Source organism: Brevibacillus schisleri (assembly GCF_055685845.1).
This window is the reverse complement of sequence record NZ_JBVNDM010000001.1, coordinates 5207501-5264231: the sequence shown is the minus strand read 5'-3', so window position 1 is coordinate 5264231 and position 56731 is coordinate 5207501. Positions and strand designations below refer to the sequence as shown.

The following is a 56731-nucleotide window of genomic DNA, read 5'->3' as shown; positions in this document are numbered from 1 at the left end:
GCGATGAGAGCCTTTAAATCCGGCAAAAAATTGATCGTGATTCTCCGTATTCACCAGTGAAATAGCTGCGAGCTGCAAGGCGGCGATCCAGCCCTCCGTACTCTTCACCAGCTGTTCAATTTGTGTTTCGGTCAGAGGTAAATCGTGAACCTGCCGGTAAAAGCTATCCGTCTCCTGATGACTGAAAAGAAATTGTCCTGCCTCAATATGACATACTTCATGGCGTACGTTCCATTTGACTGTAGAAAAAGGCAACGTGTTGCGACTGGCGATGTACAGATGGACGTGACTCGGGAGATATTCCAAAAAATAAGCCAAGCTGTTGTGAATCGTCTCATCCGAGATTACGTGATAGTCATCGAGAATGATAGCAAGTGGCTGTGTCGTAGCAGCGAGTTCATTGAGCAGAGAATCGATGAAGGTAAAGATCGAGGTATGACTGGTTGCCTTCATGGCTGGTTCCATTCGCTCGGAGAGTTCAGCGAAGCCAGATTCAGACAGCGTAAATACGATGTATCTCCAAAAGCGAATCAGGTCATTATCCATCTCATCGAGTGAGAGCCATACGGTGGAACCGCCGTACTGATGAGCCCATTGACTGAGCAAGGTCGTTTTTCCGTAACCGGCTGGGGCGTATAATGTGGTTAGTCGGCATTGTAGACCAGCGTCCATTTTTTGCAGCAGTCGGCTCCTGTGAACGCTATTCGACCGAACGGCGGGCATAGCTGTTTTCGTTTTCAGCATAATGGAATGATGGAGCATGTTTATACCGTCCTATGTATTAGAATTTTATGTGTCCATTATACTTGTAATCGGCAAAATCGACATTTGGAAAAATGAGGAATATTTTGACTTGGGGAGCAGGCCCCAAACCGCCATCTTTTGCATGCCCGTCACTTTTCGGCGAGAAATTTCCACGGAAGCCAGACATGCTTCAACAGGCTTCACATCCCGCCGCTTCTAGAATGGAAGCAAAAAAGAGAAGTGGGCGAAAGAGGCATGAAGATGAGACGATGGAAACACGCTGTAATGGTGGTAGCTACATGGATGCTCTGTGTTGCGATGGGAACGGAATCTTCTGGCGCAGTCGGGGCGAGCAGCGAAGGGGAGTTGCAGGAGCAGGATTCCATTCAGGTAGCGTTTGTCGGGGATATGATTTTCGATAAGAGCGTCGGGAATCAGATCGGACGGTACGGCGTAGATTATCCGTTTCAAAAAACCGCCGATTTTCTCAAGCAGGCAGACCTGACGATTGGCAATCTGGAGACACCAGTCAGTACGCGGGGACGTCAGGAGAAAAAGGAATATACCTATCGTGCGAAGCCAGAGTCGTTGCAGGGGCTCGTGAACGCGGGCATCGAAGTGGTCAACCTGGCGAATAATCACTCGCTGGATTACGGAATGGACGCGCTCACTGACACGATGGAGCATCTGAAAAAGGCAAAGATCGGTTACGTGGGGGCAGGGAAAAACGAGGAAGAAGCATTCGCTCCCTACATCCAAACGATCAAGGGAAAACGCGTGGCAATCATCGGGATCAGCCGTGTTCTTCCAAATGAGCGTTGGTATGCGAGAAAAAACAAGCCAGGCCTCGCACATGCCTACTCGTATGAGCCAATGCTGTCCCATGTTAAAAAGGCAGTGGCGGAGTCAGACATTACGATTGCGGTTATGCACTGGAATCAGGAATATAAGGATTACCCAGAACCATATGCGCGTGAGATGGCGAAAAAGCTGATCGACAGCGGTGTGGATGCCATTGTCGGGTCGCACAGCCATTCGATTATGGGCGTTGAGTTTTATAAAAAGGCGCCAATCTACTACAGTGTAGGGAATTTTGTGTTTACCACCTCGCGCAATCCGAAAGGTCGCGAAGCCATGATGGTCCAACTGACCTTTTCAAAAGACGGGAGCAAGAGCCGCGTAATCCCTGTGAAGCTCACGAACGGTCAGCCTGCTCCCATGGACGAGAAAAACAAACAGAGGATCATCGACAAGCTCAACCGCATTTCCTATGGGGCGAGCATATCCGAGAAAGGGGAAGTAACCGAGTCTAAGCCTCAATAGCGAGTCGTCGCATCATTTCTCTACGTGGGAAACTAGTGGTTATGCATATGGGAGAAATGGGCAGAATGGAGACGTATATCATCACGAAAGGGAGTGATTGTCAGTGCAAGCTGTCACTACGTTTTTCATGTTCCACGGACAAGCGGAAGAAGCGATGAAGTTTTACACTTCTATTTTTGATCGCTCCGAAATCAGGCAGGTATTGCATCACGAGAATGGACAAGTCCTGCACGCTACTTTCACCTTAAAAGACCAGACCTTTATGTGTATCGACAATACGAACGGTGACTCTCATGCTTTTACTCCGGCGATTTCGTTGTTTGTGGACTGTGATACGGAGGAAGAGGTTGATCGGGTTTTTGGACAGCTTTCCGCAGATGGACAAATACTCATGCCGCTCGGACAATATCCATTCAGCGAAAAATTCGGATGGGTTCAAGATCGTTACGGATTATCTTGGCAGATTCATTTACCGAAAAGATGATATTGAAAAGCCGGTACACCTCTTGGTACCGGCACTTTTTATGTTTATAAACGTTGCTGTAGTGGGGGGAAGAAGCGAATTTCCAGTCTACGCTTCGGCCTACGCCCAGCAAGGGTATACACTGTCCGCTTCGGAAAAAATGGCGGGAGCGCTTCAAACGTAGAAGTTTCGAGGAGGTAGTTCATAGGTGAAGCTGAAAACCCCCGCCATTTTTTCCGAAGCTAAGATGGGCTCCAGAGGCGCTTGGACTGGAAATGCGCTTCTTCCGGCGTAGCTATTCGTTAAATCATTGAAAGTGGTTCTAAGATGTTTTATTTTCAACCGAATTTTCTTTCAGAAGCTTCCCGGTGTTAACTTGCAAAACGTTTTAAAAACACGCATGAATCCACAGCTGTACGAAAGTCCTGTCACATGTTTGGAAGGAGACCGCCCGAACGAAGAGAGGATACAGGCGACTGGAAAACATGTGGCAGGGCTTCTCCCGACCACAACTGATGGAATATATCTTTTTTCTACATCGTCATCAACTGATGAAAACTATGACGATAGCTCCACAGCAAATACCCTTCCAAAATCGCTACAATCAGCCCCATTGTGAGCATGTCGGGATCGACAAACAGGTGAAACGTCAAGATGTTGACAGCAAGGGGAGCAGTGGCGGTTAGGGCCAGTGGGACGAAGCGGTTGGTCAGGAACAGCAATCCACAGATGATTTCGACGGTTTTGACCAAGACGAGCAAGTACCCCTGCAGAAGCTTCATAGCAGCAGGACTGGTTGGAAAGATAGACTCGAATCCAAACAAGACCATGTACCCATTCACACCTGCTCCAAGCAAAATCAATCCAAGGATAATACGGGCGAATACGGGCAAAGTCCGTGTCATCAGGCATCACTTCCTAGTGGTGGAATAGGGATGATGAAGTCTTCGAGGAAAGTATAACTCTGCTTTGACCACCTGGTCAATATGCGTTATGATAGGGAAAAGAAGAACGGAGAGAAGGTGGCGGACATAAAAGGAATCTGGCAAGACGAAACGCTGGAGCCGAACAAGCGAAAGCTGTTGGATGCGGCTCTTGTTGAATTTTCCGCGAAAGGCTATGAACGAGGCTCCACCAATCAAATCGTCCAGAACGCAGGCGTATCAAAGGGGATGCTGTTCCACTTTTTCGGGAATAAAAAGGGACTGTTTCTGGCGATTGTCGATGCTTGTATCGAGCGTTTTTTTGCCTATATACAGGCGCGAATGGAAGCGGCGCCGCAAGACTTTTTTGCACGATTTCTTCATGTCAACCAAGCGAAAATGGCCCTCTTTGCCGAGGAACCAGCTATTTATCAAATGGCAGTTGCGACCTTTTTCGATTATCCCGAGGAATGCCGGGCTGAGATTGAAGACAGAGAGGCCCAGTTTCATGCGCGATATCTTCCCTTATTTCTGGATCAAGTAGATACGTCATTGATCAAACCGCAGTTCGATCCAGAGAAGGCACTGCATTTTTTGCTGTCGGCTGTAGAGGCATTGACGCAAAAGTACGTCCGCGAAAACTACGACGCCAACGACAAAGGCTTTGCACATGTCCAATCCTTTTTTGCGGAATTAGAATCGTACATGGATATGATGAAGGTAGGACTGTACAAACAATCAGACAGTGGAGCGTAAAGGGGGAAACATAATGGATGAGAAATGGACGCGCCTGGTACATAACATGAACCCATCAGCCAATCTCCTCCGTGCATGGGAGCTAAAAGGAGGGATTTCTGCACAGGTCACCGCGCTAGAAATGGAGACTGCTGAAGGCAAGAAGAAAAAAGTAGTTGTCCGCGAGCACGGTCAGGCTGACCTCAAGCGAAATCCGCAGATCGCATCAGATGAATTCAAACTTTTGCAAATACTGAAGTCCGCTGGCTTGCCGACTCCAACGCCCTATCATCTCGAAGCATCCAGCGATAAGTTTCCCACACCGTGCCTTGTCATCGAATTCATAGAAGGACAGACAGTTGCTGCACCAGCCGACTTGTCCAGCTTTCTGCAACAAGCAGCTATCGTGTTGACTCGCATCCATTCGGTAGACGCTTTTAGGCTGGCGGGCACTTATTTGCCGAAACAAGAAGAAGCGATAACGGAAAAGCTCCACAAAAAACCTGCGATCCTGGACAAGTCATTGGATGAGGGACTCATTCGCAAAGTGCTGGAGTCCGTTTGGCCGCTGCCCCAAGCGAATGCAGCATCGCTTTTGCATGGCGATTTCTGGCCGGGAAATACGATGTGGAAGGAAGAAAAACTGGCTGCTGTCATCGATTGGGAGGATGCTGCGATCGGCGACCCCTTATCTGATCTCGGAAATGCCAGACTGGAGATTTTGTGGGCATTTGGAGTGGAGGCCATGAAGGATTTTACCCTTTGCTATCAATCTGGCAGCAAGAGACTCGATTATACCCAGCTTCCGTACTGGGATTTGTGTGCTGCACTGCGGCCAGCCTCGAATCTATCTGATTGGGGATTGGAAAAGAGTATGGAGAAAACCATGCGGGAGCGACATTCTCTATTCGTGATGCAGGCGTGTGAAAAACTAGGCATTCCGTATAAAAGACATGCCACTTATGAGAGCCTCGAATAATCGGGGCTTTTTTTTGTCTGGAAAAAAATGTTGACCGTTCAGGTGTAGATACCTATAATCTAATTCATAGTAAACACGTAGGAATTATAAGTTATTATCTTTTGATCCGACCGGACCACCGGAGGAACGGTTTCACTGAGTGAGTGCATATGAAGGAGGATCACCATGAAAAAAAGGCTTTCGCAAATCATTTCAACTTTACTGCTAGGGACGCTCCTGGTCACAGGGTGCAGCTCAGAAGGCAGCGCGCCAGCTACCTCGACACAAACGGCAGCTCCGTCGGCAGATGCAACAGCACCTGCTGTCAGCAAGGTGCAAGACATAAAAGATGGCATCAATTTGGCTACGGATTTATCCAAGCTACCGGAAGCAGCAGCCAAAAGGACCGATACATTCATTGCGGGACTGACAGAGCCGGGCGGCGTGTTTAACCCGTTTTTTTACCACAACGGCTACGATGGCAACGTCACCTCAGCCATTTTCGAATCACTGGTGGATGTCGATGCGACAGGAAAGCCAGTACCCAAGCTCGCGGAAAAATGGGATGTATCACCTGACCAGCTCACGTATACGTTCCACCTGAGACCGAATCTGAAATTCAGCGATGGTTCACCGCTGACGGCAGAGGATGTAGCCTTTACACTGACAATTCTGCACGACAAAACGTACGACGGCGAAACGGACATTTTCGTAGCAAGTATCAAGGGTGGTCGTGAATACAAGGAAGGAAAAGCGAACACCATCGAAGGGATCAAGGTGATTGATCCACAGACGATCCAGATCACGACGGAAAAAGTGAACGCCAAATCTCTCGTCCTGTTAGGCGGGCAGGTGCTCTCCAAGTCGTACTACGGCAAGGAGTACAAACCAGGCAATCTGGAGCATCTTCGCACCTTACACGGCAAGCCATTGGGAGCTGGACCTTACAAATTCGAGGCGTACATTCCTGGTCAAGAAGTCCGCTATCTCGCAAACGAGCACTATTACAAGGGCAAGCCGCAGGTTGAGCACTTTATCTACAAGACGACAGAGGGCGACGCTCTACAGTTTATCCAGACAGGGGAAATGGATTACAACTCCTTTACCGTCAACTCGGATAACATCGAGCAGCTGCAAGAGCTGGGATATGTGAATATCAATCTGTACACATCCAGCGCTTATTCGTACATCAAGTTCAATCATTCCAAGCCATTTTTCAAAGACAAGCGCGTCCGCCAAGCCTTCATCTACGGACTGGATCGCCAAAAGATTTTGGATCTGACCTACCAAGGATACGCGCAAGTCGCCAATGTACCGATTAGCCCTGTTTCGTGGGCCTATACGGAGGATGTCAATCCGTACGCCTACAATCCGGAAAAGGCGAAGCAGCTCCTGGATGAAGCGGGCTGGAAGCCTGGCGCGGACGGAATCCGTGAAAAAGACGGACAAAAGCTGATCGTGCATTACTACACGACAAAAGGAAAGCTGGGAGAAGTTCTGATCCCGATTGCCAAAGAAAACTACAAAGAGCTGGGCATCCAGTTTGAAGCAGAAATGATGGACTACAACGCCGTATTGGCACGGACTGAAAAAGGGGATCACGACCTCGCTTCGTTCTCAACCACGATGCTGATCGATCCAGATGACGGTGTAGACGCCTTCTCGACGAAAAAGGGCAAGAGCGGATTTACCGGAACGAATGGCTACTCCAATGCCAAAGTAGACGAATTGCTGGAAGCAGGTCTATCTACGCTGGACATCGAGAAGCGCAAAGCAATCTACAAAGACCTGTACAAAGAGTTGAGCGATGACCCACCGTACGTCCTCCTCGGCTACCGCAAAATTTTGTCTGCGCACAACGGCAAGATCAAGGGCTTGGAGCCGAATCCGTTCACGGGCATTTCGACCAGCCTGCCTGGCATCAAAATCGAGTAACAAGTTCGAGTAACTGACTCACGAATGTTGTGCCCGGCCCTGGGGCTGGGCTTTCTTTTTTCCCCAAGCATGAAAGGAGGCAAACGATGACGTCCTACTTCCTGAAAAGGGTCTTTTACATGGCATTGACGCTCTTCGGCGCATCCATTTTGATTTTTTTCCTGTATGCCCTAACGCCCGGTGATTTCGTCGATACGAGTCCCAAGCTGACAGCCGAACGAAAGCTGGAGTTAAAAGCGATGTACGGGCTGGATAAGCCTGTCGTCGAACGGTATTTCATCTGGATGAAAAACGCCCTCCAAGGCGATTTTGGTTATTCCCTGCAATACCAACAGCCGGTGATGTCGCTGCTAAACGATTACATCTGGAATTCGTTTTTGCTGGCGATTACCTCCACTTTTTTTACATGGCTAATCGCGATCTCAATCGGAGTTCTGTCAGCTGCAAGGCAGCATTCCTGGTTCGATGCGCTCGTGACGATCGGTGTTTTTGCTGCGATGTCGCTGCCTGTCTTTTTCGTTGGGCTGCTGTTTATCAAGTTATTTGCCGTCGATGCCAAGCTGTTTCCGGCAGGGGGCATGATGATGATCGGCAGCAAGGAAACAGGGCTCACCTATGCGTGGGACGTGGTTCAGCATATGTTTTTGCCTGTGACGGTGCTGACTTTGCTGAGTGTGGGGACGCTGACTCGCTATTTCCGCACGAACATGCTGGAGGTCATTCAACAAGACTTCGTGCGCACGGCCCGGGCAAAAGGGCTGAAGGAAAAAGTCGTTCTGCACAAGCACGCGCTGCGCAATGCGCTACTGCCTGCCATTACACTGCTAGGCTTTGAGCTACCAGCATTGTTCGGTGGGGCAATCATCACGGAAAAAATCTTTAACTGGCCTGGTGTCGGACAGTTGTACATGCAGGCGTTTTCTGTACGGGACTACCCGCTCTTGATGGGCTTTACGATGTTCCTGGCGATTCTCACCGTCATCGGAAACTTATCTGCTGATTTGCTGTACAGAGTGGCTGACCCGCGGGTTCGGTTGAAATAGGAGGGAAAACGATGGCATCAACGGTAAGTGAAGTAGCGGAGGTGACGAGATCGGAGCAGGTAGCGTTGCGTTCGTCCTTGTGGCACGAGGCGTTTTTGCGACTGAAAAAGAAGCGTCTGGCCATGGTTGGACTTGTGTTTTTACTTGTCATGGCAGTGGTGTGTTTCATCGGTCCGTTTTTTTCTCCGTACGCATCCGGCAAGATTAATACGGCTATGATCAATAAGCCGCCGAGCTTCTCCCATTGGATCGGGACGGACAGCTTGGGCAGAGACATTTTGACGCGATTGATGCAGGCTGGCCGAATCTCATTGACAGTTGGTATCGCTTCTATGGTGCTCTCCGTTTCCATTGGCGCCCTCCTCGGTGCGCTGGCTGGCTTTTACCGCGGGTGGGTCGATCAAGTGATCATGCGCGTAGCAGATGTGCTCATGACCATTCCTGGTCTACCGCTCTTGTTTATTATGGGCGCAGTCCTCTCCGAGTGGAAAATCCCGACCGACTACCGCATTTACATCGTCATGGTCATGCTGAGCTTGATCGGCTGGCCTGGCTTGGCACGAATGGTCCGCAGCCAGATGCTCACCCTGCGTGAAAGTGAATTCATGCAAGCAGCAGAAGTCCTCGGTCTGCGCGACAGACGCAAGCTGTTCTTCCATTTGCTGCCCAATCTGACACCGCTCTTGATTGTCGTTGCCACCTTGAACGTCGGTGGTGCGATCCTAAGCGAATCCGTATTATCGTACTTCGGCCTCGGAGTCGTCCCGCCAACGCCGACATGGGGCAATATGATGGATGCAGCGAATACCTTAATCGATTTTCAGAAAAGACCATGGCTGTGGGTTCCTCCGGGTATTGCTATTTTCGCTACTGTCATCTCGATTAATTTGTTGGGGGATGGATTGCGAGATGCTTTGGACCCGAAGCAGAAGCGTTGATGGGTGTTTTTGAATGATTTATAACTTCTTGAACCTACTTTCAAGATAAAACTGAAGCAGCGCAGGGAGAAGTGATTTCCAGTCCAAGCGCCTCTGGAGCCCATCCCAGCTTCGGAAAAAATGGCGGGGAATTTCAGCTTCATTCATGGACTACTTCCTCGAAACCTCTACGTTTGAAGCGCTCCCGCCATTTTTTTCGAAGCGGACAGTGAATCCCCCTTGCGGGGCGTAGGCCGAAGCGTAGACTGGAAATCACTTCTCCCCTTCCACTACAGCTACTTTTATAAAAAAAGGCAGGTGAGCCAAGCATGAATGCTCTAGTCGAAATCCAAAATGTAAGCACCTACTTCAAGTCCGAACAAGGCGTGGTCAAAGCAGTCGATGCCCTCGATCTGCGCATCTATGAAGGAGAGACCGTATGCATCGTAGGCGAGTCAGGCTGCGGCAAAAGCGCGGCAGCCATGTCATTGATGGGACTAATCCCAGAGGCGGTAGGCAGTATCGTTTCGGGTGAGATATGGTTTGCAGGCCGTGACCTGCGAAAAGTCAGCAAAGAAGAAATGCGCAAGCTCCGCGGCAATGAGCTGGCCATGATTTTTCAGGAGCCGATGTCGTCACTCAATCCCGTACTGACGATTGGTGAGCAAATCATGGAGCCGATCATGGAGCATCAGGGCTTAAGCAAAAAAGCAGCCCAAGCGCGAGCCATTGAGCTGATCGAGCTAGTCGGAATCCCACGGGCAAAAGAAATCGCAAAATCTTTCCCCCATGAATTGAGCGGGGGCATGCTGCAACGTATTATGATTGCGATTGCAATATCCTGCAATCCGCGCCTATTGATCGCCGATGAGCCGACGACTGCTTTGGATGTGACCATTCAGGCACAAATTCTCGATCTGCTGCGCAAAATCAAGGAGGAAGCCCAAACTGCGATTCTTTTTATCACGCATGATCTGGGGGTTGTTGCGGAAATGGCTGATCAAGTGGTCGTGATGTACGCAGGGAAAGTGGTAGAGGTGTCTCCTGTCGTCGAGCTGTTTGAGGAGCCGAAGCATCCGTATACACAAGGCTTGCTCCGCTCCAAGCCTGTGTTGAATCAACGCAGAGCCAAGCTGTATTCCATTCCTGGTCAAGTACCGAATCCGACGACACTTGGTGAAGCCTGCTATTTTCTTGACCGATGCGATCAGTGCTTGGCCATTTGCCGGGTGAAGCAGCCGCCTTTGCGTGATGGGGGAGACGGCAGAAAGGTCGCGTGCTGGCTGTATGAGGAGGAGATCGCCCGTGGACAGTAATTTGTTGGAAGTGTGCCGATTGAAAAAATATTACCCGATTACCGGAGGGCTTTTAGGCAGGACGATTGGCCATGTGAAAGCGGTGGATGATGTCAGCTTTTCCATCCAAAAAGGAGAGACGTTCGGATTGGTCGGTGAATCCGGCAGCGGGAAAAGCACGACAGGTCGCACGATCTTGCGCCTTTTGGAAAAAACAGAGGGAGAAGTCCGTTTTCAGGGTATCGATGTGCACGCTTTGAATCGCCAAGAGCTCCGAGCATTGCGCCCACGGATGCAATATATTTTTCAAGACCCGTACAGCTCGCTGAATCCGCGCGTCCGAATCGGAGAAGCACTGGGGGAAGCGCTGCTTGATCACGGGCTGCTCCCACAAGCGGAGGTCAGAGAAAGAGTCTTAGAGGTCATGGATTTATGTGGATTGGCGTCCTATCATGTTGATCGGTATCCGCATGAGTTCTCGGGAGGTCAGCGTCAACGAATCGGTATCGCACGAGCCATTATGATGAATCCTGATTTTATCGTCGCGGATGAGCCAGTATCTGCTCTGGATGTGTCGATCCAAGCCCAAATCATCAATTTGTTTGCAGAGTTGCAGGAGCAAAGGAAGCTGACGTACTTATTTATTTCCCATGATTTGAGCGTCGTGGAACATCTTTGCACGAGGATCGGAGTCATGTATTTGGGATCATTGCTGGAGCTGGCACCGCGTGATGAGTTGTTTTTGGAGCCGCTCCATCCGTACACCAAAGCACTGCTCTCCTCTGTGCCGCTCCCGATCCCAAAGTACAAGCGCGAACGCATCGTCCTGCAGGGAGACATGCCAAGTCCGGCGAATCCTCCGGCAGGATGCAAATTCCACACGCGCTGCCCGTATGTGAAAGACATTTGCCGACAGGAATTGCCTGCTTTTCGTGAGGTTAGCACCGACCGATTTGTCGCCTGCCATTTGGTGTAACGAGAATGTACGGGGGAACGAGGAACTGCACGGGGCATTGACCGACAGCAGAATCGTATGGTAATATTTTTATACATAGTAAATGCATCGGTTTTTAAATAATTAGCTGATCGGTCGACCGAAAGCTCCCACGAGGACAAAGACAACCAAGCTGTCTAGTTGCGCAGGGAGCTTTTCGTCAATCGAAGGAAAATGAGGTGAGAAAAGCCTCTTGATGCCTAAACTGTTTGACATTGACAGCAGTCGGGATCAAGGGGTATTATCAGACCATAAAACATACTAAGTAGGTAGGAATAATGCGTATTGATTTTGACAAAAGAGGAAGGTGATCCCCGTGGCAAAGAATGAGATTTCCCTAGATGATCTCTTACTTGAGAAAATCGCACGCGCACTGGACGGTCTTGAATACGGCTCCATACATATTGTGGTTCACGATTCACAGGTTGTTCAGATTGAGCGAACGGAAAAATACAGACTCCCGGTGGAAAAGCCTGAGGCAAAGATTTCGCAAGTGCGGACCGAGAAATAGAAGAAAAAGCGTGGGAAAAAGAGAGGAGGAAGGACTATGGCAGGCGTTCTTGTGGTTGGAGGGGATCGGGTAGCAGAAATCGAGAGCTTGTTGCAGAACAAAGGGTTCCAGAATGTTTATCACGTATCAGGTCGCAAAAAATCCGATGTGAAGGCGACGATTCCTTCTGATACGGAGCTTGTTCTTGTCTTTATTAACTTCGTGAGTCACAGCTTGAGTAAAAATATAAAGAAGCTGGCGAAGCAAAAGCATGTCCCGATCGTTTTTTGCCGGCGGTCATGTGATGCCGTAGCCATTTATGAACCAGCGATAAGCTAGAGAGGACAGCCCCCATATGCGCGAATGAATAGAAGTATTCAACGATGAATACTTCTTTTTTGCGTGACAGAGACTATTGGTAGAAACTTGTCGGACCGACTCCGGTAAAAGTATTCAGCTGAGAATAAAACTAACAAAAGAACAGCCGAAAACACGAATGGCATAGAATTTGCAGAATATTTAATCAATAATTAGATATCCGACTCAAACAAGGGGGTACAGCATGAAAAGACCAGTTGTCATGACAATTCTCTTCGTTTTGCTTACGGGACTATTTGCAGGCTGTAGTAGCGGCAATACGCCGACTCAAACCACACCAGACAAGCAGCAGCAACCAATGCCAACACAGCAGGAAACTGTGCAGAGTGCGGTAGAGCAGACGTTGCACATGAATGCTGCCGAGCCTGAAACACTTGACTCAGGCATGTCCAACGATGTGATTTCTGGTGCCTTCATCCGTTCGTTATACGACGGGCTCGTTCGATTGGACAAGGATGGCAAGCCAGTCCATTCCGTTGCATCCGACATTCAAGTGTCGGCGGACAAAAAGGTGTACACCTTTACTTTACGCGACAGCAAATGGAGCAATGGTGACCCGGTTACGGCTCAAGACTTCGCCTTTGGCTGGATGCGCGTGCTCAATCCGAAGACAGCCAGCGGCTCCGCCTACAAGTACTATCCAATCAAAAATGCCCGCGCCTTTTACGAAGGAAAGGCGAAAGCAGAGGATGTCGGCATTAAGGTCGTCAATGACAAGACGCTGCAAGTCACCTTGGAAAACCCTACTCCTTACTTCCTGACACTTGCGACCTTCTACTATCCGGTCAATCAAAAGGTGGTAGAAGCCAATGCCGATTGGGCGAAAAAGCCCGAATCCATCGTGACCAATGGGCCGTTTAAGCTGGTGAATTGGCAGCATAAAAACAAGATTGAGCTGGCGAAAAACGAGCACTATTGGGACAAAAACGCCGTGAAGTTTAACGAAATCGAGTTTTCCATGATCGAAGATACGAATACCGAACTGGAGCTGTTCAATAGCGGCGAACTGGATTGGGCAGGGGGCCCGATTAGTGGACTACCTACGGATGCCATTGGACCGTTGCGTGACGAAGGCAAGCTGCAAACGATGAAACGTGCGACCAACTACTATCTCTTGTTCCAGACACAGAAGCCGCCATTTACGAATAGCAAAATCCGCAAAGCGTTTGCCTACGCGATTAACCGTAGTGACATTGCTGAAAACATTGGTCAGGCTGGACAGACTCCCTTGATGGGCTTCGTCCCACTTTCCGCTTCCCTGAAGCCAGAAGGATATTTCAAGGATAACGATGTGGAGACGGCGAAACAGTTATTGGCAGAAGGAATGAAGGAGATGGGTATCACCAAGATGCCCGAAATCACCTACCTTTACAATACCTCGGACCTCAACAAGAAGATTGCCGAAGCGTTGCAGGCGCAATGGAAGCAAGCTCTCGGTGTGGACGTCAAGCTGATTAACAAAGAATTGAAGGTCATGTTTGACGATCAGGAGCAAGGGAAGTACATGATTTCCCGAACAGGCTGGACGGGTGATTACAACGACTCCGTCAACTTCCTGGAGCTGATGATGGAGAAGTACAGCTCCAATAATTCTACCTTCTGGTTTAGTGAGAAGTACGTAGAACTGGTTAAAAAGGCATACGCCGAACCAGATGAGGCCAAACGCAATCAGTATCTGGTCGAAGCGGAGAGCATCCTGATGGAAGAAATGCCGGTCACAGGTGTGTACTCTAGCGTCAATTCCTGGGTACAAAATGAAAAAGTAAAAGGCATCACGGTCGACCCATTGGGCTACATCGACTTCAAGTGGGGATACAAAGAATAATAGCGCTGAAACGAAATGGTCGATACGAAAATCCATGTGTGGGCCATTTCGCGAGCGATGGGGGAGGAATTTTCATGACATGGCAGCAAGCAGTAGAAAACGTGCTAAAGGAAGCACCCGGTATTTTTGGAATCGCAGCTATGCATTTGGAAACGGGAGAGACAGCAGGACATCTAGATGAAGAGTTGTTTCAACTGGCGAGTGCATTCAAAATTCCCATCATGGTCACCTTAATGCGCGAGGTGGAAGCAGGACGAATCCGTCTCGACCAGCGTGTGACACTAAAATGGGAGGATCGAGTGCCGGGGTCAGGCATTTTGCAAGAGCTGGATGCCGGAGCCTCCTTAACGGTCAAAGACTTGGCGACACTGATGACGATTGTCAGCGATAACTATGCGACGGACCAAATCCTCGAGCTGATTGGTGGCATCGACAAGGTGAATGAGCACATGCATGAGCTGGGTCTTTCGCAGATTCATTTGCGGCATAACTGCTGGGAGCTCCTCAACCACTGTGTAGGTATGAATGAGCCTGCACCTTCGCAGGCGGGGTTCGATGAGTTCATGCGACGGGAAGAGTCAGGCAATTACGAATTGCTCCACGATGTATCGATGCCTACCCGTGACAATAACGTAGCGACACCAGCCGAGCTGAACCGCCTGCTCATCATGATTGCTCGAAAAGAAATTCTCACGGAAGCCTCCTGCGAGCTGATGCTGGACATCATGCGACGTCAGCATTACAACAGCCGTCTTCCGTACTTGTTGCCAGAAGGAACAAAGGTCGCGCATAAGACAGGGACCGTCAATGCAGTCGTCAATGATGCTGGTATCATTTATTTGCCCGAAGAAAAAGGGATGATTGTAATCACGGCATTATCACGCGGTGTGACTGACACAGAAGCCGCAGAACTTACCATCGCCCGTGTTGCAAAAGCCATTTATGAGCAAGCGATAAGTGTACGCACAGCAGATTGAGTTACCATCAAGCGAAATAGATAAACAAGGATAGGAATCCGATGGGTTCTTATCCTTTTTCGTTTCAATCAGGGAGCCGCTTTTGTCTTTGTTTTGCTTTCTGTACCCGATCCAAGCCATAATAGAGACAATACATACAGGATGTGATTACGCTTGCAGATCATTGTTTTTGACCTTGAAACGACACTGACTTATCAGAGAGACAAGATTCCGGAAATTATTGAGATCGGAGCGGCAAAAGTCGTACCCGGAAAAAATGGCGTGGAGGTCGACACATTTCAGCGCTATACCTTTCCAGCCATCGAGCGCCGAATCTCAGAGAGAACCCGTAAGTTCATCGGTCTCGATAAAGAGAACATGCCAACCTTTATCCCGTTTCGCCGGGCATTCGCAGAATTTATGAAGTGGATTGGCAACGATTCTGAATACTACCTGTGCACGTGGGGGCAAGACGACAAGCGGCTGATGATTGAGCATTGTGCGCGGTTCGGTTTGGACTTCAACTGGATGCGCAATTACAATGACATCCAGCCACCAATTAGCCTGCTTTTGGCTGATCGCAAACAGATGAGTCTAAAAGAAGCGATCGACACGGCAGGAATCATCCAGGAAGGCAGGCTGCACTCGGCTTTGGTCGATGCTATCCACACAGCTCATTTGCTGATCAAATATAACAAGACCGTACACTTGAAAGAAAACACGCCAGAAGAGAACTACAATTTGTCGAGCTCGTTGTACATTACGTGCAGGTCATGCAAAAAAAGCAAATACTACACGGCTTTCGGGAGAAAAAGCAGAAGGTGCGAAGCCTGCCTGCAACATCGCAAGAAGTTGGAAAAAGCCGCAGAAGCAGCAACTGTCCAACCGAGCTAGCGGGAGAGAGAGCGGAGGAGTGCGTAGATGATACGACAAGCACAATCCAATGACAAAGAGACAATCGTGACGATGATTGGCGAGGGCATGCTTTGGAGGACCGAAGAGATTGTTGATATCGTGGAAAAAGCTACGGTTTTCATCTGGGAGGAAAACGATCAAATCATCGGCTGTGCTACATATGATTTGAACTCCTCTGGAGAAGACGGAACAGCAGAAATATACGTCTATACACGACCAGACCATCGAAAGCGAGGAATCGGCTCCCGGCTGTTCGATCAGCTATGGCTGGTACTGCAACAGCACGAGGAGAAGCCGAGGGCAGTCATGGCTACCTATCGGGCAGACCACGGGCAAGGTGCTGATTTTTTTGCCAAGAGAGGCTTTGCTTCTATCTGGGGACATCATCTGATGAAATACACAGGAGAGATCGGGCCTGCGCCGGCACTGGACGTACGGAAATTCACCGAGTCTGATATAGATATGTACATTCAATCGCAGAGTGACGCTTACTATGAGGTGCGCAAAGGCATCGATCTTCAGCCATACCGTTTGGCGGATTATCCTGAGAAAACGATGAACGCATGGAAAAGCTGGCTGCTGGGTGAGATGAGCGAGGACATTTATTTGTTCGAGCATGAGGGAGTATTCGTAGGCTCCCTGATCATCACAGGACATGGCGAAGTCTACGATGTATTCGTAGATCCCGTGCATCAAGGCAAAGGCTACGGCAAAGAGCTTGTCCGCTTTTTTGTGAACCAGACGCTGGAAAGGGGCTTGCAGCCGTATCTCGTCACAGGTACTCACAACGAACCCGCGATTGCATTGTACGAGCGGACAGGCTTCCAGACGTTTCAGACGACCACGACAGCGAAGAGAGACTTCGCATGATCATCATAAAAAATGCCGCAGGGATTAGACCCAAGCGGCATTTTTCGTTGTGACCGACAATAACTATACTCCGAGCAGGAGCAGGATAATAGACGTCAGACTAAAGCAAACACTGATCAAGCACAGGAAGGTGACGACTTGTTTTGGATTGAGTCCAGAACGCAGCAGACGATAATGAACCTGACTGGCATCTGCTTGGTAGATCGGCTTTCCTTGCAGGAAGCGCTTGGTCACCACAAACAGATTATCAAAAATCGGCACACCGAGTGCTAAAATCGGAATGAACAAGGAGAGAACAGTTGCCTGCTTAAAAGCACCATCCAACGCGATGACCGCCAAGATAAAGCCGAGGAAGGTCGCGCCTGCATCTCCCATGAAAATTTTGGCCGGCGGTTTGTTGTACCGCAGATAAGCCAAGGCAACACCGATCAGACTGATCGCCATAATCGCAGAGGTGCTTTGTCCTTTTACCAAAGCGACCACGAAGAGCGTGCCGGCGGAGATCGCGGAAAGCCCTCCAGCCAAACCGTCCATGCCATCCGAAAAATTGATGACCGTCGTTACTCCGAAAATCCACAGGATGGTCAGGATGAACTGCAACCATTGCGGGAGCAGTATGTATTCGCCACTCAATGGATTGTAAAAGCCGGAAAAAGTAATACCCGACAAGTAGACAATCACGGCGGCAGATACTTGGACGATCAGCTTGGGCAGGGCGGAAAAATCCTTGCCTTGCGTTTTGTACCAGTCATCAATGGTACCAATAATCAACAGCAGTAGTGAACCTGACAGTACAGCGATCGTTTGCCCGGTCGATTCTTTCGAGAAGAGCAAAAACGATGCAGCAAAGCCGACAAAAATAGCGTAGCTAGCTGTCAATGGGATAGGCTCCCGGTGAATTTTTCTTTCCACGTCTTTACGTGGCTTGTCCACAAAATCAAGGCGAAATGCCAATTTAGCCAGAGGCGGAATCAGCACCATAACGATACAAAACGACAGTAAAAACGAAAGAGCGTACGTTATCGTGACCATCTCCTACAGGTAGTGAGCTTTCTATATGCAAAGATACTCGCATACCGTGTTGTTTGACAAGTCTATTATAGGAAGGATTCCAAATTTTGTCGACTCTTGCAATCACGTGAGGGTGAGGTACCAAAAAAAGTTGGTACTTATCTCCAACAGAACGGATCCCTATAATCCTTCGTAGGAGGGATCCAGATGGAATACATGGCATTATGGTTTATTTTGGGGATCATTTTTTCCATAACACTCGCCGCGAAACAGATCAAGCCTTGGCTGAAATTCGTTATATTCGGTTACTATCTCGTGCTATCTTACCTATTTATCTCTCGTAAAGAAGAGATATATAGTGAATATCATCGGGTGCCCGTGCCAGAGAAGTTCTGGGAAACCAACTCGGATTGGGTGGGACTCATGCTCGGCTTTTATTTTGTCCCATTTCTTCTCATCCTGCTGTTCATCTACTTTTGGCTGTTTCGAAATGTAAACGGTGTGAAGAAACGGTTTCTCATTTCTCTTACCATTGTACCCGCAGCGATTATCTATCTATGCTTGCTGTTTGTTTTCAGTATGTACGGATATCGACCTTAAAAAACTAGAGTGCAGCTACAAGCGGACGGTTAACAGGCGTCCGTTTTTCTGTTTAAAAAAGTTTCCGATGCTAGGTCTATTTTTCGGATCTGCACATATCATGTCTCTATCGCAATAAGAAGGTGACGAGGATGGAGACTCTTCAATGGTTGTATGTGCAGTATGACTTGGAAATGTATGTGCGGGTAGTGGTGAGCGCGATTCTCGGTTTGTTCATCGGGTGGGATCGCTCGCACAGAAACAAGCCTGCCGGGCTGAAAACGTACATGTACGTGTCTGTAGCCTGCACGCTCATCACACTCGTTTCTATTTACAGCACAAAGCTGTACAGTGCGCCTGGCAACGGAACGATGATGGACCCGATGCGCTTGGCTGCGCAGATTGTCACAGGTCTTGGCTTTTTGGGAGCAGGCGTCATCTTGAAGGACGGCTTGAAAGTAAAAGGACTGACCTCCGCAGCCATGATCTTTTTCGCTGGAGGGATTGGCATAGGGATCGGTGCTGGATTTTACGGCATTGTGATATTCTCGGTCATTATTTCCTTTGTACTTGCGAGGATCAGTCAGCGTGTGGAGGATGTCCAGCACAAGCGGTTAGGAAAGTGAATCATGGAGAAGCGGTGCAGGGCAAGTTCCTTAGCATCGCTTTTTTTATGAAAAGGGGCTGTAGTGGGGGAAGAAGCGAATTTCCAGTCTACGCTTCGGCCTCCGCCCCGCAAGAAGTATGACTGTCCGCTTCGGAATAAATGGCGGGAGCGCTTCAAACGTAGAATTTTCGAGGAAGAATTTCATAAGTGAAGCTTAAATTCCCCGCCATTTATTCCGAAGCTAGGTTGGGCTCCAGAGGCGCTTGGACTGGAAATTCGCTTCTTCTACGCAGTTTCTCGTTATTGTTTGAAGCAAACCTTAGAAGGTGAATGCCGTACAGTGATCTCAAGAACTTCTTTGTACAAACTTGCAAGACGCTTAAAAAGCACGAAATCATCCACAGCTGTCCGGAAGCACTGTCACATGTTTGGAAGGAGACCGCCCGAACGAAGAGAGGATATAGGCGACTGGAAAACATGTGGCAGGGCTTCTTCCGACCACAACAGTGTAGGTTAAGATTTTTCCGATGATATTCTTCTGACAAACGCACGCTATGCTGGAAGGGTAATGATAATCCGGAAAGGACGCGTGTCATATGAGAGATGAAAGACTAGGCAAAATAGCCGACAACTTAATTTCGTACAGCCTGGATGTGCAAGCTAAGCAGCATATTATGATCATGGTCGTGGATGAAGGAGAAGCGCTGGCAATGGAGTTGGTGAAGCGCCTGTATGCGAAGGGAGCGTATCCTCACCTGCGTTTTGTACGGCCAAGGGTCCAGCGGGAATGGTTGAAAGGGCTAACCGAAGAGCAGCTTGCCCAGACCGTTCAGTTGGAAAAGGACCTGTGGTTTGGCATACAAGGCTATATCGGCATTCATGGCGAGACAAATGACAGTGAGATGAAGGATGTTCCGCAGGAGAAATACCGTCTGTACGCAGAAGCATATGATTCCATTTTCCATCATGTCGACAATCAAATTACAGGACTACGCATTAACTACCCGACCTCGGCCCTTGCTCAAAAGGCCAACATGACGACAGATGCATTTGAAGATTTTTATTTCAACGTATGTTCACTCGATTATCGGAAAATGGCCGAAGCGTGCCAGCCGTTGTACGACCTCATGGACAAAACGGACAAGGTGCGCATCGTCGGACCAGGGACAGACCTGACGTTTTCGATCAAAGGGATTGGGACGCGGACAGCGGTAGGCAAACGAAACATTCCCGATGGCGAAGTATATACCTCTCCCGTGCGCGATTCGATTCATGGGACGATCAGCTACAATACGCCCAGCAACTTCAAAGGAACAACGTTTGAAAACGTCCGGTTTACTTTTCGGGAGGGAAAAATTGTCGAGGCGTACGGTAACCATACAGACAAGCTCATCGAGATATTGGACACGGACGAGGGGGCACGCTACATTGGTGAATTTGCCATTGCGTTTAACCCGTACATTTTGCACCCGATGGGGGATACTTTGTTTGATGAAAAAATCGCTGGCAGCTTCCATCTCACACCGGGTCGTGCCTATGATCAGGCCGATAACGGCAACCGCAGCGCGATTCATTGGGACCTGATCTGCATTCAGCGTCCGGAATACGGTGGCGGCGAAATCTGGTTTGACGATGTACTCATTCGAAAAGACGGAAGGTTTGTACATGAGGCGTTGCTGGGGCTGAATCCGGAGCAATTGATCCTGTAGGGGAGGGCGATAATGCCCTCCTCCTTTATTTAAGTTTGAAAACGACTACGCCTGCGATCATGATGCCGATTCCGATGATCTTGTTCAAGGTGATCGGAACCTTTTGCACACCGAACAGGCCGAGAGAATCAATGAGCAGAGCGACGAGCAATTGTGAAATGAGCAGAATCGATACGGCATAAGCAGGCCCGATGGACGCAATGCCTTTCATCACACTAAAAACGATCACTGCCCCGAAAACGCCCCCAAGCAAATACACCTTGTTCACTTCCCCGATGCTTTTCCAATCGCCATCACGAACGTAAAGAAAGATCGAGAACGATACAAGAAAGCCTACCGCATGAACAATTGCATTGGTTTGCCACAATCCGAGCTTTGTACTGGCTTGCGCATTGAACACGCTTTGCAGACAAATAAAAACGCCAGCGAGTAACGAAAAGAGAATGCCTTGCACAATAAGACCTCCTATGTGGTTGATCACTCATAGATGTTTCTGCTTGCAAGCTCACTGATTTTTTCTCGATCTTTGATAATTAGTGCGCTTTTTTTGCGTTCGATCACGGATGCTGCGCAAAGATTGCGGATGACCCGGTTCAAATGCCGATAGCTCGTACCCAACAGCTCGGCAACCTCTGTTAGCTTCGCCGTCTTTAGCTCCTCGGAAGCCGTCGACCCTGTATCGCTGGACAATGTGGAGAGCAAATAGCTGGCAAAGCGATTTTCAACGGGATACAGCAGATTCAAGCTGGTGGAGTTCGATGATGTATACAGCTTGTGACTGATTTTATGAAGAATGAATTGCAAAAAAGGCGGGTGGTTCTGGTACTTTTCCTGCAAAACGTGAAAGGGGAGACTAACCACGAGACTTCGATGGACAAACTCAACCGTATTGCGAACCTCGCATTGTGTGACATACTCGACGTCTCCGATAATCGCGAGTGGATTGTTAAAGCGCAGCAACAACGATTTTCCATTAGGGAGCGTCGTGAAAATTTTGATTTTTCCCTTCAGAATGAAGTACATATGGTGAAGCTGATCGCCCTTCGAACAGAGGATATCACCCTTCTCAGCCTGATACAGGCGCATTTCTGGAGAGTAGCGGCATCAAAAATAGCGGGCAAGGGACTATTTTGCACCAGCGTATGCAAAAGGGTGCGGTCGTGAAGTTCTTTCATGTATCAAGCCTCCTGCTCGTTTGCTTGCAGGTTATATCCTCTTTAGTAAAAGGCATTTGCGCGAGAAAAAAAAGGACATATGTCCCTTTTTCCATGGAAACACAGAAGACCCGTAGCAGGAATATTCGGATAGATTCGAGAAGTACAATTGTCGAGAGAATAGGAAAGAGAGAAACGAAGGAGTGGTTCACATGGCTTTACCTGTAAGTGAAAGAATCATTGGATTTGTAGGAACGGGTGTCATGGGGAAAAGCATGGCAAACCATTTTCTGCAAGCAGGATATACAGTGCTGGTGTACACGCGGACAAAGGAAAAAGCGGCAGATTTGCTGGCAGCTGGCGCGATTTGGAAGGAACATGTCAGTGAGCTGGCAAAAGAGGCAAACGTCATCATCACTATGGTGGGTTACCCATCTGATGTCGAGGAAGTGTATCTCGGCGCAGATGGAATTGTGGCAAATGCGAAGCCGGGCACTTATTTGATCGATATGACGACATCAAAGCCGTCGCTAGCGAAACATATTTATGAGGAAGCCAAAAAGCACGAGCTGCATTCCCTGGATGCGCCTGTCTCCGGTGGAGATGTGGGGGCACGTGAAGCGCGACTGACCATCATGGTTGGTGGCGATCAGGAAGTATTTGATGCGATGGAGCCTGTGTTTACGATCATGGGGACAAACGTCGTGTTGCAGGGTGGACCAGGTGCAGGTCAGCATACGAAAATGTGCAACCAGATTTGCATTGCGACGAATATGATCGGTGTGTGTGAAGCGATTGCGTATGCGAAAAAAGCAGGTTTGGACCCAGAGAAAGTGCTGACGAGCATTGGAGCGGGTGCGGCAGGCAGCTGGTCGCTGTCGAATCTGGCGCCGCGCATGATCGCAGGCAACTTTGCCCCTGGCTTCTACGTCAAACATTTTATCAAGGACATGGGGATCGCCTTGGAAGCAGCAGAGGAAATGGGGCTGATGACACCAGGACTCGCACTCTCCAAATCGCTTTATGAAGAACTGGCAGCAAACGGCGAGGCAGATAGCGGCACGCAAGCTTTGATCAAATGGTTTGAAGGCAAGTAAAGGCAAAAAGGAGCCCTTTTCACGAGGGGCTCCTTCTCTATGTCCATCATGTTACGTGTTGACTTGTACATCTCGTACATCCTTTGGAACGGATTTATTTTTGGTAGGGGGTTGTTCCATTTTCTTCACTTCCAAGATGTCCAGCAAGAAAACAAAGGACGGAATTCCAACAATCAATCCCCATACTCCAAAGAAATGCTCGGAAAAGATCAGAACGATAAACGTGTAGAAAATCGGCAAGTGAGTCTTCGTTGCCATTAAGCGAGGATTCAACACATATGCTTCCAGCGCGTGAATCACCATGATGAAAATGAGCAAATAGACGACGGTTGCGATACCACCGACACTGAAGGCGATGGCACTGAGCGGAATCAATGAAATGGCGACACCTGCAACCGGAATGAGTCCCAGTATGAATACCATGATCGCGAGTCCCAATAGATTCGGAAAGCCCATGATCCATAGACCGATGACGGTGAAGGTCGTATTGAATAAGGCGATCAACAGCTGTGTTTCGATTACTTTGCCAAAGGTCAGGATGAATTTTTGACTGAAGTAGGCAATCTCGTTGTATAACCAGGATAACTTGCTCGTACGAAATTGAGCAGTAAACGAAACGACATTGTCTTTGCCCAGAAGGAAAAACAGGCTCAAAATAATCGCCAGAAAGACATTGAACCCAACGTTTCTGACCACTGCGAGAAAATCAAGGCTGCCTTGAACGATGCCCTTCATATCTAGCTTCCCAACAACAGACATAAGATAGGGGGCAAACTCATTGTTCTGATTTTGGTGGTACACTTCCTCGATGGAATGGAACAATTGTCCGGTTTGATGAATCAGAGCCGGAATAGCTTTCATCCCACCCACTACGAGAAAGAATGTCAGCAACATATAGAGAAAAATGAGAATCAGCTTGGGATGGATCGGCACGACTTTGTGTGTGACACGCGTGAGGTATTGATGTAGCCGATTCATTAAATAGGTAACTAAAAAGGTAAGCAAAACCATGTTCAGCATACTTCCCAAGGAGTAAAGCAATAAACAAAACAACGCCAAAATCCCAAATCGTCTTACATCCGGCTTTTGCAAGGCGGCAGCAAAGAAATTCATGGGAACATCCTTTCCAAGTGCTCTTTTTAGCACTCCCATCCGTATACGATGATTATACTGCGTCGGTGTGAACAATTATAGCACGCTTAAAAGCGAGTGGAGGGAAAGAAAAGGTTCCAGTTGTTTGAAAAAGTGCAACGAAACTATTTCGCCCTACGTAGCGTCAAAGGAAGGGGAGTTTTTCCAAGGGAGGCTAATCACCAATGAACATAAAAACAAAAACCGCGAGTCTGGTTACCGCGGTCATACTCGGGGCAAGTGCGTGGACTTCTTCTGTCCATGCGGCTACGTTTTCCCGGATTCAGCCGTATACAACAGACTACAAGATCGGTTTTACGGACGGTAACAAGCTGGTCACACAGGCCATTTATGATGATTTTGAGCGATCTTCCAAAAACATGATCGTAACAAAGGGCGGTAAAAAAGGAATTCTCGACGCGCGGACAGGGAAAGAAATAACTCCCGCGATTTGGGATTATATCGACATTCCGGAGTCCAAAAATATCGCGATTGTTCAAAAAGGCGGCTGGTTCCAATATATCGATTTGAAGACGAACAAGCTGTCGACCATGAAGTTTACTGGGGCGCATCCGTATTATTTATCCAATGAGCAGGGGACAGCGATTATGTTCTTGGGAAAATCATCGATGGTGATCCATGTAGATGGAAAGGTGCTGATTCCGCCAGTTGCAGGCAAGCTATCGATGGTACAGCTCGTTGCTCCTGATCAGACGGAAAATAAAGAGGCAGAGAAAAAGCGTTATTTCGTCGCGACTACTCCCAAAGAGCTCATCATGTACGATCCCGCTTCCGGCAAAAAGCTGTTTGCGCTGCCAAAAGCAGAACTGATTCCAAACGAAGGCGGTCCTGACACTGCATATCTCAAGGTGCGATCCGGTGGAAAAGAAGGCTTGATTGATCGCAATGGCAAGTACGTACTTGAGCCCAAATACACCTCGATTTATATTTGGAATAATGGATACTTTCAGGTGATTGGGCCCAAAGGACAAGGGCTGTGGAAGGACGGACGAATGCTGGCAGAGCCCATATATAAAGAAGTGGCGATCGAGCAAAATACGGATGTGTACTACACGGTTTCTGGAGATATCATTACTTATCATTCTAGATCCAAAGGTACGTCACATCCATTGAAAAAAGGTGCCCAGTTTTTGCATGGCAGCTATGTGTTGGGACAGGACCCTAAGACGAATCTGTACGGAGTCGTCCAGGTTGGAGGAGGAACGGTCATACCGTTCACTTATTCTTCGGTAGAAGGTCCGCCAGCGGCGCGCTTGCTCGTCCGCAGCGATGGGAAAAAAGCGATCCTCCCAGGCTGGGGAAAAGAAGTCAAGGAGCCAGATTTTTGGTTCGACTCGTATGTGACGTTGGGCAGCTATAGCATGCTTAGCATTAAGGACGGAAACAAAATCGGACTTTATTCTGAAGAAGAAGGCTTGGTCCTGTCTCCTATTGAGAATCGAATCATTCGCCACGAGGCAGTAACGGGGGAGGTGCTGGTGACAGAGCCGGATGGAAGGGTGCTGCGATACAGCATCAGTGGGAAACAAATAGAAGCTGTCAATCCCAATCCGTTGTCCGATGATTTGACGAAAAGGTATGAGCCGGGAAAAGGCGAGATGATTGTGGACCGCAAGACGAACCAACCAATCAGTAAGCTCTACCAATATGTCTATATGGATTCCGATACCAATCTCATCGTTGGAATGGATCACGATTGGGCGGACCTTTATACCCCTGATGGCAAGCTGTTGACTACGGAGATCAAAGTTGCGGTGTGGAAGTCAGGCAACGACGGACCGCCTCTTACCTTGATCAAAGTTGCTGATTCCGTATACACGATGGGTGTGAGAGCGGGGAATGTCGGAATGGCGACGATCAAGGTCGAGGACGGGCAACTCCAGGCCGTGAGCGATTTTGTGTATCGTGATGCAAATGAAATGATAGTACAAAATCAAAAGATCGTGATGACAGCACGGTTGGACGGCACGCAGGACGTATGGGCGCAAGAAGGGAACCAGCTCGCGAACAAGCTCACTAGCGTGAAAGGTTTTCACACGGAATCTTATTTTGATCGGGTATTGATTCAGTCAACTACAGGATGGGATGTCTATTCACCACAGTTGCTCCGCTTAAGCACGGGCGATTATCAGTCCATGAAGTATATGCACGTATATGATCTCAAGACGGGTGCCATTGCCTACCAGGACAAGAAGACGGGATTGTACGGCCTTATGTCGCTGGAAGGAAAGGTGCTGACAGCGGCCAAATATGAGGTGATTTTGCCAGCAAGCAAAGTATTCCCACAAGTGTGGAGCAAGGCAGACGTTCAGACGCCTTATGTATTCACAACCAAAGACCAGTTCGGTTATCTCGATCAAGGTGGGCAAGAGCTGTTTGTGACAAGATTCCTGACGAAAAAACCTGTGGTCTCCTATAGTCCGATCACGTTCCAATCGTTTACGGCCTACTCGGATACAATGCGAGCACGCCCGCTTGAGCTGATCGATTTCGGCAAACCGTATAGTTGGCCAGCTGGTGGCAACAGCGAGAGCCATTTTTTTGCCAATCTGGCGCTTTATTTGAATCTGCCGAAGGATGCAGGCAAGCGGGCCGTACTTTCAGAACTGGTGTCCAAGGGTATCATCAAAGCCGATGAGAACCGCTCTGTTATGAGCGACGAAGATATGTTCCGAGTGGCTTATTTCATGGCGACAGGCAAAACAAGTCAAGCGATGACGGCGCCACAGGTGATGGAGTGGGCACAGAAGCGGGGAATTGTGCCGGTACGAGAGGGAATGAGCTACTACATGACCATGAATTTGTACGCGGAGTATCAGCACATTTTGATGACAGAGCTCATGCGTTCCCTGAAAGGAAAAAAAGTGCTCAAGCCAAAGGTGTTAACGACGACTTCACTCAGTGACGCACAACAGCAAATGCTCACAACAGCACTGATCGTGAATGGAAAGCCAGCCAATCAACTGCGAGTGCCGCTCCCACAAGCCGAGTGGCAAAAAGCCATTCAAGGCTTGGTCAACCAGTACAACAAGCAAGCGGCTCAATTGTTGGCGGCCTATGAAGCGAAGCTGTGAGCAGATAAACATACAGGCGCGGGTGTTCATCCTGCGCCTTTTTACGTGCTATTAAAAAAACGGCCAATATTTTACAATTAACCAATAGAAGGCAGCGTGAACGCAAGCCGAGACGGCCAAGGTCACAATGAACGAAACAAACGAAATCTGATCGAGCTTGTAAGCGACGAAGAAAAATATCGTAAAGGCAATAAAGGCGATAAACGTGCCTTCTTCCAAATAAGCAACTGCCAAATTCATTCCACCTCGATTCAAGAAAGGATACGTACTCATGATGATTACTGTCGAAAAATTAAGCATACAAGATGCAGCCAGCTTGTTTCAATTTGAAGTGCGCAATCGCGCCTTTTTCGAAAAATCGGTTCCCAGTCGGGGAGACGCTTACTACCAATATGACCATTTTTTACGGGGTCTGCAAGCCTTGCTCAACGAGCAGGAGCAAGGTATCTCGTTTTTTGGCCTCATCAAAAACAGCCAGGGTGACATCTTGGGCAGAATGAATTTGGTAGACATCGAGAAAGACGAAGGAATCGGACATCTCGGCTATCGAGTCGGGGAAGATACCGCTGGAAAAGGAGTGGCTTCACAGGCACTGAAGCTCTTTTTGGAGGGGCATGCTCCCCACTTGAATGTCAGAATGATCTGTGCGAAAACCACACCGGATAACATCTCCTCGCAAAAAGTGTTGTTGAAAAATGGATTCGAGCCCTATGACATGGAGTCGGAAACACCGGATGACTTTCTCCACTATCGCTTGTGCGTTGTCTAAAATGCTGCTGGCTGAAGGTAGGAAGCTACAGCCAAAAGTCCCCTGCCTGTAAAAGGTAAGGGGACTTTTGGCGTTACGGGGTGTTCAATCATGGCTCCCACGGACGTCTCGTTCCGAGCATATCCGCGAGATGCTTGTTATTCTTGCGTCTGATTTTTCGTGCCGCAGCACGCTCGTCAGCACCATTGTGCAGGAATACTTCCTCTTCCGTCTCCGGCACGATCTTGGGCACAGGGGTAGGACGCCCATCCTCGCCAATCGCTACAAACGTGAGAAATGATGTGGCACAGACGCATCGAACGCCCGTTAGCAAATCCTCCGCAACAATTTTGACGAATACCTCCATCGACGTGTTATGCGTCCATGTGACGAAGGCTTCGAGTGCAACCTCATTGTCCACCCGGATTGGCTGCAAAAAGTCGACGGAATCTGTGGATGCGGTCACAACCGGCCCCCGGGCATGCTTCATCGCAGAGATCGATGCAACATCATCGATATGAGCCATCAGCTTGCCGCCGAACAGCGTGTTGTGATTGTTCGTATCCGGGGGCAGCACATGGCTTGCCTTGAACGTGCGCGACTCCCGAACAAAACGTTGAATCGTCATAAAGGTAGCTCCCTTCTTTCTTGCAATCAGATTATGAATGATGAAAATCTTCTCTTCTTTTCATTGTTCCACAAAAAAATGGATCTATTCTTCTTCAGTGGAGTAAGGCAGTGAATTTTATCAAAGGCTATGGACGGGATAAGGTATGCAAGAGGAGGTTTTCCGGTTTGGGGGACTATGTGCAGTATTTCAATAATCTTGTCGCTTCGATCAATGATATTCCGAACAAGCTGATGAGCGTTGTATCTGTGATTCATGCACCTATTCAGCATTTAACGAACACATTGATTGTCACAAACATCCTGTTGGGTCTACTTGTACTGAACTCCATTGCGAATGTGTATATGCTTTGGCGAAACGGCAAAAAGAGATACTGATGCTGTTGCCACGAAGGTCATTTGCCGCTATACTTGTGGAGTAGTTTCTGGATAATAATGTAACGGTTGTTGCTACGACCGTCTCTATATCGAAATGGTATGCACGTAAAAACAGCGGAAAGGAGGGTATCCACATGAAAAAAAGATCATTACTGTCTTTGCCAAAAGGAATTGGATACTCCACCGCTGTTTTCTTTGATCTGGCTCAATCACGGGAGAAGTATGTCCAAAAACGGATATAGCGACCATCCTTTGATGTAGTGGGATTCATCAGGATACAGTGGAAAAACGCCACAGGTCGCATTCCTGTGGTTTTCTTTTTAGGGCACCGCAGGATTTCCTGTGGTGTTTTTTCATTTCGAAAAAGGGAGATGGATTGTATGCAAAGAAACGGAGAGAGCATTTACGTAAGACTGGTACAAGAATCGGATGCACAGAGCCTCTTGGCACTTGAATTGAGAAACAGAGACTTCTTTCAAAACTTCACAGGGAAGAGAGAAGAGGCGTTTTACACGCTGGAAGGACAAATCGACAGGATCAAGAGCGCGATGGCATTAAAAGAAGAAGACAGAGGATATGCTTTTGTCATCGCAAAAAAAGGACAGGATGAAATCATTGGGGAAGTCATCCTTTCAGAGGTCGTAAGAGTTAATCTGCAAAGCTGCTGGATCGGCTACTTCCTGGACAAAGAGCATAATGGAAAAGGCTACATGACGGAAGCCGTAAAGCTCGTCGTTGACTATGCCTTCGATACATTAGGTCTTCACCGTTTGGAAGCAGGAGTGATGCCGCATAATATAGGCTCAATCAAGGTGCTGCTAAAAGCTGGTTTCCACAAGGAAGGGATTGCCAAGAAGAACGTGAAAATTAATGGACGGTGGGAAGATCATCAAACACTAGCAATCGTCAAAGAAGAACAAACCGACCAGGTGAAGCCCAAGGTTCAGCGCAAAAATCCTGGTACAGTGGCTCCACCTATGGGACCCTATACACATCTGACGGTCGTTCCAAAAGGAGCCGATTTGCTCATACTTTCTGGGCAAGTAGGAATGGACCTTCACGGAGAGTTGCCGACAAACATGAAAGAACAAGTAGAAAACACGCTACAGAACATACTGCGCAATTTTGAAAGTGAGTCCGTTACTGCGGACCATATCATCAAAATCAATATATGGGCAACCGAGCAAATGGATTGGAAGCATTTTAATCAAGTGTGGGAGAAGTTCCACGGAGGAACACCGCCAGCGATGACTATGTCTTACATCCCGTCATTGGCAGTCCCTTCGCTCAAAGTGGAGATAGAAGCTTGGGCAGCGAAATGGTAGAAAGGAAATAGAGGAGAAAGAAAAGGGTGAGGCTTTTTGCTTCATCCTTTTTTCTGTAACTTTTTTCTAGCAAATACGTCACTATTTTCAGGAGATAGAAAGATCGTGACGTTATTGCTGTTTTGAGAGCAAAAGATGTCAAAACATGAAGGAATATGTGGACGAATCGAGAAGTTCTTTCTATTAGCGGATTTTCCAAAAAATAAGAGAAAAACAGAGGGGAACGAGGAACTTGCTTTTACGAGTAAATGTCAGCTTGCTAGCTGTTTTCTTCCTGATTTTGCTGATGCCTCTGTCCATTGCGCGAGCGGCCACCCATGTAGAAGTGGCGGTCGATCAGTTAAATATTCGAAGTGAGCCAGGTACGACTACCCAGATCGTTGCAACACTCAAAAAAGCGACGCGGTTGCCAATCACCAAACAGCAAAAAGATTGGACCCAGGTAAAGCTGCCGAACGGCAATACCGGATGGATCAATAATAAGTATGTGAAAATGATAGAAGTTCCACAGATCAAATATGTCAAAAGCAATGTGGACATGCTGAATGTTCGGGCAGAACCAAATGCAACTGCACAAATTTTGCAGATCATCGACAAAAACGGTGTGTTTTTGCAAATGAGAAAGCAAGGGGAATGGGCACAAATTAAGCTGTCGGATCAAAAGAACGGCTGGGTGAAAGCTAGTTTCTTGACGGAGACAACAGCACCACCACCACCAAAACCACCCCAGGTACCAGCACAAATCCCAGACCCGACAACAATTCCGGCACCATCGCCTCCCCCTCCTGTACTCCCATCCAATACAGGGAGTGGAATTGGGCAAGGGACAATCGTATTAACCGAAGGCTATGAAGTTTATGCACAGCCAGATATTCTTGGTACCGTCATTGGTGAAATCCATGGCGGGATGACAATCAATCATTACGGATATGCAAATGGCTGGTACACCATCAACTTTAACGGGACCTATGCCTATATCTTCAAACCAATGGAACAGACTGGGGTCGTTCAGCCACCGTCGAGTCCAACACCGGGGGCACCAGCGACTTTGCCAACAACACCGCCTCCCTCTGTACAAGAACTACAGATTCGCGTCAAAAATCCTGATTCCAACATCCGCAACGGTCCCACAACCGAGCATGCCATTATCGGAACTGTTCAACCCGGACAAGTATTCCCGGTGGTGCAAACCGTAGGAGACTGGTACCTCATCAGGCTGGCAGACAATTCGACCGCCTACATCGCGGGGTGGATCGTAGATAAGATTCAACCAGCGGGTACTCTGCCACCGACAGGAGCAACGTACGAGTACAACAGTGGGATGATTGGAAACGAGAAAGTGTATATCTATCACACCCATAATCGTGAGTCATGGCGAAATGTTGCACGGAACCAACAAGGGAGCTCGGTAGATGATCCCGAGATTAACATCACGCTTGTTGGAAAAAGGCTGGGCGAGCTGTTGCAAGCAAGAGGTATTTCGGCAATGGCGAGCCAGGACGATTTCGCTCAGAGATTGAGGGAACAAAATAAAAGCTACTCGATGTCTTATACCGAGTCGTACAAGGCGGTAGCGGCAGCGGCTGCAACCAGTCCACACTTGCAGTACATATTCGATATTCATCGGGACAGTGATGAGCCACGCAGCAAGGTAGCGATCACGATCAATGGCAAAACCTATTCCCGGATGCTGTTTGTAATCGGAACAGCGAACCCGAACCATCAGGCGAACAAAAAGCTGGCAGAAGAGCTGAACGCCCGTCTGGAGGCCTCTTATCCCGGTTTGTCGCGGGGGATTATCCTGAAAGGTTCAAATCAAGGGAACGGTGTGTACAATCAGTCCATTTCCGAGGGAGCCCTGCTTTTGGAATTCGGTGGTACAAACAACACCTTGGAAGAAGGCTATAATACAGCAGAAGCCTTTGCCGAAGTCTTTGGGAATTACCTGATCGAATCTCAAATCGCATTCAAATAAACGGTATTGAGCGTTTATTTGAAGACCGCAAGCGGTCACATTCTGTTTTATGAAAAACATCGAGATGTTTTTCACAAGTTCAAGTAGCACGATTCTTTTCGCCAAACGCGAGAGAATCGTGTTTTTTTCCAGGAGGATCATTACTATGGCTACACATCAAGAACACATCCATTCGACTAACAATAACAGTCGCGGTCATCTTCAAGGTGACTGTGAAAGCTGCTTTGGCTTGTGCTGTGTGGCATTGCCTTTTGCTGCTTCCTCTGACTTTGCCAACAATAAAGACGCAGGCAAGCCCTGTAGTAACTTACAGGCAGACTTCCGGTGTGGTGTTCACACAAAGCTGAGAGACATCGGCTTTCGCGGTTGTACGGTCTACGATTGTTTTGGAGCGGGTCAAAAGGTGTCTCAAGTCACTTATGGGGGCCAAGATTGGCGTAAAGAACCCGGATTAGCGAAGCAAATGTACGAAGTATTTCCGATCGTGTGGCAGCTTCATGAGCTGCTCTGGTATATGACGGAGGCGATGACCAAGAAAGCTGCCCAGTCCCTCCATCCAGCGTTGCAGGAAGCTTTGGAGGAGACACAGCGCCTGACAGATCAAAGTCCCGAGGCCATCCTGAAGCTGGACGTCGCTCTTCATCGAGCAAAAGTTAATGAACTATTGCTGCGGACAAGTGAACTGGTACGCAAGGACGCTGTTGCCAAGTACAAAGGGGGCAAGCAAGGAAAGTCTTACGGTCGAGGCGCTGACCTCATCGGTGCCAAGCTCAAAGGCGCTGATTTACGAGGAGCCCAATTGCGCGGTGCTTATTTGATTGCTGCTGATCTGAGAGGAGCAGATTTGCGGGGAGCTGACCTCATTGGTGCTGATTTTCGCGATACAGACGTGAGCGGAGCGAACTTGACGGAGACGTTGTTTCTCACGCAGGTTCAGCTCAACGCGGCGAAGGGCGATGCAAGCACCAAGCTGCCACCATCGTTCACGCGTCCACCGCACTGGGCTAAATAATCAACCAAAAGCAGGATGTCATTCGTTTCGTTGACAGCCTGCTTTTTTTCCGTCATTTGTTTACCTCCAAGATCAGATGCATTTTACGAGTGTGGATTTGAATGCAGGCCGATTATTTCTATTGTTTCGACTACCGCTACTCTTTTCGGGCCCGACTTTCTCCCGCCTTCATTTTCCGAGTAAAATCGATACTTCACCCGAAAATCAGCGGGGTGTCTCCTTACTTCTTCATAGGGTATCCACACGTTAATTCCTCCGATCTTTGAAAAACGTTGTTAATACATTTCTACTTTTGCCGTATTAACTATCGTGAGGCTCACAACCAAACAAATTGCGCAATTTGTTTATTCCATCCAGAAGGGAGGGGAAGTAGTTGGAGATTGCCCCAGTGAACACAGGCATCTGCCAAACAGAAGAACACGAAAAGCAAGCAGAAGGCATGTCGACCGAAACTTTTGCCCACATTTATGGGGCGTACTATAAGCGCGTTTACAAATATATTTGCTATCGTATCAATAATCACTACACAGCGGAAGAAATATGCAGTCATGTGTTTGAAATGGTGATTTCAAAATATAGTAGCTTCTCACCGGATAAATCAAACTTTGAGGTCTGGTTGTTTGCGATCGCTAGAAACGCAGTGACAGATTACTTCCGCTCACAGAAAAAAAGAATGAGCTTTTCATTGGATTCGATTCTGAATCTGGTCTTGCCGAAGTCGTCACCGGAGGACATCGTGATCCGCGATGACAATCATCAAGCCTTATTTCAAGCGCTGGCGAAGCTGAGTGACAAGGAACGCAATATTATCGCCATGAAATATGCGGCTGGTCTTAAAAACGCAGAAATCGCAGAACTGCTTGGTGTGAGTGGTTCAAATATTGGCGTCGTGCTCTACAGATGCTTGAAAAAGCTGCAAATGGAATTGCAAAAAGGGGGCTTCCGTTATGAAGAGTAAGCATAATCTCGACGATTTTCGTGAACTCACCGACTTGCTTACTGATCTGGAATTAGATGACGCCACTCCAAAAGTCAACATATACAATCGGTTAAAATTCAAATTGGAATCAGGAAACATACAACTACATGAAAAGGACGGGATTTATATGAAAATGAATAAATGGAAAGCCGCCACAGTTAGTGCTGTTGCTGTTGTTTGCCTTTTAGGTGCATTCTCGACTACGTCGTTGGCCCAAGGAATGCTCCAGACGATCTTGGCACGCTTTCAGGTCGGGAACATGGAAATTACCCAATACGATAAAGAGCTGCCTTCTACACAGTCCAATACCCAAGGAAGCAATACACCTATAGAACTAAAGGAACACCCACAGATGACATTGGAAGAAGCACGCGCAGCTAGCAAAATGGACTTTCCCGCACCGACATGGATGCCAGAGCATTATTCCTATTACAACACCCTCATTCAAGCCGAGGGTATGGTAGAAGTTCAGTATGAAAAAGAGGGAGAGTTTATTTCCTTCTTGATTTCAAAGGGTGGCGAAAACGGCATCAGCACGACAGAGGGTGTCAAGATCGAAACCATTGGCGGGAAAAAGGTATATTTCGCTAACGGAATCGTGATTTGGGAGCATGAAGGATTTACGGTTGAGTTGTACCATCAGAAGGACCTTGATACTGCGACTCTTGGCAACATCATCAAATCCTTCACTGTCAAAAAATAAGCAGTTGTTACTTAACCACGTACCGAGGCACGCCGACTTCGATTGCTTTTCGAGGTCGGTGATCGTCTGGGTATTCCACTCAAGATGGGCCTAGTACAGGGCCCATTTTTCTATGTGCCGTCACAGAGTGTTAAAAATCATGTAACGAATCGGACACCCTCTAGGGTCAAAAGTCCTGCTACAATGACACATGACCGGAGATATACTGGCTAAATCAAAAAACTCTCTCACGAAGATGAATGCGAAAAGGGGGTTACAGGAGAGAGAATCAGTTGTGATTTTTTTCACATATATTTGTGATATTTTTCACAAAGTTGTCATGTATGCCGGTTTCCCCACAGATATAATTCTGGTACACAAAGGCCAAAACGCGAATAGAAAGGGATCTTGTACATGGACATAGTGGATTTGGGACGACTTCAATTTGCGATAACAACTATCTTTCATTTTGTTTTTGTGCCGATTTCCATTGGGCTGTCTTTATTGGTAGCCATTATGGAAACGATGTATGTAGTAAAAAAGAATGATTTGTACAAAAAGATGGCCAAGTTTTGGGGGACCTTTTTGCTCATCAATTTTGCTGTCGGGATTGTGACAGGAATTATGCAGGAGTTCCAATTTGGGATGAACTGGTCTGATTTCTCACGATTCGTCGGTGATGTATTTGGGACACCACTAGCGATTGAGGCCCTCTTAGCATTTTTCCTCGAATCGACTTTTATTGGACTATGGGTGTTTGGTTGGGATCGTTTGTCCAAAGGTGTGCATCTCGCCTGTATTTGGCTCGTATCCATCGGAACGATTCTTTCGGCTCTTTGGATTCTGGCAGCCAACTCGTTCATGCAGCAGCCAGTTGGCTTCGCTATCAATAACGGACGTGCAGAGATGGTCGATTTCTTTGCTCTTCTTACCAATGGACAATTACTATATGAATTCCCGCATACCGTATTTGCGGCAATTGCGACAGGTGCCTTCCTGATAGCAGGTATCAGTGCTTGGAAGCTGTTGAAAAAACAAGATGTTCCATTCTTTGTGCAATCTTTCAAAATTGCGATCGTGGTCGCATTGATTTCCTCGCTTGCTATTGCTCAATTCGGTCATGGTCAGGCACAGTATTTGGTTGCTACCCAACCGATGAAAATGGCAGCGAGTGAAGGGCTGTGGAAAACAAGCGCTGACCCAGCTCCTTGGACGGTTTTTGCAACGATTGATCCAGAAAAACAAGAAAACGGCTTTGAAATAAAAATTCCTTACTTGCTGAGCGTCCTGACTTACAACTCACTTTCAGGTTCTGTACCGGGCATGTTGGAATTGCAGGCAGAGTATGAGAAAACCTACGGTCCAGGAAACTACATACCACCAGTTCGGACGACCTTCTGGAGCTTCCGCATCATGGTAGCGGGCGGTAGTGCCATGATTTTACTGGCTTTGTACGGGGCATATCTCGCTTTACGCAAAAAGCTGGAACAGCCAAATAAGCGATTCATGCAGCTGATGGTTGCGGGTATCTCGTTGCCATTCATCGCAAACTCAGCGGGATGGATCATGACGGAGGTAGGTCGTCAGCCATGGACGGTATTCGGGCTGTTGCGTGTTGAAGATTCGGTTTCTCCAAGCATTAGCACAGGAGCGGTATGGTTCTCTCTCATCGCCTTCACAACGATTTATCTCATCCTGCTGTGCCTCTTGGCTTATCTGTTTGCTCGTGTGGCCAAAAAAGGACCGGAATTGGATGGTCATGAGGAAGTAGAGGATTTGCAGCTTCAGGATCCATTTGATCGTGTAAGGAGTGAACGTTATGGAGCTTAATGAACTGTGGTTCCTGCTCATTGCCGTACTGTTTACCGGATTTTTCTTTCTCGAAGGCTTCGACTTTGGGGTCGGCATGGCGACGCGCCTGCTGTCACGAAATGATTTGCAAACCCGGGTTCTGATCAATACGATTGGCCCGTTCTGGGATGCCAATGAAGTGTGGCTGATTACAGCCGCTGGTGCGATGTTCGCAGCGTTTCCAGAGTGGTATTCCACGATGTTTAGCGGATATTATCTCGTGCTTACGCTGATTCTGCTTGCGTTGATTGGGCGAGGGGTAGCCTTTGAATTTAGAGGCAAAGGAAAAGGAGAGGCTTGGAAAAAGACGTGGGACGCAGCGATTCTGATTGGAAGCTTTGTCCCGCCGATGTTGTTCGGAATGGTGTTTGCCAGCTTGGTGAAGGGTGTGCCGATTGATCAGAATATGGAAATGAGTGCGGGCTTCTCTGATATTGTGAATGGATACTCGTTGTGGGCAGGTGTGACAGTCACGGGGCTATGCTTGCTGCACGGTCTGAACTTCATCTCGCTGCGTACAGTGGGCGAGCTGCGTGAAAAATCACGTGTACTGGCAGCAAAGCTCTTGCCGATGCAGGGGGTTCTCATGGTAGTGCTTGTAGGGTGGACATTCATGGTAACGGATCTGTTTGAGCGGCAGGGTATTTTGTTGACAGTAGCTGTACTCTTAGGTGTTATCGCTTTTGTACTGGCTCGTCACTACTTGAGACAAGGCAGGGAAGGCTGGGCTTTCGGGATGACAGGTGCGATGATCCTGTTGACGTTCGTCTCGATGTTTATCGGTTTGTTCCCACGGGTGATGGTCAGCACGATTGATAGCGCGTTTGATTTGACCCTTTATAATGCAGCTTCGAGTCCATACACGCTAAAAGCAATGACCATTGTTGCAGCAGTGCTTTTACCGTTTGTGCTAGCCTATCAGGCTTGGAGCTACTTCGTTTTCCACAAACGAGTCACTGAAAAGGATCATTTGGAGTACTAATGGACAAGGAATTGTTCCGCTTACAAGGAATCCGACCGGTTATGCTGCTGCTAGCCGGTCTTTCCCTCCTGCAAAGTGTGGCGATTATCGGTCAGGCTCTGTTTTTGGCGAGGACGATTGCGATCTTATTTGAAGGTCAAACGGTTCAGATGGCGTATCAGCCGCTTGCCCTGTTTTTGGTCCTGATAGTCGCTCGTCATACCATCGTTTGGCTGCAAAAGAAAGTCGCTGGCCGTTTTGCAGAAGCTGCCAGTGAGTCTTTGCAAGGGCGCGTTTTATCCCGATTGTTCGAGCGTGGTCCACGTTTTGCAGCCAGTGAAGGAAGCGGAAAGCTTGTTACGCTTGTCCTGGAAGGGGTAGATCGTGTACGTACCTACCTGGAGTTGTCTGTTCCGCGTACGCTGGATATGGTTTTTGTTACGTTTCCGCTTCTGGCATTTGTCTACATGCAAGATGTGATTTCTGGACTAATCCTGATGGTAACGATGCCGGTTCTCATCGGATTTTTTATCGTTCTCGGTCTGGCGGCGCGTAAACAGGCAGACAAACAATGGCGATCGTATCGCATGCTTTCCCATCATTTCACCGATTCGCTTCGCGGGCTTGCGACACTCCGGTTTTTGGGACGCAGCAAAGACCATGGGGAGACTGTCGGAAGAGTGAGTGATCAATATCGATCCGCTACGATGCGAACGTTGCGTGTGGCCTTCTTGTCTTCTTTGGCACTCGACTTTTTCAGTATGCTGTCTGTTGCGTTTGTGGCGGTTGGTCTTGGGTTGCGGCTGATTGAAGGGAACGTCGGCTTTGAAACGGCATTGGTCATCCTGATTCTTGCACCGGAATACTTTTTGCCAGTACGGATGCTTGGAGCGGATTATCACGCTTCATTGGATGGCAAGGAAGCGCTGGGGACTATTCGTACCATTATCGATAGGGCCGCTACAGATGAACATAAGGCGGAACCGGAAGTAACGGTTAGTCAGACATCTGTGACAGGTGTATGGAATGGAACGATTACCTTGTCCGATATTCGGGTCGTCGGTGAGGATGGCAGACAGGTACTGCGTGAGGTATCTGCGGAATTGGGCAGCAATACGAGAAGAGTGGGCATTGTAGGGGCGAGCGGAGCAGGAAAATCAACCCTTCTCGGAGTGCTAGGCGGCTTTTCGGATCCCGAAGCTGGCGTGATACAAGTAAATGAGCAACCCATTACGGGGGATGCGAAGCCGGAGTGGCAGCGGCAAATCGCTTACATTCCACAGCATCCGTATTTATTCAATCAATCGTTGGCGGATAACATTCGCTTCTATGAACCGGAAGCGACGCAGGAACAGGTGGAGCAGGTGATTCGTGATGTTGGTCTGGGAGAGCTGGTGGACAGCTTGCCAAATGGCTGTGACGAAATCATTGGCGACGGGGGACGCACGTTAAGTGGCGGACAGGCACAGCGGGTTGCATTAGGACGTGCGCTGCTTGGCAACCGACCAGTGATTTTGCTCGACGAGCCGACCGCTCACTTGGATATTGAAACGGAATGGGAGCTCAAACAGACCATGTTGTCGGTGTTGGGGGACAGGCGCGTCTTTTTGGCCACACATCGCTTGCATTGGATGCGAGACATGGATTGCATTTGGGTAATGGACCAGGGACGACTGGTAGAAACGGGTACCTATGAACAGCTCGTTGCACAAAAAGGCGTATTTTATCAGTTGTTGACAGCTAGTGCCGAGGGGGAGAAAGGATGAAGGTAGCGCGAGAAGGCAATCAGGGGTGGTTTCTTCCATACTTTCGCCAGTTTTTCTGGCAGTTTGCCGGAGCGGCTTTGCTGGGAACCTTGGCAGTGGCATGTGCGAGTGCTTTGCTGTATACGTCCGGGTATTTGATTTCCCGCTCCGCACTCAAGCCCGAAAACGTCTTAATGGTCTATGTTCCCATCGTACTTGTCCGGGCTTTTGGCTTTAGCAAAGCAGTCATTCAGTACCTGGAGCGTTTGGTTGGACACGATGCAGCTTTGCGTGTATTGTCGCGCATGCGTGTGCGTTTGTACCAGGCCATCGAGCCGCAAGATCAGCTCCTCCGCACTCGTTTTCGTACGGGCGATCTGCTTGGTGTACTAGCGGATGACATCGAGCAACTACAAAATGTTTATCTGCGCTTTGTGCTGCCAGCCGTCTCAGCCGTCCTCCTCTACGGTGCAGGGATTGTGGCACTGGGAAGAATGGACGGGATGTTCGCGCTGCTGATGGCGTTGTACTGTGGTTTTCTTCTGATTGTTGCACCCGCAGTAGTCTTGTGGTCATCCATTGCCAAGAGTCGTCGATTCAAGCAGGAGAGACAGGCCGCATATCGGGAGTTGACTGATGCTGTTTTTGGCATGAGTGATTGGATTCTTAGTGGTCGTACACAGCAGTTTCTCCAGTTATTTTCGAAACGGCAAAAGACAGCTGCCCAGATCGAAAACGCCATCCGACGAGGAGAATGGCGAGTACAGTGGATGTCGCAGTGTGCAATCGGTGGAGCCATTGTCTTACTGGTCATCTGGGCGGGTGGACTTGCCGGTGCGAATCAGATTCCTGTTACGTTGATTGCTGCGATTGGGCTGGTCGCATTTCCGTTGATGGATGCGTTTGCCCGTATTTCTGATGCAGTTGTGCGAATGCCAGAATACAAGGAGTCTCTGGAGCGGCTTCGGGAGATCGAGGGCGGTCGTCCCTTTGTGGAAGCGGAGAAGGCAAAGGTGGCAGATCAAGCAGGGGGCATTTTGAAGCTCGATCATGTTTGTTTTCGCTACCCGCAGGCCAGCAGTTGGAGTGTGCAGGACGTGTCTTTTGAGGTGGCTCAAGGGGGCAAAATCGCGTTGCTTGGTCGCAGCGGAGCTGGTAAATCGACGATACTGAACTTGATTCGAGGGGCCTTACAGCCGGAAGCAGGTCAGGTGACTGTAAATGGACAGCCTGTCCAGTCAGAAGAGGCTTCTGCTTGTTTGTTTTCCGTGTTGAATCAGCAACCGTATTTGTTTGACACAACCGTAGCAAATAACATTAGGCTTGGTCGACCCGATGCCTCCGATGAAGAGGTTCGTGCCGTGACAGATCAAGTCGGTCTGGATCAGCTGATTGAATCCCTACCAGACGGTTATCAAACACGGATGCAGGAAACCGGTCTGCGCTTCTCTGGCGGAGAGAGGCAACGTATTGCCCTTGCCCGGATTTTGCTGCAAAACAAGCCGATTGTTCTCCTGGATGAACCGACGGTGGGATTAGATCCGTTGACTGAACGCGATTTGATGGCAACGATCTTCCGTGTCTTGCAAGGGAAAACATTGATTTGGGTGACTCACCACTTGAGCGGGTTAGAGCAAATGGACGAGATCATTTTTATGGAGCAGGGATTCATCTCGATGCGAGGGACACATGAGGAGTTGTATCAGGACAATCCAAGGTATCGCAACCTGTATACAATGGACTGTCCGTTGGTGTCCACGTTGGGAAAATAAGAAGAGGAAGGGAGGCTGTTCCGGAGAGGGACAGCCTTTTTCGCTTAAGATAGGGCCTCACTAGTTACGCCCCGGTAGTAATGAGTGTGCCCGTCATCATAAGTGGTTTGCCCTGAAAACTCGTGGTAATGACTTCCGTCAGGCAACGGAATAGGCGGACCTGTCCATCCCCTGTAGTGATGCACATGTCCATCATTAAAAGTAGTGGTACCTTCGTAGTAATGGACGTGTCGATCTCTCATTCCTTCTGGGGGCGATGTTCTGCCACGGATTCGGTGACGATGACGATCCGAAATGCTCGTCAGTGTGTCATATCCATGAAAATGCCCGGGTCGATCGGCAAATCGAATAAAGCGTAATGAATGAGAGTGCTGAGAGCCCATCAAGAAACGCCCCTTTGCATGCATTTATCACTAGTAAATGCGTTTGTCAGCCGTTTCGAAACGGGCATTCGTCTATTGGGAAAAATCGAGTAGGAGGGAGTGACTAACTCCCGTCCTCTCACACCACCGTACGTACCGTCCGGTATACGGCGGTTCATCAAGCTTGACGAAGAACAGAATATCGTTGTACTAAACTTTTCAGCCCTTGTTGTTGCCAGTATGCAACTCCGAGGGCTTTGTGTATTTGAGGAGTCTTTGTGGAACGCCACGCACCCTTTCGGGTGTTTGCAATTTCTATTGCTTGGACGTGTGATAAACCCAGAGAACGAAGTTCTCGATATCGGGTTTTTATTCGCTTCCACTGAGACCACAAGCAAAGTCGGAGTCTACGCCGTATCCATTCTTCGATGGATTGTAGAATTTTCTTTGCATCTGCAAGGGCGAAATATCCAACCCATCCCATGAGATACTGGTTTAGCTTCCGAATCCTTTCATCCATAGAGATGCTCCATACCGGATTTGTGATGAAGCGGATTTTCTCTTTCAACTTCAGAAGTGATTTTGGATGAAGCCGAATCCTTGCTTGCTTTGCGTTAGTGAAACTGAAACCGAGGAACTTACGTTTCCAAGGTCGATCCACTGCACTTTTCTGCTCATTTACTTTTAGCTTAAGTACCTTCTCCAAGTAGTTTTGGATACTCTCTTTTACCCGTTCTCCCGCCCGCTTTGTTTTCACGTAGATGTTGCTATCGTCTGCGTATCTACAAAAGCGATGTCCTCTCTTTTCCAGCTCTTTATCCAAGTCGTCAAGCAGGATGTTCGCCAATAACGGACTAAGCGGGCCACCTTGTGGTGTGCCTTCTACTGCCGAGAGGCAGACTCCATTGATCATGATGCCTGCTTGTAAGTATGCGCGAATAAGTTTCAACAAAGCTTTGTCTTTTACTTTTCGGGCAACCCGACTCATTAAAATATCGTGATTTACCCGGTCGAAGAATTTCTCTAAGTCCATATCTACGACAAAGCGATATCCTTCGGAAATATAAGATTGTGCTTGTCTCATAGCGTCATGCGCACTGCGATTCGGTCGGAATCCGAAACTGGATTCTGAAAAGTGGGGATCGAATATGGGAGTAAGAACTTGGAGAATGGCTTGTTGGATTAAGCGATCTATCACGGTAGGAATACCTAATAACCTTACCCCTCCGTCAGTTTTCGGGATTTCGACTCTGCGGACAGGGGAAGGTTTATAGGTTCCTTTCATAATCTGTTCTTTAATGGTTAACCAGTGTTCACGGATATAATCGCGCAGTTGTTCGGTTGAAACACTGTCGATTCCCGCCGATCCTTTGTTTCTTTCCACTCTTTCGAGCGCCACTAATAGATTTTCCCGTGATAGGACTTTCTCCAACAACTCCATGACGATACCCTTTCCTTCGCACGCATCCTTCTAGTCTTGTCGGTCAATACTCAGCCCTCTCTTGTACCCTCAGGGCTTCACCCTTATTCTCCAAGAGTAGTTCCTTACGGAATTCTGCTTCACAGTTTGATCACGAAAGTGATTAGCGGATGTGTTGACTTAATGTTCAGCCCTTCCCCGTTCAAGCGTCCTATACTTGGGTACTATGGCTTCTGCTGACTTCTGCATGTTCAGCGACTCCTTACGGAGACGGTTACCAACATTTGAAGGCACTTCATGCAGACCTCCCCAGGTAAGAACGATAACTTTCATCCCATGTACCTGCCCAAGTTTACTGCTGTATTCCTTGGCTGTATAGGGCTTCGTCTTGTTCAGCAGACTCGCCCGAATACAACAGCCTCAAATTGGATTCGTGTACCTCAGGTCGGGACTTTGCCGCCGGCTTCCTCCAGATTCCACCTCACGGTAGACACCCTTGCCTTGAGCTAACGGTTGGTACAGCCAACCCCCGTTCGGGACTTACACCCTAGAGTTATCGCCCATGCTGGGCGCACGGAAAGAGAGCCCTCCTCAGTGGAAAAGGCTCTCTCACGTCTGATTAAAACAGTTTTTTCCCCATGATATGATCGAGTGGAATCACGCCAATGACTCTACTATCATCGCTATTGTTACGATTGTCCCCCATCACAAACACATGGTTTTCTGGTATGACGATTTTGGCATCAGGTAAGTCAACCATTTTTTCTTTTATGTACGGCTCGTTTAACGGCTGACCATTCCGATACAGGCTCTCGTTCTTAAACTCCAACGTATCGCCAGGTTTTCCGATGACTCGTTTTACCCAGAATGTTTTGGCTTCGCTTTTCCCCATGGCAAGCATGAGTAGAGGATTTTCAAGGATGTCATCTTTTAACGTACGATCACGGTTTACACGGCTGTCGATCACGACAATATCGTTGTACTCAGGGAGATAAGAGAATGTGTGGGACAATTTCGACACATAGATGCGTTCGTCGTTTTGTAAAGTGGGCTCCATCGATTGTCCATTCACTTTAAAAGGTTGGAGGACAAATATGTTAACCAGCATTGCGAGTGAAAGGGAGATGCCCAATGTTTTGGTCCAGCCCCATATTTCTTTTGCGCTTTTCAAATCAGACCGCATCCTTCCCTGTGAAAGATTACTTTAGTGTGGCTACTGATTAGTACGTGAAACGGTGCTTTTGGGTTACATAAATGAAAAAGAGGAGCTTGTGAAACAGCGCCAAATCCAAGTGCTTTCAGCATGTGAACGACCTACTTTTTTGGATATTTTAAACGATAATGACGAGTGGTCATACCATTAGAGCTTTTTAACAAAAGTAACCCGGTCATTTCCTTTTCCATCATAATTAGAAGTCACATCGATTCCATCCACGCTTTTATCTCCTTTTTCAACGGCAAAACCTAGCTTCGTGTGGAAGGAGATTGAGCCTTTATTAACGGGGGAGGTAATGCATCGAATCGTATTACATCCTTTTTGTTCTACGGTTTGAAAGAAATGATGGTATAATTCGCGTCCCCAGCCATCTTTTCTCTTGTCCGGATGTACCCCAACGAAATGAATATAAGCTTCGCCAGGCAACGTTTGGGACAAGAAGCCGATGAGGAACGCGATGACTTCCCCTTTCTCTTCAACAATAAAGCTCGTTGACTGGAAATGGATAAAAAACAGCTTGGGTAACATATCAGACATTTGCCGCCCACCCCACCAATCGTTGAGGACGGTAATAACCTTGAGGTAGTCTTGCTCTTGTACATTTCGGATTTGCATCATGCGTGCCTCCTTCTCAACATGTCTCACTGTGACAAGTCTTTCTGCTCGGGCAATTTTTCCCAGACGACAATGATTAGCGTTGCGATAGGGCCGAGGAATAAAGTGAGAAAAAACCAGTTAAGACCGCTACGATTTTTTCCTTGAGCGAGTCCGGCGTTGATGAGGGCCAATGTACCCCAACCAACAACATATTGATCTTCCATTTGGGAGTCTGCCTCCATTGTTGAAATATTGCTCGTATGATATACGTAATGAAGGAAATAGAGTTGCAGAAAATTTCACAAAATGTGTAAGACCAAACGAAAAATGGCCAATCGAATCGAAGGGCCATGGAGAGGAACTGCATCGGGCGTTTTGATAGCTCGGTTATTTATACAAAATATCATCCCGTAGTGATCCTACTTTGCCGAGAGCATCGGCAATATCCTCTTCGCTGACACCAAAGTGAGCCAAGGCATCATGCAAATGCTTAACGATGGCATCAAAATGAATGGGTTGCAGATTCATCCCTTCGTGAACCTTGGCCATGGACTGTCCAGTGTATTGATTCGGACCACCGAGGGCATAGCTGATGAACTTAGTTTGGTGTCTACGTTGTTTTTCCATATCCGTGTTTTTGAAAAAGTGGTTCACGGTATCATCAGCTAAAACTAAATCATAAAAGTAGTCCACTACTTTTGCGACCGTATCTTCCCCACCGTATTTTTCGTAAAATGTACTCATCATTGGCCTCCTGAGGACGTTTGCTTCCCTTATATATTCCACCATTGATGGAAAGTTATTAAAGAAAAGCCCGCAAGCTGATGCCGATTGCATTTCGACGTCAGCCTGCGGACTAGATGCCATGCCATGTGCGCTTTGTATTAGCCAATTTTCCTGATTACTTTCGAATTTCCACCTGAACTAACCATGATCCATCCTTCGGGAACAGGCGAGGCTTGCATTACCTCAATCTGCGTTCCGTTAGGAGCACCATTGACATTTCTGATCACATTCGATCCTCCAAAGGCTCGAACCATGACCCATCCGACTGGAATAGGAGAGGCGAGCATCACCTCTATCTCCGTGCCATAAGAAGCACCGTTCACATTCTTGATGACATTCGATCCTCTAAAAGCTCGAACCATGACCCATCCGCTGGGGATAGGCGAAGCGAGCAGCACCTCTACCTCTGTGCCATAAGAAGCACCGTTCACATTCCTGATCAGGTTCTGCGTTCCTAACGTTCTAACGATAACCCATCCGGCTGGAATAGGTGAGGTAAGCGACACCCAGAATTCTTCACCATACGTGGCTGCCTTTTCCTGTGCAGGGAACGCTGCCCCTTGGACATGTGTGGCTAGCGAGGGTACTACGACGACTGAACTTAATGACAGAATAATAAGTGCTTTTTTAAACATGATCATCAACCTTTCTGAAATCATGAATATAATTCCTTAAATACCATTTTATTACATGTTATACAATTATGATTCTGATTACTTTAAGAGATATTGTCGAATGGTAGGCAAAGTTGACGATAGGTTGAACAGCCACGAGAAAAGCAAAAGACCCTCTCATCGGTTGAGAGGGTTGAGGTAAAGGTAAACTGTCCGCGTGCGGGGCGTGGAGAACATTCCTATTTCATAAAGCTTAAAGCGACACCAATGGAATAAGGTACAAGCCATAAAATCCATACGATCAAGCTAAATTTATGGAACTGCTTGATTTGATGTTCTTTCTTTTTCCATAGAACGACACAGGCCCACACTGTATGGAAAAACATCAAGATCAGAGCGATCAACCCGGTAATGCCATGCAAATTTAAACTGGAGTTCTCAGCAAGCAGTTTCATAAACGTAGTTCCGATCGTATCGAATGCTAAGCCAAAACCAAAAAAGATAAGGTGTTTTAACTTCAGCTCTCCTGAACGTTTTTCGCTCCATACCCCAATCGTATAGGCGATGAGAGCAAGATTTATAAAAATCACGGCTGCTGCTAACATGTAAGATCATCTCCTGTTCATTTCTTTTGATTACGCTTGTAAGTGTAATCGTTGAACATGAACATAAGATGAACGACAGTGTAAATGGAGGTACCGATGCCCCTCAAATGAGGAGCACCAGTACTGCAAAGCTAGTTGTCTAGGTGCGATGGACCATCTGCATGAAACAAGTGTCTCAAGATCGCTTGACTCACTTCGGTCACTGGTTCAAAAACAAAAGCAACCAGATGTTCATGTGGCTCCAGATAGTAATTCCTGTAGCCGAGTTGAATCAACTCCCGATTGAGTCGCGCTGCATCTTCGAAACTTGCATAGAAATACAGATGCTTGGTCATGGTAATCACCTCCTTCCGCACTAAAACGTAGCAGAAGGAGTAGAATCTCACCAACGATCATGATCTTGATTTCTAATTGGAAAAGGAAAAACCCCTATAAAAAATAAGGGTTTCTCCTTTCACATTACCTATTTGCTCTACCGATTGTCCACTTTCTCCGGATACATATCATGATTCATCATCCGATGGTTCGCCATCTCCTCGTACTTCGTCCCCGGTTTCCCGTAGTTGCAATACGGATCGATCGAGATGCCGCCGCGCGGAGTGAACTTGCCCCATACCTCGATGTAGCGCGGGTCCATCAGCTTGATCAAATCGTTCATGATAACATTGACGCAATCCTCGTGAAAATCACCGTGATTACGGAAGCTGAACAAGTATAGCTTGAGCGACTTGCTCTCTACCATTTTGATATCAGGAATGTAGCTGATATAAATCGTCGCAAAGTCTGGTTGTCCGGTAATCGGGCACAGACTGGTGAATTCCGGGCAGTTGAATTTTACGAAATAATCGCGGTACGGATGCTTGTTATCAAAAGTCTCCAATACGCTCGGGTCATAGGAGTAGTTGTACGTTGTCCCTTGATTCCCCAAAAGAGTGAGGGAGGATAAATCGCGTTCTTGTTGGTGTGCCATATGAGTGCAGTCCTCTTTTCTTCATGAGAGTAAAATATCGTTTAAACGCCTCGTTTATTGCCCCAGACAAGCGCATGTAGTTGGGGAAGAACCTTTGCGTCGTTCATGTCAGGTGTCGCCATCGCCTGATCGATCAGCCATTCAAAGCTCTCCAAAAGCTTATCCCGAAGCGAAGGCGTATCAGCGTCAGTCAGATCGCTGTTTCCTGGCTGCAAGTAGAAGGGAACCCCTGGAAAACGCTGATGGATGGTGCGTGCATAGGCAAAATCGGCGTCGTCGAAAACAACAACTTTCAGACTAAGTCCTGGGTGTTTTTGATCCAAGAGCGCGTGCACAATTCGATCAAGCGCTTGAAAATCAGTTTCCATCCCGGAACTAGGCGGCTTAGGAGATAGCGTAATGTCGTCAATCAGTGGAAGCCACGCTTGCCACTTGCTGCCTTGTGTTTCGACTGCTGTGCGAATGCCATGCTCCTTCAAAAGGGCGATTAAGTCACCGATGCCAGCCAAAAGCGCAGGATTTCCCCCGGAAATCGTGACATGAGAAAAACGGTCCCCGCCTAAGCGAGTGAGCTCCTCCCAGACCGCCTCGGGCGACATTTGCCGGATTTCATCACGGGCAGATCCATCCCACGTAAAGGCGGAGTCACACCAGGTGCAACGATAGTCACAGCCAGCGGTTCGCACAAACATCGTTTTTTGCCCGATAACCATTCCTTCGCCCTGAATGGTAGGGCCGAATATTTCCAAGACCGGGATCATTCCGTCATCCACTCCCGTCTTGCCTCTGCATAGCTGGTCGGTGTCTCGAACAGGCGAACGAACTCCACCCGAGCGCCGTTGTATCGGTCGCGGTAGGCATCTGACTGCAATTGCTTTTCCATCTCTTCGAAAATCCACACGACCATGTTTTCAGCAGTGGTATTCATCGGGGGAAGCATTTCATTCAGATAGCGATGATCCAAATAAATTTCGATGTGCTCTTTCCAGATTTGCTTGATGTCACCGAAATCGATCACGAGTCCGATCTCGTCCGGAAAGCCACTGATGCCAAAGACGACCGTGTACGTATGGCCGTGGAGGTTTTTGCACTTTCCTTCATAAGCGTGCAGATGATGTGCAGCGTCAAAAGTAAATTCCTTGCTTACCAAAACGCGTTTGTTATGGTAGCGAAGCTGTGATTTTTGAATATGGGTACCCAGTGCCTGCATGCGATCGACGATACGAAAATCAAAGTTCGCGCTCATCAGGCTTGTTCTCCAGGTTGATTTTTCTCGGAAAGATACGTGTCTAATCCGGCTTTTCGCAGGTGGCAGGCAGGGCATTCGCCGCAGCCGTCTCCTTTGATGCCGTTATAGCAGGTGAGGGTATTTTCGCGAATATAAGAGAAGGCACCCAGATCGTCCGCCAGTTTCCATGTCTGTGCTTTGTTCAGCCACATGAGCGGCGTATGAATCACAAACGGATAGTCCATCGACAAATTCAATGTCACGTTGAGTGATTTGATAAAGGCGTCACGGCAGTCGGGATAACCGCTAAAATCCGTTTCGCATACACCGGTAATCAAGTGACGTGCTCCTCGTTGCTTGGCGAAAACGCCCGCAAAGGAAAGGAACAACAAGTTGCGTCCGTCAACGAACGTGGATGGTAATTGGCCTTCTTCTTGGGTAATATCGATATCTGTGCGGGTGAGTGCATTGGGCGCGAGCTGGTTTAACAGGCTCATATCCAATACGGAGTTTTTGACGCCGAGTTCTGCGGCAATTTGCTGGGCGTACTCGATCTCCAGCTTGTGTCGCTGACCGTAGTCAAATGTGAGGGTTTCTACTTCGCCGAATTGCTCTTTTGCCCAAAACAGGCAGGTAGTGCTGTCCTGACCCCCGCTAAAGACAACAACGGCTTTTTCCTTTTTCATCATTGCTCTCCATCTCCTCTTAATTGAATGGGAAGAAAGAGAGTTCTTGAACTTTCCTGCAAAAAAACAATAACAATACCAAAGAAAGGTACTGTTATCCAGCTTAGTTTTTTATAGAGGGAGTTCGCGAACCTCTCCCGTGCAGATGCACGGATTTCTTATTTGTGGAACCCAAGTGGGTGCCTTGAGACATTATACAACAATCACCGCAAAAGTGGGGGGATTATCGCTTGGAAAAAGATTGACGGATGGAGGCTGCTACTGCTAGTGTTTTTTCATAATCGATCAACATGGAGTGGAGTTGGTGATTTTGATAAGAGACGTCCCTTTAGTAGAAGAATATCGCGGTGGTATTCTAGAGAACGTACATAACGGCATCGTGTGCGGCGTGAATGAAAAAGGAGAGGTGGTTTATCGGGTAGGAGATGTGAATCATATCACCTTATTGCGCTCCGCAGCTAAGCCCTTTCAAGCCATTCCGATTGCCAAACGTAAAATTGATGAAAAATTCGGACTGAATAACGGAGAAGCAGCACTCTTTGCAGCCTCACATCGTGGAGAAGTCTATCATATAGAACACTTGGAGTCGATTTTACAAAAGACCGGCATTCAGGAAAACGAATTGCTTACGTGCCCGACTTATCCGCTCAACGAGGAGCCGAAGTTTGCTTGCTTGTCCCAAGGCAAAGAAAAGCGCAGGCTCTTTCATAACTGTGCGGGAAAGCATTTGGGGTACTTGGCGCTGTCAAAGGATCAAGGATACTCCACTCATGATTACTACAAGGCAGAGCATCCAGCGCAACAAGAAGCCTTGGAGGTGTTTGCCAGCCTTGCTGATTATCCAAAAGAGCAGGTCCAGCTAAGCGTCGACGGCTGTGGCTTCCCGGTTTTTGCGTTGCCGCTCAAGAACCTGGCGATTGCTTATCTAAAGCTCGCGTGCCCGGATCTGATCGAGGATCAGAAGACGCGTGAGGCAGTAGAGAGAGTGTCAGGCTGGATGACGCGCAGTCCCGAGATCATTGCCAGTCACAACTTCATCTGTACAGCTCTTTTAATGGATGAAAATATAATCGCCAAAGGCGGAGCAATGGGCGTATACGGCTTTGCTTTGAAAAGGGAGAGACTCAGCTTCTCGCTTAAGGTACTGAATGGCTCTGAATTCGTATGGCCGCTTATAATCGCGTCGATCTTGGAGCAGATTCAGTATGATAATCAGGAAACCATCGACCGACTCCATACGCTGGCGCCAAAAGCTATTAAAAACGACAATCAGCTGGTGGTCGGGGAGAAACGACCAGTTTTTGTCTTGAACAAATGCTAAAAATGGAGGCGAAGTATCATGCTAGTGGAAGTGATTGCGACTTCAGTTGAGGATGCAAAACGTGCTGAGCAGGGCGGAGCTGATAGGCTGGAGCTCATCTCGGGAATTTTGGAGGGAGGCATTACTCCGAGCTGGGGATTGATTGAGGCAGTGGTCAAGGCGGTTTCGATCCCAGTAAACGTCATGGTGCGACCGCATAGCCAATCGTTTTGCTATACAGCAGAAGAACTTTCTGTCATGCGGCAGGATGTACGGATCATCCGTGAGCTTGGGGCGGCAGGTGTCGTAATTGGCATGCTAACTCCGGAAAATAGGCTTGATCAGCGGGGGATGGAGCAGTTGCTTGGTGAATCAGGTTCATTACATGTGACATTCCACCGTGCGTTTGATAATGCCGTCGATCAAATGGAAGCAGCACGTATTCTTCTGGAATATCCCCAGGTTCGTACGATTCTAACTTCTGGGGGCAAAAAAACGGCAATCGAGGGTGCTGATTGCATCGAGCAGCTCGTCAAGCTGACAGAGAACACACAGCTTGCGATTTTGGCAGGAAGCGGATTGTCGCTGGCTAACGTTGGAGACCTCGTGAAACGTACGGGTGTCAAAGAGGTTCATTTTGGATCGGCAGTACGAGAGGAAGGACAGGCTCTCCGATACGTTGATGCAGAGCGAGTGGCAGCGATCAAACAACTACTGTAAGCATAAAACAAGCCGACACCTTACTTCTGGAGGGTAGTCGGCTTGTTGTTCATTTGCTTCCGTATCCAGTAACCGACGAGAAGAATCAACGGATACAAGAACCCTATTGTTAAATCAAAGAATGGCCAGTACGTATACGATTCGTATAAAAAAGCTTGGTTTGGAACGATGATAATCGCGATGGCGACAAATAAGATGCAAATGGGCAAGGTGAGCAACTGATGCTCCTTTAAATGGAGAAGCTGCTTTATCCCTACACAGAAACCATACATATACAGTACGACTTTGAAATAAATGGAGACAAACCACATGAGAGCCATCATTGCTTCCTGCCTTTGAAAGAACTCTCCTACATGGACTCGTTTGGCGAGGGAGTAGCTCGGAAAGGTCTCACGGGAAACCAATTCCGGACCGAGCGCCAAAAGCGATAAGAAGATGACGGCAAGCAGACAAACGCCACCGTATATCGCTCCTCGCAAAAATGCAGATGTGAGCTTTTGTTTTGCATCGAGAAGTGGAGTAATCATGAGGAAAATAACCAGCTCTGAGAAGGGAAAAGCGGTCACGGAAAATACTCCTCTTATAACGGGCTTCATGCCATTTTCCAAGAAGGGGAGAAGGTTCACGAATTGGAACTGAGGGGTTAACAAAAGAAAAAACGAAACGAACGTAAGGACAAACCAGAGGAAAAAGATTTCGCTGGTCCGTGCAAAAGCTTCAAGGCCTAAACGAACAGCGTATATGGCACAGGCAACAAGTAAAAACATGACAGCTTGAATAGGTGTTGCTTTCATAATGTGCGTAGTCATGAAATCGCCAATTGTTCGTATATAGACTGCGCCATTGATTAACACAGCCCCCATAAAGAGGATGGAAAAGACTGTCCCGAGCCAACGTCCAAATATGAGCTTGTTCTTTTCAATCAGCGTTTGTTCGGGGTAAATGCGACCGACTACACAAAACAAGTATACAATGGCTAGCCCCAGCGCCATGCCGATCAAGCCTGATAGCCATCCATCGTGACCCGCTTCAGTCGCAGGTACAGAAGGTAAGATCAAGATGGAATCTCCTATGGTGATGAATGTTACGAGGATGACAAATTGGCGGTTGCCTATTTTATCGGAGTTCTGCATGATGCCTCACCTTGTCCGTAGGTTTATCTTACGTATTATTTCCAAGTTCAAGATGGATAAACGAACGGTAAGCGGGTACGGTCTCTTGTTTGATTTGTTTTCGGAATAATATGATAATGGGGAGGGACCAAAAACTACGAACAACGGGAGAAGGGAAGAAAAGCTGTGGAGCTGGAAAAAAGGTTGTCGGCTATTATCGGACAAGCGGAGGGGACTTGGGGCGTCGTTGTGGAGGAACAGGGCTCAGCGAAAGGAACCCGTTTTGAACATGTACCGGACGAGCTGTTTATTGCGGAGAGCGTCATTAAAGTGCCGATCATGGCTGCCGTTTTCGCGGCAAGTGAGCAGGGGCATTTTCGTTTGGATGATCAGCTTGTTCTACGCCAAGAAGATCTGGTAGGGGGATCGGGGATTTTGTACGCGCTATCCCCAGGCTTGAGGCTCACGATTCGCGACTTGGTGACCCTCATGATTATTCAGAGCGACAATACGGCGACAAATATGCTGATTGATTTGGTAGGAAAAGATCAGATTGATCAGACCATGATTGATTTGGGAATGCACCAAAGCTGTTATTCACGCAAACTCATGATTTATCCACTCGATATCACAGAAAACAATAAGATAACCGCTGGGGATGTTGCGAGTATGCTAGGTCATTTGGCAACGGGCAGTTTTCTGTCTCAACGTGCCTGCAAAGAGATGGTCGCCATTATGAAAAAGCAGCAAGTCCGTAATGGTCTGCCGTCCCAATTACCAAATGAGGAAGAATCCAATTATCCTGGATGGGAACTACCGTGTAAATCCGGCTGGGATACCGGCAGACAGCATGATGTAGGCTTGCTATATACGAACAATCGTTGCTTTTCGATTACGGCCTTATCCAAAGATGTAACCGCTCAATCTGCTCTGAACACACTGGGATTACTGGGAAGAGCTGTGTATGACTACGCTATTTTGGCTGTCGATAATTAGATCGGCAGCTTTTTTAATTGTTGATGGACAGAACTTGTTTGGAAACCATATCGATCTCTTGCAATTCCGACGAGGTCAAAGAAAAGCGCATAGCTTTGACATTTTCCTCCGCATGATGGACCTTGGACGCGCCTGGAATCGCAAAGACCGTTTCGCCATGAGCGTGAATCAACCAGTTCAAGGCAATTTGTGTAGCGGATGCATCGTATTTACGTGCAAGCTCCTCCAAGACTGTGATGAGCGGCTGGGACTTTTTTAGCCAGGTGGAACGAAAGGGTGATGTCCATTTTCGGGGTCCTGTAATGGACTGAACAAGAGCTGGATTTTTATGAAACTTGCCGCTTAGAATCCCCTGTTCAAGCGGGGAATAGGCGATAATGGCAATGCCCAGCTCTTTTGCCGTATCCAGAATCCCGTTTTGTTCGATTCTCCTGTCCAGCAGGCTGTATTTCACTTGATTGGAGATGAGACGCAGGCCATGCTCGCGCAATACGCGATCGGCTTCCCGCATGTTTTTAGCGGAAAAATTACTGACGCCTACGTTCTGTATCTTGCCTTGCTTGACGAGCTTGGCCATTTCATTCATTTCGCTTGCAACAGATGACAAGGAGTAGGGCTGGTGGACTTGATGCAAATGGATGGTGCGGTTGTCGAGTAAACGAATGCGCTCGTCGATTGTGTTCCCGATGCTTTTGGCGGTGCGAAATACAGGCCACCATTTTGTCGCAATATGAGCAGAATCAGCTAGTGTCCCGGCGTCTTTAAGAGCTTTTGCCAGCATCTGTTCTGATTGACCTTTGCCGTATACTTCTGCGGTATCAAACCAGTTAATGCCCCCATGCAAACTCGTCTGCACAATTTTTAAAACATCGTCAGGTCCAATGACAGGCCAAAACTTCCCCACTATTCCGTTTCCATTGCTAAACTGCCAGCAGCCGAGACCGAGTGGAGAAAGCATTAGGTCTGAGCCCCCCAATTTACGTAAGACAGGTGTTTCGAGTGCTCCCAAGCCACTTCACCTACTCCCGTTCAATTATTGGTTTAAAATGCTTTCTTCCAATACAGCATACTTGTCGCCGTACTCCTTAATGATATGCTTTTCGCCCCATAAGCAAAGTGAATCGAGAATACTTTTCAAGGTCCAGCCGTACTCGCTGAGCTCATACTCTACTTTTGGCGGAACTTGATTGTAAATGATCCGGCTGATGATACCATCCTCTTCAAGCTCTCTAAGTTGCTGTGTCAGCATCTTCTGCGTAATGCCCGGCATCAGTCGTTTCAACTCACTTGTACGTTTTTTTCCGTGAGTCAGGTGACACAAAATAACGCATTTCCATTTACCGCCGATGACCTCAAGTGTAGCTTCCACTGATATGTTATACTTCTTTTTCACTGTTGATTTCCTCCTGAACGATAGGTACTTATTAGTGCCTATCACACAAAAAAGTGCGTACTTTTTCTTTTCGTTAGTTTATCTCATAATAACACTTGTCAAACGACATGAAGCACATTAGGTGACTGGAAACAGTCATACTAACATAGAGTACAAGGATGGAGGAGACAAGTTATGCCAAAACATTTGCAAGATACAACTACACTGTACAACGGAGTAAAAATGCCTTGGATGGGTCTGGGTGTTTTTAAAGTAGAGGAAGGTCAGGAGCTTGAGCTAGCTGTAAAAAACGCAATCAAGCATGGCTACCGCAGTATCGACACAGCCGCTATTTATAACAACGAAGAGGGTGTTGGCCGTGGAATCCGTGCAGGTTTGCAGGAAGCGGGCCTCACTCGGGAAGATCTTTTTGTTACCTCGAAAGTATGGAATGCGGATTTAGGGTATGAGTCTACGTTGCAAGCATATGAAACGAGCCTGAAAAAACTCGGGCTGGAATACTTGGACTTGTACCTCATTCACTGGCCGGTAGAAGGAAAGTTCAAAGAAGCATGGAGAGCATTGGAGACGCTGTACAAAAAAGGATTGGTAAAAGCGATCGGGGTGAGCAATTTCCACGTTCATCATTTAGAAGAGCTGCTTAAAGACGCTGAAATTAAGCCGATGGTCAACCAAGTGGAATTCCATCCGCGCTTGTCCCAAGATGAACTGCGTGCCTACTGCAAGGAGCAAGGGATTCAATTTGAAGCATGGTCTCCGCTTATGCAAGGTCAGCTATTGGACAATCCAGTACTAAAAGGAATTGCAGAAAAATACGGGAAGTCCATTGCCCAAGTCATTATACGCTGGGATTTGCAAAATGGCGTCGTAACCATTCCAAAGTCGACCAAAGAGCATCGAATCGTCGAGAATGCATCCGTATTTGATTTCGAACTAACGAATGAAGACATGGAAATGATTCATTCGCTGAATCAAAATCACCGTGTTGGTCCAGACCCAGATAACTTTGATTTTTAATAGCTGACGGTCAACAAAAAACTCCTGATGATTTCAGGAGTTTTTTGCGTTGAAGAAAAGGAATAGGAATCAAATGACTTCTGGCAACTGAATGTCGTCCATCGTTACCACACATTCAAATTGATTGGGGGAGTCGTGGTGAATATGCTCCTTGAAAATACCCATTTTCACGAAAAAGCGCAGGCTGGTGTAAACGGTTGAAAGTGTGATGTTTGGCATCTCGTTTTTCAAAGCGTGATAAATGTCTTTGGCAGTATAGAATTTCCGAGTAGTAAGCATAAGAAGGAGTACGGCTCTTCTTTGGATGGTTAATCTTTTTCCTAGATTCTTGACTTGTTGTGTGACACTGACAATATGATCGTCCATTACAGGTCACCTCGTTCTTATATTATAATAATTACTATATGATAATTATCCTTTTTATTTTGTGTGCAGTCAACTTTTTCTTTCCGTATCTTATCCGGCTCATGGCTTGCGTGTGCATGTTTCTGGGGGATGCGTAAATCT

The 56731-nt window shown here is 47.8% G+C and carries 60 protein-coding genes and 1 riboswitch (1 of these 61 only partly in view); of the genes, 35 read left to right on the top strand and 25 right to left on the bottom strand.

Annotated features, from left to right (window positions below):
* Positions 1-762: the 5' end (the start) of a winged helix-turn-helix domain-containing protein gene (locus tag ACUUHJ_RS24965; RefSeq protein ID WP_472300220.1), read on the bottom strand. It extends 1833 nt beyond the left edge of the window; 762 of the gene's 2595 nt are visible here — the first part of the coding sequence; the start codon lies at positions 760-762; its stop codon lies beyond the left edge, outside the window.
* Between the two features lie 237 nt (positions 763-999).
* Between ACUUHJ_RS24965 and ACUUHJ_RS24960 the strand changes: the two genes are divergently transcribed.
* Positions 1000-2067 carry a CapA family protein gene (locus ACUUHJ_RS24960; RefSeq protein ID WP_472300218.1) on the top strand — a complete coding sequence of 356 codons (1068 nt, stop codon included), beginning with the start codon at positions 1000-1002 and terminating at the stop codon, positions 2065-2067.
* A 97-nt stretch (positions 2068-2164) separates the two neighbouring features.
* The gene (locus tag ACUUHJ_RS24955; protein WP_472300216.1) at positions 2165-2551 is read left to right on the top strand and encodes a VOC family protein; all 387 of its coding nucleotides are present in this window, start codon (positions 2165-2167) and stop codon (positions 2549-2551) included.
* Between the two features lie 512 nt (positions 2552-3063).
* Here ACUUHJ_RS24955 and ACUUHJ_RS24950 read toward each other — a convergent pair.
* Complete coding sequence (locus tag ACUUHJ_RS24950) at positions 3064-3435, bottom strand: hypothetical protein (protein ID WP_289674273.1); 372 nt, start codon at positions 3433-3435, stop codon at positions 3064-3066.
* Between the two features lie 117 nt (positions 3436-3552).
* Here ACUUHJ_RS24950 and ACUUHJ_RS24945 point away from each other — a divergent pair, with 117 nt between their 5' ends.
* The 13 genes from ACUUHJ_RS24945 (at position 3553) to ACUUHJ_RS24885 (ending at position 16764) form a co-directional block, all read left to right on the top strand.
* Positions 3553-4209, top strand: a complete 657-nt coding sequence (locus ACUUHJ_RS24945; protein WP_472300214.1) for a TetR/AcrR family transcriptional regulator — start codon at positions 3553-3555, stop codon at positions 4207-4209.
* Positions 4210-4222: 13 nt separating this feature from the next.
* Entirely contained in the window at positions 4223-5167 is a 945-nt protein-coding gene (locus tag ACUUHJ_RS24940) for a phosphotransferase family protein (protein ID WP_289674271.1), read from the top strand.
* A gap of 165 nt (positions 5168-5332) precedes the next feature.
* Entirely contained in the window at positions 5333-7081 is a 1749-nt protein-coding gene (locus ACUUHJ_RS24935; protein ID WP_472300212.1) for an ABC transporter substrate-binding protein, read from the top strand.
* A gap of 86 nt (positions 7082-7167) precedes the next feature.
* On the top strand, positions 7168-8124 hold the full coding sequence (locus tag ACUUHJ_RS24930; protein ID WP_372678708.1) for an ABC transporter permease: 957 nt from the start codon (positions 7168-7170) through the stop codon (positions 8122-8124).
* A gap of 11 nt (positions 8125-8135) precedes the next feature.
* Positions 8136-9062 carry an oligopeptide ABC transporter permease gene (gene opp4C / locus ACUUHJ_RS24925; RefSeq protein WP_472300211.1) on the top strand — a complete coding sequence of 309 codons (927 nt, stop codon included), beginning with the start codon at positions 8136-8138 and terminating at the stop codon, positions 9060-9062.
* Positions 9063-9370: 308 nt separating this feature from the next.
* The gene (locus tag ACUUHJ_RS24920) at positions 9371-10357 is read left to right on the top strand and encodes an ABC transporter ATP-binding protein (protein WP_289674266.1); all 987 of its coding nucleotides are present in this window, start codon (positions 9371-9373) and stop codon (positions 10355-10357) included.
* A complete protein-coding gene (locus tag ACUUHJ_RS24915; RefSeq protein WP_289674264.1) occupies positions 10347-11312 on the top strand; it encodes an ABC transporter ATP-binding protein in 966 nt (321 codons plus the stop codon). The genes ACUUHJ_RS24920 and ACUUHJ_RS24915 overlap by 11 nt, the downstream gene beginning before the upstream one ends.
* Before the next feature lie 334 nt (positions 11313-11646).
* Entirely contained in the window at positions 11647-11841 is a 195-nt protein-coding gene (locus tag ACUUHJ_RS24910; protein WP_289674263.1) for a YezD family protein, read from the top strand.
* A gap of 36 nt (positions 11842-11877) precedes the next feature.
* Positions 11878-12159, top strand: coding sequence for a DUF2325 domain-containing protein (locus tag ACUUHJ_RS24905; protein WP_016740346.1), 282 nt, complete (start codon positions 11878-11880; stop codon positions 12157-12159).
* Between the two features lie 223 nt (positions 12160-12382).
* Positions 12383-14023, top strand: a complete 1641-nt coding sequence (locus tag ACUUHJ_RS24900; protein WP_472300208.1) for a peptide ABC transporter substrate-binding protein — start codon at positions 12383-12385, stop codon at positions 14021-14023.
* A 74-nt stretch (positions 14024-14097) separates the two neighbouring features.
* A complete protein-coding gene (locus ACUUHJ_RS24895) occupies positions 14098-15000 on the top strand; it encodes a serine hydrolase (RefSeq protein ID WP_472300206.1) in 903 nt (300 codons plus the stop codon).
* A 153-nt stretch (positions 15001-15153) separates the two neighbouring features.
* Positions 15154-15873 (top strand): 3'-5' exonuclease, encoded by a 720-nt coding sequence (locus ACUUHJ_RS24890; RefSeq protein WP_289674260.1) that lies wholly within the window; start codon positions 15154-15156, stop codon positions 15871-15873.
* Between the two features lie 27 nt (positions 15874-15900).
* Positions 15901-16764, top strand: a complete 864-nt coding sequence (locus ACUUHJ_RS24885) for a GNAT family N-acetyltransferase (RefSeq protein WP_472300205.1) — start codon at positions 15901-15903, stop codon at positions 16762-16764.
* 63 nt (positions 16765-16827) lie between these two features.
* Here the strand turns inward: ACUUHJ_RS24885 and ACUUHJ_RS24880 are convergent, their stop codons facing one another.
* Positions 16828-17796 carry an MraY family glycosyltransferase gene (locus tag ACUUHJ_RS24880; RefSeq protein WP_047074138.1) on the bottom strand — a complete coding sequence of 323 codons (969 nt, stop codon included), beginning with the start codon at positions 17794-17796 and terminating at the stop codon, positions 16828-16830.
* 186 nt (positions 17797-17982) lie between these two features.
* On the opposite strand from ACUUHJ_RS24880, the gene ACUUHJ_RS24875 reads away from it, so the two are divergent.
* The 3 genes from ACUUHJ_RS24875 (at position 17983) to ACUUHJ_RS24865 (ending at position 20670) form a co-directional block, all read left to right on the top strand.
* A complete protein-coding gene (locus ACUUHJ_RS24875) occupies positions 17983-18375 on the top strand; it encodes a hypothetical protein (RefSeq protein WP_289674257.1) in 393 nt (130 codons plus the stop codon).
* 131 nt (positions 18376-18506) lie between these two features.
* Entirely contained in the window at positions 18507-18980 is a 474-nt protein-coding gene (locus tag ACUUHJ_RS24870) for an MgtC/SapB family protein (RefSeq protein ID WP_016740341.1), read from the top strand.
* A 577-nt stretch (positions 18981-19557) separates the two neighbouring features.
* A complete protein-coding gene (locus tag ACUUHJ_RS24865; protein WP_472300203.1) occupies positions 19558-20670 on the top strand; it encodes an aminopeptidase in 1113 nt (370 codons plus the stop codon).
* Positions 20671-20695: 25 nt separating this feature from the next.
* Here the strand turns inward: ACUUHJ_RS24865 and ACUUHJ_RS24860 are convergent, their stop codons facing one another.
* Both ACUUHJ_RS24860 and ACUUHJ_RS24855 read right to left on the bottom strand, forming a co-directional pair.
* Complete coding sequence (locus ACUUHJ_RS24860) at positions 20696-21124, bottom strand: DMT family transporter (RefSeq protein WP_289674255.1); 429 nt, start codon at positions 21122-21124, stop codon at positions 20696-20698.
* Positions 21125-21147: 23 nt separating this feature from the next.
* The gene (locus tag ACUUHJ_RS24855; RefSeq protein WP_472300201.1) at positions 21148-21693 is read right to left on the bottom strand and encodes a Crp/Fnr family transcriptional regulator; all 546 of its coding nucleotides are present in this window, start codon (positions 21691-21693) and stop codon (positions 21148-21150) included.
* Positions 21694-22036: 343 nt separating this feature from the next.
* On the opposite strand from ACUUHJ_RS24855, the gene ACUUHJ_RS24850 reads away from it, so the two are divergent.
* A complete protein-coding gene (locus tag ACUUHJ_RS24850) occupies positions 22037-22921 on the top strand; it encodes an NAD(P)-dependent oxidoreductase (protein ID WP_015892849.1) in 885 nt (294 codons plus the stop codon).
* Between the two features lie 51 nt (positions 22922-22972).
* Here ACUUHJ_RS24850 and ACUUHJ_RS24845 read toward each other — a convergent pair whose 3' ends face one another.
* Positions 22973-24034, bottom strand: coding sequence for an AI-2E family transporter (locus ACUUHJ_RS24845; RefSeq protein WP_289674253.1), 1062 nt, complete (start codon positions 24032-24034; stop codon positions 22973-22975).
* A 203-nt stretch (positions 24035-24237) separates the two neighbouring features.
* Between ACUUHJ_RS24845 and ACUUHJ_RS24840 the strand changes: the two genes are divergently transcribed.
* The gene (locus ACUUHJ_RS24840) at positions 24238-27147 is read left to right on the top strand and encodes a WG repeat-containing protein (RefSeq protein ID WP_472300200.1); all 2910 of its coding nucleotides are present in this window, start codon (positions 24238-24240) and stop codon (positions 27145-27147) included.
* Between the two features lie 51 nt (positions 27148-27198).
* Here the strand turns inward: ACUUHJ_RS24840 and ACUUHJ_RS24835 are convergent, their stop codons facing one another.
* Positions 27199-27420 carry a hypothetical protein gene (locus ACUUHJ_RS24835; RefSeq protein WP_472300199.1) on the bottom strand — a complete coding sequence of 74 codons (222 nt, stop codon included), beginning with the start codon at positions 27418-27420 and terminating at the stop codon, positions 27199-27201.
* On the opposite strand from ACUUHJ_RS24835, the gene ACUUHJ_RS24830 reads away from it, so the two are divergent.
* Entirely contained in the window at positions 27419-27916 is a 498-nt protein-coding gene (locus ACUUHJ_RS24830; protein ID WP_289674250.1) for a GNAT family N-acetyltransferase, read from the top strand. The genes ACUUHJ_RS24835 and ACUUHJ_RS24830 overlap by 2 nt on opposite strands.
* An 88-nt stretch (positions 27917-28004) precedes the next feature.
* On the opposite strand, the gene ACUUHJ_RS24825 is transcribed toward ACUUHJ_RS24830, so the two are convergent.
* Positions 28005-28523, bottom strand: coding sequence for an acyl-CoA thioesterase (locus tag ACUUHJ_RS24825; protein ID WP_289674249.1), 519 nt, complete (start codon positions 28521-28523; stop codon positions 28005-28007).
* Positions 28524-28690: 167 nt separating this feature from the next.
* Here ACUUHJ_RS24825 and ACUUHJ_RS24820 point away from each other — a divergent pair, with 167 nt between their 5' ends.
* The 10 genes from ACUUHJ_RS24820 to cydC all read left to right on the top strand — a co-directional run bounded on the left by ACUUHJ_RS24820 (position 28691) and on the right by cydC (position 41202).
* A complete protein-coding gene (locus tag ACUUHJ_RS24820; protein WP_472300198.1) occupies positions 28691-28900 on the top strand; it encodes a hypothetical protein in 210 nt (69 codons plus the stop codon).
* 380 nt (positions 28901-29280) lie between these two features.
* On the top strand, positions 29281-30225 hold the full coding sequence (locus tag ACUUHJ_RS24815; RefSeq protein WP_289674247.1) for a GNAT family N-acetyltransferase: 945 nt from the start codon (positions 29281-29283) through the stop codon (positions 30223-30225).
* Between the two features lie 232 nt (positions 30226-30457).
* A complete protein-coding gene (gene spoIIP / locus ACUUHJ_RS24810) occupies positions 30458-32200 on the top strand; it encodes a stage II sporulation protein P (protein ID WP_472300196.1) in 1743 nt (580 codons plus the stop codon).
* Between the two features lie 145 nt (positions 32201-32345).
* The gene (locus tag ACUUHJ_RS24805) at positions 32346-33212 is read left to right on the top strand and encodes a pentapeptide repeat-containing protein (protein ID WP_289674244.1); all 867 of its coding nucleotides are present in this window, start codon (positions 32346-32348) and stop codon (positions 33210-33212) included.
* A gap of 373 nt (positions 33213-33585) precedes the next feature.
* Positions 33586-34170 (top strand): sigma-70 family RNA polymerase sigma factor, encoded by a 585-nt coding sequence (locus ACUUHJ_RS24800; protein WP_472300195.1) that lies wholly within the window; start codon positions 33586-33588, stop codon positions 34168-34170.
* Entirely contained in the window at positions 34160-34894 is a 735-nt protein-coding gene (locus tag ACUUHJ_RS24795) for a hypothetical protein (RefSeq protein WP_472300194.1), read from the top strand. Before ACUUHJ_RS24800 ends, ACUUHJ_RS24795 begins: the two co-directional genes overlap by 11 nt.
* Before the next feature lie 393 nt (positions 34895-35287).
* Positions 35288-36703, top strand: coding sequence for a cytochrome ubiquinol oxidase subunit I (locus ACUUHJ_RS24790; RefSeq protein ID WP_472300193.1), 1416 nt, complete (start codon positions 35288-35290; stop codon positions 36701-36703).
* Positions 36693-37706: a cytochrome d ubiquinol oxidase subunit II gene (gene cydB, locus ACUUHJ_RS24785; protein ID WP_289674240.1), complete on the top strand. Its 1014-nt coding sequence runs from the start codon at positions 36693-36695 to the stop codon at positions 37704-37706. Before ACUUHJ_RS24790 ends, cydB begins: the two co-directional genes overlap by 11 nt.
* Entirely contained in the window at positions 37706-39451 is a 1746-nt protein-coding gene (gene cydD / locus ACUUHJ_RS24780) for a thiol reductant ABC exporter subunit CydD (protein WP_472300192.1), read from the top strand. The genes cydB and cydD overlap by 1 nt, the downstream gene beginning before the upstream one ends.
* On the top strand, positions 39448-41202 hold the full coding sequence (cydC, locus tag ACUUHJ_RS24775) for a thiol reductant ABC exporter subunit CydC (protein ID WP_472300190.1): 1755 nt from the start codon (positions 39448-39450) through the stop codon (positions 41200-41202). Before cydD ends, cydC begins: the two co-directional genes overlap by 4 nt.
* Positions 41203-41246: 44 nt before the next feature.
* Here cydC and ACUUHJ_RS24770 read toward each other — a convergent pair whose 3' ends face one another.
* The 13 genes from ACUUHJ_RS24770 to queC form a co-directional block, all read right to left on the bottom strand.
* Positions 41247-41585: a YmaF family protein gene (locus ACUUHJ_RS24770; protein ID WP_199929818.1), complete on the bottom strand. Its 339-nt coding sequence runs from the start codon at positions 41583-41585 to the stop codon at positions 41247-41249.
* A gap of 157 nt (positions 41586-41742) precedes the next feature.
* Positions 41743-43005 carry a group II intron reverse transcriptase/maturase gene (gene ltrA, locus ACUUHJ_RS24765; protein WP_106834678.1) on the bottom strand — a complete coding sequence of 421 codons (1263 nt, stop codon included), beginning with the start codon at positions 43003-43005 and terminating at the stop codon, positions 41743-41745.
* Positions 43006-43603: 598 nt separating this feature from the next.
* Positions 43604-44167 carry a signal peptidase I gene (gene lepB / locus ACUUHJ_RS24760; protein WP_289674236.1) on the bottom strand — a complete coding sequence of 188 codons (564 nt, stop codon included), beginning with the start codon at positions 44165-44167 and terminating at the stop codon, positions 43604-43606.
* A gap of 177 nt (positions 44168-44344) precedes the next feature.
* Positions 44345-44815, bottom strand: a complete 471-nt coding sequence (locus ACUUHJ_RS24755; protein WP_289678144.1) for a GNAT family N-acetyltransferase — start codon at positions 44813-44815, stop codon at positions 44345-44347.
* 26 nt (positions 44816-44841) lie between these two features.
* Positions 44842-45021, bottom strand: coding sequence for a hypothetical protein (locus tag ACUUHJ_RS24750; protein ID WP_472300188.1), 180 nt, complete (start codon positions 45019-45021; stop codon positions 44842-44844).
* 163 nt (positions 45022-45184) lie between these two features.
* Positions 45185-45541, bottom strand: a complete 357-nt coding sequence (locus ACUUHJ_RS24745; RefSeq protein WP_472300186.1) for a group I truncated hemoglobin — start codon at positions 45539-45541, stop codon at positions 45185-45187.
* 140 nt (positions 45542-45681) lie between these two features.
* Positions 45682-46242, bottom strand: coding sequence for a hypothetical protein (locus ACUUHJ_RS24740; RefSeq protein WP_472300185.1), 561 nt, complete (start codon positions 46240-46242; stop codon positions 45682-45684).
* 194 nt (positions 46243-46436) lie between these two features.
* Positions 46437-46802 (bottom strand): HsmA family protein, encoded by a 366-nt coding sequence (locus ACUUHJ_RS24735; protein WP_472300184.1) that lies wholly within the window; start codon positions 46800-46802, stop codon positions 46437-46439.
* A gap of 131 nt (positions 46803-46933) precedes the next feature.
* The gene (locus ACUUHJ_RS24730) at positions 46934-47137 is read right to left on the bottom strand and encodes a hypothetical protein (protein ID WP_016738696.1); all 204 of its coding nucleotides are present in this window, start codon (positions 47135-47137) and stop codon (positions 46934-46936) included.
* Between the two features lie 137 nt (positions 47138-47274).
* Positions 47275-47772: a preQ(1) synthase gene (gene queF, locus ACUUHJ_RS24725; protein WP_472300183.1), complete on the bottom strand. Its 498-nt coding sequence runs from the start codon at positions 47770-47772 to the stop codon at positions 47275-47277.
* Between the two features lie 41 nt (positions 47773-47813).
* Positions 47814-48533: a 7-carboxy-7-deazaguanine synthase QueE gene (gene queE / locus ACUUHJ_RS24720; protein ID WP_289674230.1), complete on the bottom strand. Its 720-nt coding sequence runs from the start codon at positions 48531-48533 to the stop codon at positions 47814-47816.
* Positions 48530-49018, bottom strand: coding sequence for a 6-carboxytetrahydropterin synthase QueD (gene queD / locus ACUUHJ_RS24715; protein WP_007729718.1), 489 nt, complete (start codon positions 49016-49018; stop codon positions 48530-48532). Before queD ends, queE begins: the two co-directional genes overlap by 4 nt.
* Positions 49018-49686: a 7-cyano-7-deazaguanine synthase QueC gene (gene queC / locus ACUUHJ_RS24710; RefSeq protein ID WP_472301241.1), complete on the bottom strand. Its 669-nt coding sequence runs from the start codon at positions 49684-49686 to the stop codon at positions 49018-49020. The genes queD and queC overlap by 1 nt, the downstream gene beginning before the upstream one ends.
* Before the next feature lie 97 nt (positions 49687-49783).
* Positions 49784-49827, bottom strand: a riboswitch (PreQ1 riboswitch).
* 154 nt (positions 49828-49981) lie between these two features.
* On the opposite strand from queC, the gene ACUUHJ_RS24705 reads away from it, so the two are divergent.
* Positions 49982-51007, top strand: coding sequence for an asparaginase (locus ACUUHJ_RS24705; RefSeq protein ID WP_472300182.1), 1026 nt, complete (start codon positions 49982-49984; stop codon positions 51005-51007).
* Between the two features lie 18 nt (positions 51008-51025).
* Positions 51026-51706: a copper homeostasis protein CutC gene (locus tag ACUUHJ_RS24700; protein ID WP_234125367.1), complete on the top strand. Its 681-nt coding sequence runs from the start codon at positions 51026-51028 to the stop codon at positions 51704-51706.
* Between the two features lie 20 nt (positions 51707-51726).
* On the opposite strand, the gene ACUUHJ_RS24695 is transcribed toward ACUUHJ_RS24700, so the two are convergent.
* Complete coding sequence (locus ACUUHJ_RS24695) at positions 51727-52839, bottom strand: GerAB/ArcD/ProY family transporter (RefSeq protein WP_289674229.1); 1113 nt, start codon at positions 52837-52839, stop codon at positions 51727-51729.
* Positions 52840-53004: 165 nt separating this feature from the next.
* Here ACUUHJ_RS24695 and ACUUHJ_RS24690 point away from each other — a divergent pair, with 165 nt between their 5' ends.
* On the top strand, positions 53005-53814 hold the full coding sequence (locus ACUUHJ_RS24690) for a serine hydrolase (RefSeq protein WP_472300181.1): 810 nt from the start codon (positions 53005-53007) through the stop codon (positions 53812-53814).
* Positions 53815-53827: 13 nt separating this feature from the next.
* Here the strand turns inward: ACUUHJ_RS24690 and ACUUHJ_RS24685 are convergent, their stop codons facing one another.
* On the bottom strand, positions 53828-54772 hold the full coding sequence (locus tag ACUUHJ_RS24685) for an aldo/keto reductase (RefSeq protein WP_289674226.1): 945 nt from the start codon (positions 54770-54772) through the stop codon (positions 53828-53830).
* Between the two features lie 75 nt (positions 54773-54847).
* A complete protein-coding gene (locus ACUUHJ_RS24680) occupies positions 54848-55207 on the bottom strand; it encodes a winged helix-turn-helix transcriptional regulator (RefSeq protein WP_016741407.1) in 360 nt (119 codons plus the stop codon).
* 174 nt (positions 55208-55381) lie between these two features.
* Here ACUUHJ_RS24680 and ACUUHJ_RS24675 point away from each other — a divergent pair, with 174 nt between their 5' ends.
* Positions 55382-56224: an aldo/keto reductase gene (locus ACUUHJ_RS24675; protein ID WP_289674225.1), complete on the top strand. Its 843-nt coding sequence runs from the start codon at positions 55382-55384 to the stop codon at positions 56222-56224.
* A gap of 69 nt (positions 56225-56293) precedes the next feature.
* Here the strand turns inward: ACUUHJ_RS24675 and ACUUHJ_RS24670 are convergent, their stop codons facing one another.
* The gene (locus ACUUHJ_RS24670; protein ID WP_289674224.1) at positions 56294-56590 is read right to left on the bottom strand and encodes a Fur family transcriptional regulator; all 297 of its coding nucleotides are present in this window, start codon (positions 56588-56590) and stop codon (positions 56294-56296) included.
* Positions 56591-56731: the final 141 nt, after the last annotated feature.

Bases quoted from the DNA above. Each gene is read 5' to 3' on its own strand.
- ACUUHJ_RS24940 (WP_289674271.1), top strand. From the start codon at position 4,223: ATGGATGAGAAATGGACGCGCCTGGTACATAACATGAACCCATCAGCC.
- ACUUHJ_RS24805 (WP_289674244.1), top strand. From the start codon at position 32,346: ATGGCTACACATCAAGAACACATCCATTCGACTAACAATAACAGTCGC.
- queF (WP_472300183.1), bottom strand. From the start codon at position 47,772: ATGGCACACCAACAAGAACGCGATTTATCCTCCCTCACTCTTTTGGGG.
- ACUUHJ_RS24845 (WP_289674253.1), bottom strand. From the start codon at position 24,034: ATGAATTTCTTTGCTGCCGCCTTGCAAAAGCCGGATGTAAGACGATTT.
- ACUUHJ_RS24755 (WP_289678144.1), bottom strand. From the start codon at position 44,815: ATGCAAATCCGAAATGTACAAGAGCAAGACTACCTCAAGGTTATTACC.
- ACUUHJ_RS24685 (WP_289674226.1), bottom strand. From the start codon at position 54,772: ATGCTTTCTCCACTCGGTCTCGGCTGCTGGCAGTTTAGCAATGGAAAC.
- ACUUHJ_RS24795 (WP_472300194.1), top strand. From the start codon at position 34,160: ATGAAGAGTAAGCATAATCTCGACGATTTTCGTGAACTCACCGACTTG.
- ACUUHJ_RS24850 (WP_015892849.1), top strand. From the start codon at position 22,037: ATGGCTTTACCTGTAAGTGAAAGAATCATTGGATTTGTAGGAACGGGT.
- ACUUHJ_RS24950 (WP_289674273.1), bottom strand. From the start codon at position 3,435: ATGACACGGACTTTGCCCGTATTCGCCCGTATTATCCTTGGATTGATT.
- ACUUHJ_RS24935 (WP_472300212.1), top strand. From the start codon at position 5,333: ATGAAAAAAAGGCTTTCGCAAATCATTTCAACTTTACTGCTAGGGACG.
- ACUUHJ_RS24730 (WP_016738696.1), bottom strand. From the start codon at position 47,137: ATGACCAAGCATCTGTATTTCTATGCAAGTTTCGAAGATGCAGCGCGA.
- queC (WP_472301241.1), bottom strand. From the start codon at position 49,686: ATGAAAAAGGAAAAAGCCGTTGTTGTCTTTAGCGGGGGTCAGGACAGC.
- ACUUHJ_RS24870 (WP_016740341.1), top strand. From the start codon at position 18,507: ATGGAGACTCTTCAATGGTTGTATGTGCAGTATGACTTGGAAATGTAT.
- ACUUHJ_RS24740 (WP_472300185.1), bottom strand. From the start codon at position 46,242: ATGATTTCAGAAAGGTTGATGATCATGTTTAAAAAAGCACTTATTATT.
- ACUUHJ_RS24745 (WP_472300186.1), bottom strand. From the start codon at position 45,541: ATGAGTACATTTTACGAAAAATACGGTGGGGAAGATACGGTCGCAAAA.
- ACUUHJ_RS24895 (WP_472300206.1), top strand. From the start codon at position 14,098: ATGACATGGCAGCAAGCAGTAGAAAACGTGCTAAAGGAAGCACCCGGT.
- opp4C (WP_472300211.1), top strand. From the start codon at position 8,136: ATGGCATCAACGGTAAGTGAAGTAGCGGAGGTGACGAGATCGGAGCAG.
- ACUUHJ_RS24675 (WP_289674225.1), top strand. From the start codon at position 55,382: ATGCCAAAACATTTGCAAGATACAACTACACTGTACAACGGAGTAAAA.
- cydD (WP_472300192.1), top strand. From the start codon at position 37,706: ATGGACAAGGAATTGTTCCGCTTACAAGGAATCCGACCGGTTATGCTG.
- ACUUHJ_RS24735 (WP_472300184.1), bottom strand. From the start codon at position 46,802: ATGTTAGCAGCAGCCGTGATTTTTATAAATCTTGCTCTCATCGCCTAT.
- ACUUHJ_RS24900 (WP_472300208.1), top strand. From the start codon at position 12,383: ATGAAAAGACCAGTTGTCATGACAATTCTCTTCGTTTTGCTTACGGGA.
- ACUUHJ_RS24960 (WP_472300218.1), top strand. From the start codon at position 1,000: ATGAAGATGAGACGATGGAAACACGCTGTAATGGTGGTAGCTACATGG.
- ACUUHJ_RS24855 (WP_472300201.1), bottom strand. From the start codon at position 21,693: ATGTACTTCATTCTGAAGGGAAAAATCAAAATTTTCACGACGCTCCCT.
- ACUUHJ_RS24700 (WP_234125367.1), top strand. From the start codon at position 51,026: ATGCTAGTGGAAGTGATTGCGACTTCAGTTGAGGATGCAAAACGTGCT.
- queE (WP_289674230.1), bottom strand. From the start codon at position 48,533: ATGATCCCGGTCTTGGAAATATTCGGCCCTACCATTCAGGGCGAAGGA.
- ACUUHJ_RS24770 (WP_199929818.1), bottom strand. From the start codon at position 41,585: ATGGGCTCTCAGCACTCTCATTCATTACGCTTTATTCGATTTGCCGAT.
- ACUUHJ_RS24880 (WP_047074138.1), bottom strand. From the start codon at position 17,796: ATGGTCACGATAACGTACGCTCTTTCGTTTTTACTGTCGTTTTGTATC.
- ACUUHJ_RS24920 (WP_289674266.1), top strand. From the start codon at position 9,371: ATGAATGCTCTAGTCGAAATCCAAAATGTAAGCACCTACTTCAAGTCC.
- queD (WP_007729718.1), bottom strand. From the start codon at position 49,018: ATGAGCGCGAACTTTGATTTTCGTATCGTCGATCGCATGCAGGCACTG.
- ACUUHJ_RS24835 (WP_472300199.1), bottom strand. From the start codon at position 27,420: ATGAGTACGTATCCTTTCTTGAATCGAGGTGGAATGAATTTGGCAGTT.
- cydB (WP_289674240.1), top strand. From the start codon at position 36,693: ATGGAGCTTAATGAACTGTGGTTCCTGCTCATTGCCGTACTGTTTACC.
- ACUUHJ_RS24825 (WP_289674249.1), bottom strand. From the start codon at position 28,523: ATGACGATTCAACGTTTTGTTCGGGAGTCGCGCACGTTCAAGGCAAGC.
- cydC (WP_472300190.1), top strand. From the start codon at position 39,448: ATGAAGGTAGCGCGAGAAGGCAATCAGGGGTGGTTTCTTCCATACTTT.
- lepB (WP_289674236.1), bottom strand. From the start codon at position 44,167: ATGCGGTCTGATTTGAAAAGCGCAAAAGAAATATGGGGCTGGACCAAA.
- ACUUHJ_RS24670 (WP_289674224.1), bottom strand. From the start codon at position 56,590: ATGGACGATCATATTGTCAGTGTCACACAACAAGTCAAGAATCTAGGA.
- ACUUHJ_RS24750 (WP_472300188.1), bottom strand. From the start codon at position 45,021: ATGGAAGATCAATATGTTGTTGGTTGGGGTACATTGGCCCTCATCAAC.
- ACUUHJ_RS24875 (WP_289674257.1), top strand. From the start codon at position 17,983: ATGGAATACATGGCATTATGGTTTATTTTGGGGATCATTTTTTCCATA.
- ACUUHJ_RS24865 (WP_472300203.1), top strand. From the start codon at position 19,558: ATGAGAGATGAAAGACTAGGCAAAATAGCCGACAACTTAATTTCGTAC.
- ACUUHJ_RS24790 (WP_472300193.1), top strand. From the start codon at position 35,288: ATGGACATAGTGGATTTGGGACGACTTCAATTTGCGATAACAACTATC.
- ltrA (WP_106834678.1), bottom strand. From the start codon at position 43,005: ATGGAGTTGTTGGAGAAAGTCCTATCACGGGAAAATCTATTAGTGGCG.
- ACUUHJ_RS24695 (WP_289674229.1), bottom strand. From the start codon at position 52,839: ATGCAGAACTCCGATAAAATAGGCAACCGCCAATTTGTCATCCTCGTA.
- ACUUHJ_RS24905 (WP_016740346.1), top strand. From the start codon at position 11,878: ATGGCAGGCGTTCTTGTGGTTGGAGGGGATCGGGTAGCAGAAATCGAG.
- ACUUHJ_RS24840 (WP_472300200.1), top strand. From the start codon at position 24,238: ATGAACATAAAAACAAAAACCGCGAGTCTGGTTACCGCGGTCATACTC.
- ACUUHJ_RS24830 (WP_289674250.1), top strand. From the start codon at position 27,419: ATGATGATTACTGTCGAAAAATTAAGCATACAAGATGCAGCCAGCTTG.
- ACUUHJ_RS24815 (WP_289674247.1), top strand. From the start codon at position 29,281: ATGCAAAGAAACGGAGAGAGCATTTACGTAAGACTGGTACAAGAATCG.
- ACUUHJ_RS24885 (WP_472300205.1), top strand. From the start codon at position 15,901: ATGATACGACAAGCACAATCCAATGACAAAGAGACAATCGTGACGATG.
- ACUUHJ_RS24930 (WP_372678708.1), top strand. From the start codon at position 7,168: ATGACGTCCTACTTCCTGAAAAGGGTCTTTTACATGGCATTGACGCTC.